The 57,671-nt window shown below is 37.7% G+C and carries 59 protein-coding genes, 1 tRNA gene, 1 other RNA gene and 2 pseudogenes (1 of these 63 running past the window's edge); 14 read left to right on the plus strand and 49 right to left on the minus strand.

Features of this window, described 5'->3' with window-relative positions:
• From alo to AC1DKZ_RS21115, 13 genes are all read right to left on the minus strand, one after another.
• Positions 1-1,273 (minus strand): anthrolysin O/cereolysin O family cholesterol-dependent cytolysin Alo (gene alo, locus AC1DKZ_RS21055; protein ID WP_476996999.1); only part of this gene is annotated, 1,273 nt, incomplete at its 3' end.
• 568 nt (positions 1,274-1,841) lie between these two features.
• A complete protein-coding gene (locus AC1DKZ_RS21060) occupies positions 1,842-2,594 on the minus strand; it encodes an iron ABC transporter ATP-binding protein (protein WP_476997000.1) in 753 nt (250 codons plus the stop codon).
• On the minus strand, positions 2,591-3,655 hold the full coding sequence (locus AC1DKZ_RS21065; RefSeq protein ID WP_002089519.1) for an iron chelate uptake ABC transporter family permease subunit: 1,065 nt from the start codon (positions 3,653-3,655) through the stop codon (positions 2,591-2,593). Before AC1DKZ_RS21065 ends, AC1DKZ_RS21060 begins: the two co-directional genes overlap by 4 nt.
• Complete coding sequence (locus AC1DKZ_RS21070; RefSeq protein ID WP_107887233.1) at positions 3,652-4,668, minus strand: iron chelate uptake ABC transporter family permease subunit; 1,017 nt, start codon at positions 4,666-4,668, stop codon at positions 3,652-3,654. Before AC1DKZ_RS21070 ends, AC1DKZ_RS21065 begins: the two co-directional genes overlap by 4 nt.
• A gap of 19 nt (positions 4,669-4,687) precedes the next feature.
• Positions 4,688-5,701: a siderophore ABC transporter substrate-binding protein gene (locus AC1DKZ_RS21075; protein ID WP_002089526.1), complete on the minus strand. Its 1,014-nt coding sequence runs from the start codon at positions 5,699-5,701 to the stop codon at positions 4,688-4,690.
• 482 nt (positions 5,702-6,183) lie between these two features.
• On the minus strand, positions 6,184-6,861 hold the full coding sequence (locus AC1DKZ_RS21080) for a response regulator transcription factor (protein ID WP_002089527.1): 678 nt from the start codon (positions 6,859-6,861) through the stop codon (positions 6,184-6,186).
• A 382-nt stretch (positions 6,862-7,243) separates the two neighbouring features.
• Positions 7,244-7,598: a transfer-messenger RNA gene (ssrA, locus tag AC1DKZ_RS21085) on the minus strand.
• A 125-nt stretch (positions 7,599-7,723) separates the two neighbouring features.
• Positions 7,724-8,191, minus strand: coding sequence for an SsrA-binding protein (smpB, locus tag AC1DKZ_RS21090; protein WP_002089531.1), 468 nt, complete (start codon positions 8,189-8,191; stop codon positions 7,724-7,726).
• Between the two features lie 216 nt (positions 8,192-8,407).
• A complete protein-coding gene (rnr, locus tag AC1DKZ_RS21095) occupies positions 8,408-10,864 on the minus strand; it encodes a ribonuclease R (RefSeq protein ID WP_476997016.1) in 2,457 nt (818 codons plus the stop codon).
• Positions 10,865-11,240: 376 nt separating this feature from the next.
• Positions 11,241-11,981: an alpha/beta fold hydrolase gene (locus AC1DKZ_RS21100; protein ID WP_165927671.1), complete on the minus strand. Its 741-nt coding sequence runs from the start codon at positions 11,979-11,981 to the stop codon at positions 11,241-11,243.
• 161 nt (positions 11,982-12,142) lie between these two features.
• Positions 12,143-12,376: a preprotein translocase subunit SecG gene (gene secG, locus AC1DKZ_RS21105; protein WP_002016062.1), complete on the minus strand. Its 234-nt coding sequence runs from the start codon at positions 12,374-12,376 to the stop codon at positions 12,143-12,145.
• Between the two features lie 94 nt (positions 12,377-12,470).
• Positions 12,471-13,163: an LrgB family protein gene (locus tag AC1DKZ_RS21110; RefSeq protein ID WP_002129877.1), complete on the minus strand. Its 693-nt coding sequence runs from the start codon at positions 13,161-13,163 to the stop codon at positions 12,471-12,473.
• Positions 13,160-13,537, minus strand: coding sequence for a CidA/LrgA family holin-like protein (locus AC1DKZ_RS21115; protein WP_002016064.1), 378 nt, complete (start codon positions 13,535-13,537; stop codon positions 13,160-13,162). Before AC1DKZ_RS21115 ends, AC1DKZ_RS21110 begins: the two co-directional genes overlap by 4 nt.
• Positions 13,538-13,823: 286 nt before the next feature.
• Between AC1DKZ_RS21115 and AC1DKZ_RS21120 the strand changes: the two genes are divergently transcribed.
• Positions 13,824-14,774, plus strand: coding sequence for a nucleoside hydrolase (locus AC1DKZ_RS21120; protein WP_107887230.1), 951 nt, complete (start codon positions 13,824-13,826; stop codon positions 14,772-14,774).
• Between the two features lie 50 nt (positions 14,775-14,824).
• Here AC1DKZ_RS21120 and eno read toward each other — a convergent pair whose 3' ends face one another.
• The 9 genes from eno to AC1DKZ_RS21165 all read right to left on the minus strand — a co-directional run bounded on the left by eno (position 14,825) and on the right by AC1DKZ_RS21165 (position 23,881).
• Positions 14,825-16,120, minus strand: coding sequence for a phosphopyruvate hydratase (gene eno, locus AC1DKZ_RS21125; protein WP_000103948.1), 1,296 nt, complete (start codon positions 16,118-16,120; stop codon positions 14,825-14,827).
• 30 nt (positions 16,121-16,150) lie between these two features.
• Complete coding sequence (gene gpmI, locus AC1DKZ_RS21130; RefSeq protein ID WP_107887229.1) at positions 16,151-17,680, minus strand: 2,3-bisphosphoglycerate-independent phosphoglycerate mutase; 1,530 nt, start codon at positions 17,678-17,680, stop codon at positions 16,151-16,153.
• Entirely contained in the window at positions 17,677-18,432 is a 756-nt protein-coding gene (gene tpiA, locus AC1DKZ_RS21135) for a triose-phosphate isomerase (RefSeq protein WP_002159914.1), read from the minus strand. Before tpiA ends, gpmI begins: the two co-directional genes overlap by 4 nt.
• A gap of 32 nt (positions 18,433-18,464) precedes the next feature.
• Positions 18,465-19,649, minus strand: a complete 1,185-nt coding sequence (locus AC1DKZ_RS21140) for a phosphoglycerate kinase (RefSeq protein ID WP_002016070.1) — start codon at positions 19,647-19,649, stop codon at positions 18,465-18,467.
• Between the two features lie 139 nt (positions 19,650-19,788).
• Positions 19,789-20,793: a type I glyceraldehyde-3-phosphate dehydrogenase gene (gap, locus tag AC1DKZ_RS21145; protein WP_002016071.1), complete on the minus strand. Its 1,005-nt coding sequence runs from the start codon at positions 20,791-20,793 to the stop codon at positions 19,789-19,791.
• Positions 20,794-20,819: 26 nt separating this feature from the next.
• Complete coding sequence (gene cggR, locus AC1DKZ_RS21150) at positions 20,820-21,848, minus strand: gapA transcriptional regulator CggR (RefSeq protein WP_002089545.1); 1,029 nt, start codon at positions 21,846-21,848, stop codon at positions 20,820-20,822.
• A 135-nt stretch (positions 21,849-21,983) separates the two neighbouring features.
• Positions 21,984-22,229, minus strand: coding sequence for a glutaredoxin family protein (locus AC1DKZ_RS21155; RefSeq protein WP_002089547.1), 246 nt, complete (start codon positions 22,227-22,229; stop codon positions 21,984-21,986).
• Between the two features lie 9 nt (positions 22,230-22,238).
• Entirely contained in the window at positions 22,239-23,546 is a 1,308-nt protein-coding gene (gene rpoN, locus AC1DKZ_RS21160; RefSeq protein ID WP_088291984.1) for an RNA polymerase factor sigma-54, read from the minus strand.
• A gap of 259 nt (positions 23,547-23,805) precedes the next feature.
• Positions 23,806-23,881: transfer RNA gene (locus AC1DKZ_RS21165), tRNA-Arg, on the minus strand.
• Between the two features lie 203 nt (positions 23,882-24,084).
• Here AC1DKZ_RS21165 and AC1DKZ_RS21170 point away from each other — a divergent pair.
• From AC1DKZ_RS21170 to clpP, 8 genes are all read left to right on the plus strand, one after another.
• Positions 24,085-24,291, plus strand: a complete 207-nt coding sequence (locus AC1DKZ_RS21170) for a DUF1657 domain-containing protein (protein WP_000216167.1) — start codon at positions 24,085-24,087, stop codon at positions 24,289-24,291.
• 106 nt (positions 24,292-24,397) lie between these two features.
• The gene (locus AC1DKZ_RS21175) at positions 24,398-24,886 is read left to right on the plus strand and encodes a YhcN/YlaJ family sporulation lipoprotein (protein WP_002016077.1); all 489 of its coding nucleotides are present in this window, start codon (positions 24,398-24,400) and stop codon (positions 24,884-24,886) included.
• A 28-nt stretch (positions 24,887-24,914) separates the two neighbouring features.
• Positions 24,915-25,391, plus strand: coding sequence for a stage V sporulation protein AC (spoVAC, locus tag AC1DKZ_RS21180; RefSeq protein ID WP_002034730.1), 477 nt, complete (start codon positions 24,915-24,917; stop codon positions 25,389-25,391).
• The gene (spoVAD, locus tag AC1DKZ_RS21185; RefSeq protein ID WP_002089557.1) at positions 25,392-26,408 is read left to right on the plus strand and encodes a stage V sporulation protein AD; all 1,017 of its coding nucleotides are present in this window, start codon (positions 25,392-25,394) and stop codon (positions 26,406-26,408) included.
• Positions 26,405-26,755: a stage V sporulation protein AE gene (spoVAE, locus tag AC1DKZ_RS21190; protein WP_000575919.1), complete on the plus strand. Its 351-nt coding sequence runs from the start codon at positions 26,405-26,407 to the stop codon at positions 26,753-26,755. Before spoVAD ends, spoVAE begins: the two co-directional genes overlap by 4 nt.
• A gap of 9 nt (positions 26,756-26,764) precedes the next feature.
• Positions 26,765-26,971: a DUF1657 domain-containing protein gene (locus tag AC1DKZ_RS21195; RefSeq protein WP_002034728.1), complete on the plus strand. Its 207-nt coding sequence runs from the start codon at positions 26,765-26,767 to the stop codon at positions 26,969-26,971.
• 20 nt (positions 26,972-26,991) lie between these two features.
• Entirely contained in the window at positions 26,992-27,861 is an 870-nt protein-coding gene (locus tag AC1DKZ_RS21200; protein WP_002016080.1) for a DUF421 domain-containing protein, read from the plus strand.
• Positions 27,862-28,101: 240 nt separating this feature from the next.
• Positions 28,102-28,683 (plus strand): ATP-dependent Clp endopeptidase proteolytic subunit ClpP, encoded by a 582-nt coding sequence (gene clpP / locus AC1DKZ_RS21205; protein ID WP_001049163.1) that lies wholly within the window; start codon positions 28,102-28,104, stop codon positions 28,681-28,683.
• Positions 28,684-29,208: 525 nt separating this feature from the next.
• Here the strand turns inward: clpP and AC1DKZ_RS21210 are convergent.
• The 24 genes and pseudogenes from AC1DKZ_RS21210 to AC1DKZ_RS21325 all read right to left on the minus strand — a co-directional run bounded on the left by AC1DKZ_RS21210 (position 29,209) and on the right by AC1DKZ_RS21325 (position 50,062).
• The gene (locus AC1DKZ_RS21210; protein ID WP_107887228.1) at positions 29,209-29,457 is read right to left on the minus strand and encodes an HPr family phosphocarrier protein; all 249 of its coding nucleotides are present in this window, start codon (positions 29,455-29,457) and stop codon (positions 29,209-29,211) included.
• A 23-nt stretch (positions 29,458-29,480) separates the two neighbouring features.
• Positions 29,481-30,431 carry a DNA-binding protein WhiA gene (gene whiA, locus AC1DKZ_RS21215; RefSeq protein WP_002016082.1) on the minus strand — a complete coding sequence of 317 codons (951 nt, stop codon included), beginning with the start codon at positions 30,429-30,431 and terminating at the stop codon, positions 29,481-29,483.
• Between the two features lie 88 nt (positions 30,432-30,519).
• Positions 30,520-31,473 (minus strand): uridine diphosphate-N-acetylglucosamine-binding protein YvcK, encoded by a 954-nt coding sequence (locus AC1DKZ_RS21220; protein ID WP_107887227.1) that lies wholly within the window; start codon positions 31,471-31,473, stop codon positions 30,520-30,522.
• Between the two features lie 3 nt (positions 31,474-31,476).
• Positions 31,477-32,358, minus strand: coding sequence for an RNase adapter RapZ (rapZ, locus tag AC1DKZ_RS21225; protein WP_002016084.1), 882 nt, complete (start codon positions 32,356-32,358; stop codon positions 31,477-31,479).
• Between the two features lie 20 nt (positions 32,359-32,378).
• Positions 32,379-32,837: an NUDIX hydrolase gene (locus AC1DKZ_RS21230; RefSeq protein WP_001190080.1), complete on the minus strand. Its 459-nt coding sequence runs from the start codon at positions 32,835-32,837 to the stop codon at positions 32,379-32,381.
• Positions 32,838-33,052: 215 nt separating this feature from the next.
• On the minus strand, positions 33,053-33,859 hold the full coding sequence (locus AC1DKZ_RS21235) for a DUF368 domain-containing protein (protein WP_002016085.1): 807 nt from the start codon (positions 33,857-33,859) through the stop codon (positions 33,053-33,055).
• Positions 33,860-34,021: 162 nt separating this feature from the next.
• Positions 34,022-34,978: a thioredoxin-disulfide reductase gene (trxB, locus tag AC1DKZ_RS21240; protein ID WP_002089563.1), complete on the minus strand. Its 957-nt coding sequence runs from the start codon at positions 34,976-34,978 to the stop codon at positions 34,022-34,024.
• 84 nt (positions 34,979-35,062) lie between these two features.
• Positions 35,063-36,574 (minus strand): tetratricopeptide repeat protein, encoded by a 1,512-nt coding sequence (locus AC1DKZ_RS21245; protein WP_107887225.1) that lies wholly within the window; start codon positions 36,572-36,574, stop codon positions 35,063-35,065.
• Between the two features lie 145 nt (positions 36,575-36,719).
• Positions 36,720-37,226: an acyltransferase gene (locus tag AC1DKZ_RS21250; protein ID WP_002139159.1), complete on the minus strand. Its 507-nt coding sequence runs from the start codon at positions 37,224-37,226 to the stop codon at positions 36,720-36,722.
• 53 nt (positions 37,227-37,279) lie between these two features.
• Positions 37,280-37,927, minus strand: coding sequence for a pyrophosphatase PpaX (ppaX, locus tag AC1DKZ_RS21255; protein ID WP_002112826.1), 648 nt, complete (start codon positions 37,925-37,927; stop codon positions 37,280-37,282).
• Positions 37,928-37,993: 66 nt separating this feature from the next.
• Positions 37,994-38,806: a prolipoprotein diacylglyceryl transferase gene (lgt, locus tag AC1DKZ_RS21260; RefSeq protein ID WP_002034719.1), complete on the minus strand. Its 813-nt coding sequence runs from the start codon at positions 38,804-38,806 to the stop codon at positions 37,994-37,996.
• A gap of 24 nt (positions 38,807-38,830) precedes the next feature.
• Positions 38,831-39,760 (minus strand): HPr(Ser) kinase/phosphatase, encoded by a 930-nt coding sequence (gene hprK / locus AC1DKZ_RS21265; RefSeq protein ID WP_002016091.1) that lies wholly within the window; start codon positions 39,758-39,760, stop codon positions 38,831-38,833.
• Positions 39,761-39,916: 156 nt separating this feature from the next.
• Positions 39,917-40,297: a phage holin family protein gene (locus tag AC1DKZ_RS21270; RefSeq protein WP_002089574.1), complete on the minus strand. Its 381-nt coding sequence runs from the start codon at positions 40,295-40,297 to the stop codon at positions 39,917-39,919.
• A gap of 186 nt (positions 40,298-40,483) precedes the next feature.
• Complete coding sequence (gene uvrA / locus AC1DKZ_RS21275) at positions 40,484-43,354, minus strand: excinuclease ABC subunit UvrA (protein ID WP_002016096.1); 2,871 nt, start codon at positions 43,352-43,354, stop codon at positions 40,484-40,486.
• A gap of 5 nt (positions 43,355-43,359) precedes the next feature.
• Positions 43,360-45,336: an excinuclease ABC subunit B gene (uvrB, locus tag AC1DKZ_RS21280; RefSeq protein WP_107887223.1), complete on the minus strand. Its 1,977-nt coding sequence runs from the start codon at positions 45,334-45,336 to the stop codon at positions 43,360-43,362.
• 152 nt (positions 45,337-45,488) lie between these two features.
• Positions 45,489-45,919, minus strand: a pseudogene (locus tag AC1DKZ_RS21285) (DUF4362 domain-containing protein).
• A gap of 47 nt (positions 45,920-45,966) precedes the next feature.
• The gene (locus AC1DKZ_RS21290) at positions 45,967-46,587 is read right to left on the minus strand and encodes a hypothetical protein (RefSeq protein WP_107887221.1); all 621 of its coding nucleotides are present in this window, start codon (positions 46,585-46,587) and stop codon (positions 45,967-45,969) included.
• Positions 46,584-47,345 carry a MerR family transcriptional regulator gene (locus AC1DKZ_RS21295; protein WP_131929179.1) on the minus strand — a complete coding sequence of 254 codons (762 nt, stop codon included), beginning with the start codon at positions 47,343-47,345 and terminating at the stop codon, positions 46,584-46,586. Before AC1DKZ_RS21295 ends, AC1DKZ_RS21290 begins: the two co-directional genes overlap by 4 nt.
• A 100-nt stretch (positions 47,346-47,445) precedes the next feature.
• On the minus strand, positions 47,446-47,673 hold the full coding sequence (locus tag AC1DKZ_RS21300) for a hypothetical protein (protein WP_476997001.1): 228 nt from the start codon (positions 47,671-47,673) through the stop codon (positions 47,446-47,448).
• Positions 47,674-47,689: 16 nt separating this feature from the next.
• The gene (locus tag AC1DKZ_RS21305; protein WP_107887218.1) at positions 47,690-48,082 is read right to left on the minus strand and encodes an ATPase; all 393 of its coding nucleotides are present in this window, start codon (positions 48,080-48,082) and stop codon (positions 47,690-47,692) included.
• Complete coding sequence (locus tag AC1DKZ_RS21310; protein WP_002089582.1) at positions 48,079-48,300, minus strand: hypothetical protein; 222 nt, start codon at positions 48,298-48,300, stop codon at positions 48,079-48,081. Before AC1DKZ_RS21310 ends, AC1DKZ_RS21305 begins: the two co-directional genes overlap by 4 nt.
• A gap of 17 nt (positions 48,301-48,317) precedes the next feature.
• A pseudogene (locus AC1DKZ_RS21315) lies at positions 48,318-48,706 on the minus strand (hypothetical protein).
• An 11-nt stretch (positions 48,707-48,717) separates the two neighbouring features.
• On the minus strand, positions 48,718-48,915 hold the full coding sequence (locus AC1DKZ_RS21320) for a helix-turn-helix transcriptional regulator (protein ID WP_000538358.1): 198 nt from the start codon (positions 48,913-48,915) through the stop codon (positions 48,718-48,720).
• Between the two features lie 124 nt (positions 48,916-49,039).
• A complete protein-coding gene (locus tag AC1DKZ_RS21325) occupies positions 49,040-50,062 on the minus strand; it encodes a YeiH family protein (protein WP_131929180.1) in 1,023 nt (340 codons plus the stop codon).
• Between the two features lie 151 nt (positions 50,063-50,213).
• On the opposite strand from AC1DKZ_RS21325, the gene AC1DKZ_RS21330 reads away from it, so the two are divergent.
• The 4 genes from AC1DKZ_RS21330 to abc-f all read left to right on the plus strand — a co-directional run bounded on the left by AC1DKZ_RS21330 (position 50,214) and on the right by abc-f (position 53,976).
• Positions 50,214-51,107 carry a LysR family transcriptional regulator gene (locus AC1DKZ_RS21330; RefSeq protein WP_107887216.1) on the plus strand — a complete coding sequence of 298 codons (894 nt, stop codon included), beginning with the start codon at positions 50,214-50,216 and terminating at the stop codon, positions 51,105-51,107.
• Between the two features lie 51 nt (positions 51,108-51,158).
• Complete coding sequence (locus AC1DKZ_RS21335; protein ID WP_002016114.1) at positions 51,159-51,527, plus strand: MerR family transcriptional regulator; 369 nt, start codon at positions 51,159-51,161, stop codon at positions 51,525-51,527.
• Between the two features lie 4 nt (positions 51,528-51,531).
• The gene (locus AC1DKZ_RS21340) at positions 51,532-52,077 is read left to right on the plus strand and encodes an NAD(P)H-dependent oxidoreductase (RefSeq protein ID WP_107887215.1); all 546 of its coding nucleotides are present in this window, start codon (positions 51,532-51,534) and stop codon (positions 52,075-52,077) included.
• Positions 52,078-52,341: 264 nt separating this feature from the next.
• Complete coding sequence (gene abc-f, locus AC1DKZ_RS21345; RefSeq protein WP_476997002.1) at positions 52,342-53,976, plus strand: ribosomal protection-like ABC-F family protein; 1,635 nt, start codon at positions 52,342-52,344, stop codon at positions 53,974-53,976.
• Positions 53,977-54,109: 133 nt separating this feature from the next.
• Here the strand turns inward: abc-f and AC1DKZ_RS21350 are convergent, their stop codons facing one another.
• The 3 genes from AC1DKZ_RS21350 to AC1DKZ_RS21360 form a co-directional block, all read right to left on the minus strand.
• Complete coding sequence (locus AC1DKZ_RS21350; RefSeq protein ID WP_002068307.1) at positions 54,110-54,421, minus strand: heavy metal-binding domain-containing protein; 312 nt, start codon at positions 54,419-54,421, stop codon at positions 54,110-54,112.
• Positions 54,422-54,486: 65 nt separating this feature from the next.
• Entirely contained in the window at positions 54,487-56,202 is a 1,716-nt protein-coding gene (locus tag AC1DKZ_RS21355) for an ABC transporter ATP-binding protein (RefSeq protein ID WP_012261982.1), read from the minus strand.
• Between the two features lie 372 nt (positions 56,203-56,574).
• Positions 56,575-57,330, minus strand: a complete 756-nt coding sequence (locus tag AC1DKZ_RS21360) for an arylamine N-acetyltransferase family protein (RefSeq protein WP_107887213.1) — start codon at positions 57,328-57,330, stop codon at positions 56,575-56,577.
• Between the two features lie 149 nt (positions 57,331-57,479).
• Between AC1DKZ_RS21360 and AC1DKZ_RS21365 the strand changes: the two genes are divergently transcribed.
• Positions 57,480-57,671, plus strand: partial view of a LysR substrate-binding domain-containing protein gene (locus AC1DKZ_RS21365; protein ID WP_107887212.1) — the 5' end (the start) only. Its footprint extends 690 nt past the window's final position; 192 of the gene's 882 nt are visible here — the first part of the coding sequence; it begins with the start codon at positions 57,480-57,482; its stop codon lies beyond the right edge, outside the window.

Below are 57,671 nucleotides of genomic sequence, written 5' to 3' on the forward strand. Positions count from 1 at the left end.
CATCCCAAGATACATCAAATTGCGCAACGTAAGCACCGTAATGATCCAGTGTCATTTTAGCACTTGAATATTCTGTAGTTGTCGTCTCGATATAATCTGTATTGTTATGAACAGCAGCAGTTGCATTATCTTTTAAAAAAGTACTTGTATATGAAATTGGGTATGCTGGATTTTTAAGACTTAATTCAGCATTATCTTTAATGATATTTCGGATTTCATTGAAATCTTTAGTAACAACCTTGTTATGCTCTTTCGCATCTCCGCCTAATACTACAGCAGTAAAAGTACTTTCTTCAAAAATATCTTTGTACTGTCCACTCGTTTCGACGCTGTTATTCTTAAGTAAGGCTTTAAAAGCAGCTTGTACATCTTTGCTCTTAGATGTTGTTTCTAATTTTACATAAACAGTTCTACCATAAGCTACATTTGAGACCATAACAGGTGGAGCCGAATTACTTACACCTTTACGAGTTAACTCACCAAAATTAACACTATTATCAAAAAGATCGGATGGATTGTTAGGTAGTTCAGCACTTACGGTATAAAATATTTGCTTATATGCCGCTACCATCACTTTTTTCTCTCCATTTGCAACCGCATTAAAATCAATGTTTAGACTGTTATCAAGATATTTGGCGTTAACGTTAAGGGCACTTGCGATTTGTGATTTACTATAAACCATAGATTCTGTATACTGCATTCTTGCGGGTAACGTATGTGTTTTAGAATACTTTTCATTCCAAGTAGATACTAAATCATCTACTGCTCCAGCCACATTACCATATGTCGGATTTTGGACAGTAATTGTATTTTCTTTTCTCATGCCAGGTAAGTCTATACTAATATTCAAAGGTTTTCTCTTAGCCACTAATAAACTCGGTTGATTGTCTGCAAAAGCTTTATTTGCAAGTTGTACCGCTCCTGGATACGTACGATTCACCACAGAATCAATAATCGAAATATCGACTGGTGAAGTTGTAAGTGATTTTTTCTCGCGTTCCACTACTACAAATTTACCATTTGAATTGATACTTTCTTTCGGAACAAAGCTCTCTACTTTATCACCATTTACAGCTAAAACCTCTTGATTATTATATTTAAGATTTGCTATACCAGTATCAATGCCACTAGCATTTTTGGTTACATCAGTTGCATTACCTACTTGTGTTTCTGCGAAGGAAATAGATGAATAATTAATAGTGCATAGACTAACTAATAAACACGCAAGGAACTTTCTTCTTTTAGTGCTTTTCTTAATATTCAGAAAAATCACCCCGTTCTTTTTTTAGTAAGATATGATAATGATTGATAAATGATAGCTAACTAATAAACCTACATAAATGCTTTTAAAAGTTCTTGAATTAACGGGATTACGCCACCTACAAATTTCAAAACTGCCATTGCGATTTCCATATTATTTCCTCCTTTTTTATTGCTACGAAAATGTGATGTATCTTTATGCCCTCATTATAGTGACCCCTTACACTTTTATCAATACACTCTTATATGCAATATTACATACAAAAAACAAGCTGAATTCTTATAAAAAGTTATACAGAGATAATTTTTTTCGTTTGGTAAATACTTGAAAAGGTGAAGCATTCCTTTGCATTTTATGAGTAATTTACAAGTTTATTGTTGGAAGCGTCGCAGGACTAGAAGTAATGAAATACATGCAGGACTGTTACGAGCATCCAGAAATATTAAGAGTCCTCATGGGCAATCACATAAAAAAAAGCTGCTGCCTATAAAATACAGACAGCAACTTCAACTAGAGTAGCTGGCATGATTTACGCAAGCTACAGTATTTTTTTGACATACTCATTTTTTACACTTTGTAACTAATAAACAGCGATTGGCCCATAAGGACCATTGATAATTTCTATTTTTGTTTCAAAAATATCTGTCAAAATTTCCGGGTCCATAACCTCTTCTACTGTTCCAAAAGCAGCAATTTGTCCATCTTTCATAGCACAAATTTTATCAGAATATTTGGCTGCAAAATTTATGTCATGCATAACAGTCAAAATTGTTCTTCCAAATTCATTAGCCGCACGTCTCAAATGCTCCATCATTTGAACAGAACGAGCAACATCAAGATTGTTCAGAGGCTCGTCCAAAAGTACATATTCAGTCTCTTGGCACAACACCATCGCAACATATGCCCTTTGTCTTTGACCACCAGAAAGCTCATCTAAATATCTATTCTCTAAATTAGTTAAATCTAGAAAATCGATATATTTAGAAATAATAGCTTCATCCTCTTTAGTTACTCTTCCCTTTGAATAAGGAAAGCGCCCAAATCCAACTAATTGTCTAACAGTAAGCCTAGTTACAAAATGATTTTCTTGTCGCAATATAGTCAAAACTTTTGCTAAGTCTTTTGATTTGGATTCAGAAACATCCATATTTGCTACCTGAATTTGGCCTTCATCCATATCTAAAAGTCTTCCAATCATCAATAGTGTCGTTGACTTTCCAGCGCCATTTGGTCCAATTAAAGAAGTAAAGCCCGCTTTTGGTATTTCAATATCCAAAGGTCCTATTTTCACCTTATCAGTATAGAACTTTTTAACATTATCAATTTTTATCATAAAGCCCTCTTCCTTAAAACTATAGTTAAGAATATTATTCCACCAAATAATTCAATAATAACTGAAACTACACCTTGAGCATGGAATACATGATACATTAAAAAGTATGCACTCGTCATTATCAAAAATCCTATTGCAAAAGCCATTGGAAAAATATATCTATGATCATAAGTTGACGCGGCCTGATAACTCAAAGTTGCTACTAAAAAGCCGTAGAAAGTAAGTGGCCCAATTAGAGCTGTTGAAATGGACATCAAAATAGCAACTAATACTAGCGTATAAATTACACTAGGTTGATATTTAACTCCAAAAGAAGTAGCAACATCCTTTCCTAGTGACAAAACATTCAAATTCTTAGAATGAGCAAAAATTAATACTGCTACAATTATGATCATAGGAATTACAATAGGAAAATATGCAGGATCTGCGTGATTAACAGAACCAAATAATTTCGCTTGTAAAATATCAAACTCTGAAGGCGCAAGTAGCTTTCTCATAAAAGTTGACACAGAATTTAGTCCGGTACCAATAATAATTCCAACTAAAAGCATAAGTTGTAAATTCCCGTATTTACCGGAAAGTAACCATCCATAAAGTATCAAACTCATGAAGACCATAACAACAACTTGGAATACAAACGATCCAATTCCATTAAAGTTTATTAATGCACTAGCACCAAAGAAGAATATTGTACTCGTATGAATTGCTGAATAAAGTGATTCGAAACCTAAAAGCGAAGGAGTAATAATCTTATTGTTCGTAATAGATTGGAAAGCAACTGTCGACAAGCTATGGCAAACTGCAGCAATAATCATCGCAACAATGGCTATTATCCTTCTCTTAACAACTGGGATAAAAGAAGGTGAATCTATCGGAACTGGATTGTTATAAACTAAAAGTCCATATGAAGAAAGGAGACCTAAAGCGATCAATGTTATTAGTACAATCCAATAACGTCTTGCTTCCTTCTTAGAACGAAAAGCGCTAGCTGATCTACTTTCATTATGAAGGCTAGAATCGATTTCGACATTTTCTTTATTTCTATAGTCTAATGTGATCATCGCAGCCTCCTTGGTTTTCTTTTTCTCAATAAAATAGTAATAAATACGACTGCTCCCACTGTTGCAAGTATTAAAGAAACAGGTACTTCAAAAGGCTTTATAATTGTTCGAGAAATGATGTCACAGGCAGTTATTGTCCCCATTCCGATCACACATACCCAAGGTAAATTACTCCTAAGATCATCACCTCTAAACATTGAAACAATGTTTGGAACAATTAATCCCAAGAAAGGTAAGTTTCCAATAACAGCTGCAACAACTCCAACTGCAACAGAGATAAGGCCAGTCCCAAAAAGAACAATTCTATTGTAATTAACTCCAAGGCTTGTTGCGACATCTTCTCCTAGTCCAGCTAGAGTCAATCTATTAGCATACATAAAAATAAGCAAAGTAACGATAACAATCAGCCATAAATATTCATATCTTCCCACCTGAACGGTAGCAAATGAACCTACAAACCAAGTTTCAATACTTTGCGTCATTTGAAAAAGGAGTCCCAAAAAAGTAGACACTGCAGAAATAACTGCTCCAAGCATCAATCCAATAATCGGGACAATTAAAGACGAACGAAGTTTAACTCTTCTTAAAAATAGAAAGAAAATCATAGTTCCTATAAAAGAAAAAATGATTGCACCAGTCATTCTTTGAACTAACGTCGGGGCAGGAAATAATAAATATACAAAAAGCAGGCCTAAGCCTGACCATTCAATAGTCCCCGTTGTAGTAGGTTCAACAAAACGATTCTGTGTAATTAATTGCATTACGAGCCCTGCCATCGCCATTGCAGCTCCGGTAAGCATTAATGCAACTGTTCTCGGAACACGAGTGATGAAAAACATCTCCATTCCGTCCTCTTGTCCACGTATATCATAAACTCCAGTAAACAGTGATATAATCCCTAAAATTATAACAACTATAATCGCTATTATAAAAGGTTTTGTCCATATTTTATTGTGGTTATAAAACTGGGGTTGAGAAATATTCTCAACCCTAGAAATCATATTTTTTGACACTGTTTCGTACTCCTTTACACTACTTAGCTAAAGTTTTTGCGATATTTCCAAATAACTCTATATAAGTCTCAATTGATTCATTTGTGTAAGTATCTGCTGGTGCATAAACAATTTGTTTTTTAGAAACAGCAGTTGTGTTTTGAAGAGCAGGTGATTTAGAAATAACATCCTGAGCAGGAGCTGAAGTAGCAGCATCAGATGTTGCAGCATCACGATCTAATACGAAAAGCCAATCAGGATTTGTTTGTGCAATAGCTTCAACAGAAACGTCATCACCTTTATGACCTGCAGTAGAATTAGACACTTCTAGTGCTGGAGCCCAACCGAAAATCTCATACATTGGTCCCCAAACGCGACCAGAGTGAGGAGCAGCAAAACCAATATTCCCACCAGTAACGATAACACTCATAACTTTATCTTTTCCATTATAAGCAGATTTTACATTTTCAATAGATTTATCAAAATCAGCTACTAATTTTTTAGCTTCTTTATCTTTATCAAAGATTTTTCCTAAAGAAATTGTAGAATCTTTAAGTCCTTTTACTAAGTTTTCTCCAGGCTTAGTAGCTTTCTCAGAAACATCAACATTAAGATCAATAACAGCTGCATTTGGCACTAATTTTTTGATCTCTTCGTAATGGCCAGCAAATCTTTGACCAACGATTACAAGGTCAGGGTTTGCCGCTGCAATAATTTCAAGATTTGGTTCGCGGTGATTTCCAATATTTTGAACTTTACTATCCTTTACATATGCTGAATCTGCAGGCATTACATCCTTTGGAGCAGCCGCTAATTTAATTCCCCAATCAGCTAAAGTTTCAAAAGTTCTATTATCCAAAGCAACTACATTTTTTGGATTTACAGGGACTTTAACAGTTCCATGTGCATCAGTGATTTCAACTGTTTTTGGCTTATCACTACTATCACCTTTATTAGCTTTCGAAGTTTCCTTACTTGAATCCGAGCAAGCTGCTAACATTAAAGTGAAAATTGCTAAAATACTTACTAATTTTAAAAGCATAGTTTTTTTCATACGTATACTCCTTATAATGTAATTTAGTTCGAAAATGATAACGTCCATAGATTAAATTAGATAGTAACCTTTATGCATCTAAATTGCTATTGATAATCATTTTCATTTGAATATCCTGTTAATAAGTATAGTCATTAATTATGTGAAAATCTTGTGAATGGTGTGAGTTAATAAAATTAAACATAAACTAGATACAGTCTCATCTAATGCGCACCAGAGTCATCCCCCACACGTACTAATCAATAGATTGGGCACCTTATAAACCATGATTTCTACTACAAAAAAAAATGCCCATTAATAGCTAATTTTTCATAATCTATTGTCTGGTAGTAATCTTCTTTTTATAGTTTCCGTCTTTTAATATTTCACAGAAACTATTTGATTATCAGGTTTAATAGAAAAAACGAGTAAAACTGTATGAAATAGTTTTACTCGTTTTTTCTATTATGACAAACTGTACTTTACCTATTATTTTATTTTTATCATTCAACCATTGAATAGCCTCTGCCATGTATCGTTTGAATATATCTCTCTTTCTTCTCGCACTTTAACTTTTTTCTTACATACCCAATATATAAGTCTACTACATTTGGATTGACTACTACGTTATATCCCCAAACCTGATTCAAAAGCATTTCACGGCTCAATATTGTATTTTTATTCTTAATTAAAAATACAAGTAAATCGTACTCGCGCTTAGTAAGCGAGAGATTTTTACCACCTTTTTTCACAATATGGCTAGATGCATCAACAAAGAGATCTTTAAACTGAAAAAAGTTTGTCTCATTTTGTTGGATACAGTCACTTCTCCTTAAAATAGCTTGAACCCTCGCTACTAATTCTTCTTTCACAAATGGTTTTCTTATATAATCATCTGCTCCTGCTTGTAGCCCTGCTATGCAATCCTTGCTAGAAATATTGTCGGTCACAATAATTATCGGTGTCGTTTTAACAAGTCGTATTTGTCTACAAATTTCTGGCCCCGATATACTTAATGAATCCCAATCCAATATGATAATATCCCAATCTTGTTCATATACTATATTTAAACCTTGGTTTTCATTGTGAAGTTTTAAAATGAAATAGCCCTCTTGCGTTAGACCGCTTACGATTTTCTTTGCAAAAGACCGTTCATTCTTAATTACTAACACCTGCTTCACCGATGGTTCACCTCTACTTCAATATAACTTAGTTAGATAAAAAGTTATCCCCAAAAAATAATTTAAGATTTATAAATATTAAATCCCTAAAAAAAGCCATTATAACAGCTTATTAGGAGAACTCTATATAATCTTACAATAGATATGGATAAAAACACAAAATATATGAAGATTTAAATACATATTATTTAATCATTAAGAGCAACTATATTATCTAGCTGCTTATTATCAATAACGATTCCCTCAGTTTCTGTTTCAAGGGTACCGTCCTCAACTTAAGCATTTTATCAAACCACAAAACAAAAAGAACCATACCCCCGCCACTCTGGCAAAGTTATGGTTCATATCATACAAAATAAAAAACCACCAAACAGTTATGTATTGGTGGAGACGGTGGGAGTCGAACCCACGTCCAAAAATATCGGCACTTAAGCTTCTACGAGTGTAGTCGATATATTAGCATTTCGCGAACTCTTCGGCCTATCGACAGGCTTCCAAATTGCTAGTCTGATTGTTCTCTTCCTTCGCCCTCAGACGGCGAACTCCGGCGTAGTCCACTTAGTTTGAGTCCCTTACCCTACCACATGGACGATGGAGGGAGGAACCTTTAGTGCAATTAAGCAGCTAAAGAAAGATTGTTTTGTTTGCCAATTATAGGCTTTGACGTTTTAACGAGGCCGATCCCCTCGACTCGCAACCTAAGCTCGAACTATCCCTGTCGAATCCGTAACGTCCCCATGATAAAAATGGAGCATACGAAGAAATATCGTGATAGCTACTAAGAGCTGTTTTTCAATGTGCAACAATCTTACATAAGTTATTATATCATACGCGCGCCGTTTTACAAATGTAAATATCTGTATTACATCTTTTGACGATCACGGAACACGCGTGCAATTTCACGTTTAGCTTCTTTCTCTTTTAAATCGTGACGCTTATCATATTGCTTCTTACCTTTTGCTAAACCAAGTGCCATTTTCGCAAATCCATTTTTCAAATAGATTCTAACTGGAATTAATGCATAACCTGTTTCTTTTGCATAACCTGCTAGCTTATCAATTTCTTTCTTATGAAGAAGTAACTTTCTTGTACGAAGCGGATCGTGATTAAAACGATTCCCTTGTTCATATGTATTAATATGCATATTATGAACCCATACTTCACCGTTATGTATACGTGCAAACGCGTCTTTCAAGTTCACGCGTCCAGCGCGAATCGACTTAATTTCCGTTCCTTGAAGGACAAGCCCTGCTTCGTATGTTTCTTCGATGAAATAATCATGAAATGCTTTTTTATTTTGCGCAATAACCTTACCTGTACCCTTTGGCATATAACGTCCCTCCTCTATTTTTACTATTGTAACAAATGTTAATAAAAAGCGAAAGTGGCTCGCTCAGAATCTTTGGACATTGGAGCTCCCGACAAAGAAGCGCTTTTTGCTTCGTCCGAGGGCGCGAAATGGCCAATAGATTCTAGCCACTGTAGCTGGATTCCAATAAAAAGCGAAAGTGGCTCGCTCAGAATGTAAGGCGAAGCCACTCTTTTCTTACTTGCGCTTTTTCTTTTTCTTCTTGAATCCTGGTACATTTTCAAAGAATCCTTTTTTCTTCTTACCATTACCATTACTATTACTATTTCCATCTTTTTTCCCTGGCTGACTAGCGGATGTGGATGCAGATGCTTTTCCTTGTCCTTGTCCTTGTCCTTGTCCTTGTCCTTGTCCTTGTCCACCACGATCAAACTTTCTTCCTGTGCCGCGTTCACCACCGCGCTCATTACTACGTTCGCTACGTCCACCGCGTTTCTTTCTGCCTGTTCTTGGCTGTTCAATCACAACTGGACGATCTTTGAACTTACGACGAGGTGTGCCTTTCATGCCAACGATTTCAAAGTCGATTGCACGCTCGTCTTTATTTACGTTAATAACACGAATTGTAATTTCGTCACCGATGCGGAATACGTTACCTGTACGTTCTCCGATCATCGCAAAATGTTTTTCGTCATAACGGTAGTAATCATCTGTTAAATAGCTAACATGTACAAGACCTTCAATTGTATTTGGAAGCTCTACGAATAAACCGAAGTTTGTTACAGAGCTAATCATACCGTCATACTCTTCACCGATCTTATCGACCATATACTCTGCTTTTTTCATTTCGTCTGTTTCACGCTCTGCTTCAACAGCACGGCGTTCCATATTAGAAGAGTGCTCTGCAATCTCAGGTAAGTTTTCACGCCATTTCGCTTGCGTTTCGTTGTCTACTTTACCATTAATGATGTATTCACGAATCAACCTATGAACAATCGTATCTGGGTAACGACGAATTGGCGATGTGAAATGCGTGTAGAACTCAGTTGATAAACCAAAATGTCCTAAGCTGTTCGAATCGTAACGTGCTTGCTTCATAGAACGAAGCATAACTGTTGAAATGACTATTTCTTCCGGCTGACCTTGAACCATTTCAAGAATTTGCTGCAATGCACGAGGGTGTATTTCATTCGCACGTCCTTTTACTGCATATCCGAAGTTTGTTACAAACTCGAAGAAACGCTCAAGCTTATCTTCTTTCGGATCTTCATGGACACGGTACATAAACGGTACGTTCATCCAGTGGAAATGCTCCGCTACTGTTTCGTTCGCAACAAGCATAAACTCTTCAATTAACTTCTCTGATACAGAACGATCACGCATTACAACATCAGTCGGTTTTCCTTCTTCATCTACTAGTACTTTCGCTTCTTTAAAGTCAAAGTCAATCGCACCACGGCGCATACGTTTTTCACGTAAAATTTGTGCTAACTGCCCCATTTCTTTAAACATTGGTACTAGCGGCTCGTAGCGTTCAATTAGCGCTTCGTCTTCATCTTCTAAAATGCTTCTTACGTCAGCATACGTCATACGCTCTGTCGTTTTAATTACACTTTGGAAAATCTCGTGTTTTACAACATCACCTAGATTGTTGATTTCCATTTCACAAGATAGTGTCAGACGGTCTACTTTCGGATTTAATGAACAAATACCGTTTGATAAACGATGCGGAATCATCGGAATTACACGGTCTACAAGATATACACTCGTTGCTCTCTCTGCTGCTTCAACATCAATTGGAGAACCTTCTTGAACGTAATGACTTACATCCGCAATATGAACGCCAAGCTTATAGTTACCGTTCTCAAGCTTCGTTACTGTAACAGCGTCATCTAAGTCTTTCGCATCCGCACCATCAATTGTAACAATCATTTGATCACGTAAATCACGACGATCTTTTATATCTTCTTCTGAAATCGTTTCTGGTACACTGTTTGCATGCTCCATCACTTCTTCAGGGAATGCTAAAGGTAAATGATGTTTATGAATGACAGATAAAATATCTACTCCTGGGTCATTTTTATGACCTAGAATTTGAATAACTTCACCTTCTGCGCTTAAACGGTTCTCTGGGTAGCCCGTAATTTTCACAACTACTTTATGGCCTTCTACAGCGCCCATAGATGCACTTTTCAAGATAAAAATGTCACTTGTCCAGCGTTTATTATCAGGTATAACAAATCCAAAGTTCTTTGACTCTGTATATGTACCAACTAGTTCCTTCGTTCCACGCTCTAAAATACGAACAATCGCGCCTTCTTGGCGTGATCCACTTGATTGTGCGCTAACACGTGCTAATACTGTATCACCATGAAGTGCACCATTTAATTCTGTCGGCGGGATGAAAAGATCATCATCTCCTGTTTTCTTCTCTTCTGGAACGACGAACGCAAAACCACGTGCGTGCCCAATTAATTTACCGCGTACTAAATTCATTTTTTCTGGAAGACCGTAGCGGTTACTACGTGTGCGGATAACAAGCCCCTTCTCTTCCATCATTACAAGTGCCTTTACGAAATCTTTAAAGCCCTCAGAGCCTTCGATTCCAAATGCCGATTCTAATTCTTGTATCGTTAACGGTTTATACGCTTCTTCCCTCATAAATAATAACAACTTATCAATATGTTCTTGCATGATTTCTTCCAAGCAGAAATACCTCCTTTAAACCCTTATATTATTTAGTGTATCCGAAAGATGGGGGATGTATAAAGTGAAACTTTCATCAGTGGGGGTTTTGTTCATCCCCCACTGATTATTAGCCCTCACCAATCGGGCTTTTACGGGCAGTTGGTTCCCCCACCTAACTTCTTTGCTTTCGCTGAATTTTAAGGTGGGGGGCTTACTGCCCGTTAATGCGGGATAAAGTGAAACTTTAATCATCTCCCAATGATTTTTTACAGCTTTCATAAAGTGTAACTTTAACCAGTAGTTTTTTGTCCGTCCCCACTGATTATTAGCCCACAAATAGCGGGATAAAAATTCCCTTATGAAAAAAAGAGGCAACTAGACCTTACCAATCTAGTTGCTCCAAGAAGTTATATACATCCTCATGTAGCACATCACGTTCTTTATCAAGTGTAATGACATGCGTAGAGTCTTCATACCATTTAATGTTTTTTAACGTAGATTCTACACCGTTATAAATAATGTTAGCACTATCTGTATTAATCATCTCATCATGACGTGCTTGTACAACGAATGTTGGAGCATAAATCATATCAACATTATTGCGTACGTCACGAATCAACTCCTGTAATGCTTTTAATGTATTCATTGGTGTCTGTTTAAATTCAAACATTTCCTGCTCAATTCGTTCTGGTGATTTTTGCTCACGCTTTTTATATTCGCGGGCATATGCCAATATACCTTGGTACATAATTTCTTCACTTTTAATGTACATCGGTGCACACATTGGTACAACACCTAAAATCGGTAATGTATAAGCAAGTTTTAATGAGAATACTCCGCCTAATGATAATCCAACCGCAGCTATTTTCTCGTAACCTTGATCTTTTAAATGCTGGTAAGCATTCATTACATCTTTCCACCAGTCTTCAGGGCCTGTATGAACAAGCTCTTCTGGTGGTACGCCGTGTCCTTTATAAATTGGCGCATGACAAGTATAGCCTTTCTTCTCTAAGAAACGCCCTAGCATGCGTACGTCAGCTGAGTTTCCTGTGAATCCATGTAATAATAAAACAGCGCGGTCTCCACCTTCAAATGTAAATGGTTTCGGAGATGCTAATTTCATCATGTACTTCTCCTCTTTCTCTTCTGTAATCTAGTCGTATTCTTTCTATTCYTAGTGTACCATATTTATAATTCTATAATCTAATTAGAAACTTTTTTTGAATAACAAATCAAAAAAAGAAGAACCATTAGCATAATCCGCTAACGCTTCTTCTTTTAATTTTATAAATTTAAGTACGTAACACCAATTGTTAGTACGAAGAATAGTACAGCTAAGACAACTGTAACACGGTTTAATACCGCTTCAATTCCACGTGCTTTTTGCTTACCAAACAATTGCTCTGCACCACCTGAAATAGCGCCTGAAAGGCCTGAGCTATTACTAGACTGCATAAGTACCATAACAATCATTAAAATCGATACAATAATAAGTAAAACTGATAATAACGTATGCACTTGGCGTACCTCCTACAAAGATTCAGTTATTTTAAATGTAGCATAAATCCTATAGAAAAGCGAGAGCTATAGAATCGCTCTCGCTTTTCTTCTATTACATGAACATCATTGCGAATAACGGTCCAAGCAAACATGTCAAAATTGCTGTTAATGTCATTGTTACCGATCCAATAACACCTTCATGCTCATTATTTTTCATCGCTCTCATAACACCCATAATATGAGACGCACATCCAAAGCCAATCCCTTTACCAACTGAGTTTGTAACACGGCTCCATTTTAATAAAATTGGTCCTGAAATCGTTCCAGTAATCCCTGCGATAACGACGAATGCTGCTGTTAAGGACGGGACACCACCAACTTGTTCAGATACACTCATCGCAACTGGCATTGTCACTGATTTTGGTAAAGAAGATAAAATTAAGCTTTTATCTGTTCCCATAAGTGTGGCGATAGCAAAATCACTTGCAATAGCAACCGTTGTACCTACTAATACACCACCAGCAATTGGTACAACATATTTTTGCAGAACATGACGTTGTTTATAAAGCGGGATTGCAAATGCTACAACACCTGGTCCTAGTAGCTTCGCAATCCAGCCACCACCACTTTCCATATAATTTTGATATGGTATATCAAGCATTATAAATAAGAAAGCCATTAATCCTGTTGCAACAAGCATTGGAATGGTAAATGGTGTTGGAAATAATTTGTAGATTTTTTTAGATAATTGATATAATAGCACCGTAAAAAGAACCCAACCGATTCCGATTAATATTTGGCTCATTGTGTCTCTTTTTCCTTTCTATTCGCAAGATATTGTCCTGTATGTCCTGCGACAATAATAATTAAAAACGTACTCGCTACAACTGTAATGAAAAGGGAAATTCCTTTACTCATAAAAAAAGCACCGTAATTCATTAAGCCAAGCGTTGGCGGAATTAATAAAAACGGCATAATAGCAACGAGTGTTTCTGCTCCTAAATCAAACCATTTCACTGGAAGTACTTTTAGGCTAAGCAAAACAAGTAGGAGGAACATCCCAATCAAACTTCCTGGAATCGGAAGATTCAACATTTCTTGCACCCAATTTCCAACCATATAAAATACATAAAGAGCAGCAATTTGGACAAGAATCTTTGTAAGTTTCATGTTCATCATCCCTCATGTTTATACGATCTTCTGTTAATATCCTTATCATAGTATAAATTGTAAAAACCTGCAATTTATCAAATCGACAACGAAAACCCACTATATTATACGCTTACACCCTTGATATGACTGCGTTTCCTAATGTGATTTATGTCAAAAACCTTGACCTAATATACAAAGTTTATATTTTCTGAATTTTGATGGTTATTATTTTAATAAAACAAAATCCTTCACTCCATTTTTATTCTGCCTTCTCTCTAGCACACATATATATATAAAGATAGGTGGTGAACGCATGTCTAAAAAAATTCTCATTTTTTGTGATCCTGGAATCGACGATGCGATAGCCCTCCTCCTCGCATTCTTTATCTATGAAATTGAAATTGTTGGGATTGTCGCTGATTACGGCAATGTTCCAAAAGAAATGGCCGTACAAAATGCTCATTTTCTTAAACAAAAATCAAGAAATAGAGATATGAAAATATTTGGTGGTTCAGACCGTCCTCTCAATGGAGGTCCACCTGCTTTTTTTACCAATATTCACGGTAAAGAAGGGTTAGGGCCAATCATCCCAAATGAAAAGTTACAAAACGGAGAAATGGAGAATTTTTTTGAAGTTATCCCTCTTATCGAGCAGTATAAAGACGAACTAATCATTGTAAGTTTAGGGCGACTCACTTCCCTAGCTGTTTTATTTATTTTATGTAAAAACTTAATGCAGCAAATTAAATCTTATTATGTAATGGGTGGTTCCTTTCTGCACCCAGGTAATGTAACTCCCGTATCAGAAGCGAATTTTTATGGCGATCCAATCGCGGCTAACATTGTATTACAATCTGCATCCAACATGTACATATACCCGTTAAATGTAACTCAGTATTCCATCGTTACACCTGATATGGCTGAATATATTGAGGCGAATGGAAAGGCTTCTCTCGTCAAACCTCTATTCGATCATTACTACTATGGATATTACGAAAAAATTTTACCACAATTAAAAGGCTGCCCTTTTCATGACACGATACCGATATTAGCTTTACTTGATAATTCTATGTTTACCTACTACAAATCACCAATTACCGTCATGACCGAATCTTACGCTCAAGGAGCAAGTATCGGTGATTTCCGCTCTTTAGTAGGATCAAGCCCATTCACCAATCGGCCCTCGCAGCAAATCGCTATCGATTTTGATTATAATCTCTTCTTTAAATACTTCATGTCACTTATGACAGACGAACAATTTTAGCATAAAAAAACAGACCGTGATTTCTCACGGTCTGTCGTTATTTTCTACAATTATCGTTTGATGTTGTAGAAAGATTTGATACCATCGTAAACAGCGATTTCGCCTAGTTCGTCTTCGATGCGTAATAATTGGTTGTACTTAGCAATACGGTCAGTACGGCTCATAGAACCAGTTTTGATTTGGCCAGCGTTAGTTGCAACTGCGATGTCAGCGATTGTAGCATCTTCAGTTTCACCAGAACGGTGAGATACAACTGCTGTGTAACCAGCACGTTTAGCCATTTCGATTGCTTCGAAAGTCTCAGTTAAAGTACCGATTTGGTTAACTTTAATTAAGATTGAGTTAGAGATACCTTTTTCGATACCTTCAGCAAGTTTTTGAGTGTTAGTTACGAATAAATCGTCACCAACTAATTGTACTTTATCACCGATACGCTCAGTTAATAATTTGTGACCATCCCAGTCGTTTTCGTCTAAACCATCTTCAATAGAGATGATTGGGAAGTCTTTGCAAAGCTCTTCGTAGAAATCAACCATTTCTGCAGAAGTTAAGCCAGTACGGCCTTCGCCTGCAAGGTCATATTTACCAGTTTCTTTATTGTAGAACTCAGAAGAAGCAACGTCCATTCCTAAGAATACGTTCTCGCCAGCTTTGTAACCAGCTTTTTCGATAGCTTCGATGATTACTTCTAATGCTTCACGGTTAGAACCAAGGTTTGGAGCGAATCCACCTTCGTCACCTACTGCAGTGTTAAGACCTTTGTCATGTAATACAGCTTTAAGTGCATGGAATACTTCAGCACCCATACGGATTGATTCTTTGAATGTTGGAGCACCAACTGGTAAGATCATGAACTCTTGGAAGTCAACGTTGTTATCAGCGTGAGAACCACCGTTGATGATGTTCATCATTGGAGTTGGTAATTGTTTTGCATTGAATCCACCAAGGTAACGGTATAATGGAAGACCTACGAAGTCAGCTGCTGCGTGAGCTACTGCCATAGATACACCAAGGATAGCGTTAGCACCTAGTTTACCTTTGTTTGGAGTGCCATCTAATTCGATCATAGCACGGTCGATACCAGCTTGGTCAGTTACGTCGAAACCAACGATTTCTGGAGCGATTGCTTCGTTAACGTTGTTTACTGCGTTAAGAACACCTTTACCAAGGTAACGAGATTTGTCACCGTCACGTAATTCTACTGCTTCGTGCTCACCAGTAGATGCACCACTTGGTACGATAGCGCGTCCGAATGCGCCGCTTTCTGTGTAAACTTCTACTTCTACAGTTGGGTTACCACGAGAGTCAAGGACTTCGCGAGCATAAACATCAATAATTGTTGACATAATAAATTCTCTCCTTTTTATATAAGCAAATTATTTAATAATTGTTTTACCTGTCATTTCTTTCGGTTGTTCCACATTTAAAAGAGTAAGCATTGTTGGGGCGATATCTCCTAAAATACCACCTTCACGAAGCTCTACATCATTTTTTGTAACGATGAAAGGAACCGGGTTAGTTGTATGAGCTGTCATTGGTCCACCTTCAGCAGTTAACTCCTGATCGGCATTACCATGGTCAGCAGTAATAAGTGCTACACCATCTTTTGCAAGAATCGCTTCTACAACTTTTCCTAAACATTCGTCAGTTGCTTCCACTGCTTTAATTGTTGGCTCCATCATCCCAGAATGGCCAACCATATCACAGTTTGCAAAGTTAAGAATGATAACATCATGTTTATCATTTTCGATGTCATTTACTAAAGCGTCCGTTACTTCATAAATGCTCATTTCAGGTTTCAAGTCATACGTTGCAACCTTCGGTGAGTTAATTAAAATACGCTCTTCTCCTGGGAATTCAGCCTCACGACCACCGCTAAAGAAGAATGTAACGTGCGGATACTTTTCAGTTTCCGCGATGCGAAGTTGCTTTAATCCCGCTTGCGCAACAACTTCACCTAATGTGTTATCAAGGTTCATTGGCTTGAATGCCACGTAACCATCTACAGTTTCACTGAAATGTGTCATACAAACGAACTCAGGAATGTGAGGTACTTTTTCACCACGATCGAACTCACGGAAGTCTTCGTTTGTAAATACACGAGCAATTTGAATTGCACGGTCTGGACGGAAGTTATAGAAGATAACTGCATCATCATTATTGATTGTTGCAACTGGCGTGTCATCTTCGTTAACAATTACAGACGGCAATACGAATTCATCATGAATACCATTTGCATAAGAGTCTTCTATACACTCTTCTGCTGATTTATAAGTAGGGCCTTCACCATTCACCATAGCACGGTAACATTTTTCTACGCGATCCCAACGCTTGTCACGGTCCATGGAGTAATAACGACCAGAGATAGTCGCGAATTGTCCTACTCCTGTTTCTTTAATTACTTCATTTGTTGCATCGATATAACCTTTTGCTGTTTGTGGTCCAACATCGCGGCCATCTAAGAATGCATGGATATATACTTTCTCCACACCTTCTTTTGCTGCTAAGCGAAGAAGAGCAAACATATGGTTCATGTGACTGTGCACACCACCATCAGAAAGTAAACCGAATAAATGAAGAGCAGTACCTTTTTCTTTCACGCTTTTAATTGCATTTTGGAAAGTTTCGTTCTGATCGAACTCACCTTCACGAATTGCAACGTTTACGCGTGTTAAGCTTTGATATACGATGCGGCCAGCACCGATATTTAAGTGACCAACCTCTGAGTTACCCATTTGACCTGCTGGAAGACCTACTTCCTCACCAGAAGCTGTAAGCGTTGTGTGAGGGAATTTGTTCCAGTAACCATCAAAATTAGGTTTCTTAGCTTGTGCTACAGCATTCCCGTAAGTTTCTTCACGTAGTCCGAAACCATCAAGAATGATTAAAGCTGTTGGCTTTCTCATTTTACCGCCCCCAGAAGACCTAAGAACGAAGCAGGCTCTAAGCTAGCACCGCCAACTAAAGCGCCGTCGATGTCAGATTGTGCCATATACTCTTTAATGTTTTCTGGTTTTACGCTACCGCCGTATTGAATACGAACAGCTTCTGCAGCTTCTGGAGAAACAGCTTCTGCAACAACTTTACGGATGTGCGCACATACTTCATTTGCATCTGCAGAAGAAGAAGATTTACCTGTACCGATAGCCCAGATTGGCTCATAAGCGATAACAGTTACTTTAACTTGCTCTTCTGTTAAACCTGCAAGTGCTTTTGTTACTTGACCTGCTACTAGATCAAATGTTTTTCCGCTTTCGCGCTCTTCTAAAGTCTCACCACAACAAACGATTGGTGTTAAACCATGTTCAAATGCTGCAAGAGTCTTTTTATTTACTGACTCGTCTGTTTCAGCAAACATTTCACGACGCTCAGAGTGGCCAAGTACTACGTAGCCTACTTTTAAGTCGCTAAGTGCTACTGGGCTAATTTCGCCAGTGAATGCACCATTTTTTTCGAAGTGCATGTTTTGTGCACCTACTTGTAAGTCAGTTCCTTCAGCCTTTGCTACTAAGCGCTCTAAGAATAGAGCTGGCGAACAAACTACTGCATCAACAGCTGAAGCTGCTGGGATTTGACCTTTAACTTCCTCTACGAAGCTAACTGCTTCAGCTAGAGTTTTATTCATTTTCCAGTTACCTGCGATAATTGGTTTACGCATGCTTTGCACCGTCCTTTTTCTTTGGCTGCTACTTATTTGTCGTTAAGACAAACTACACCTGGAAGTTCTTTACCTTCCATGAATTCTAATGACGCACCGCCGCCAGTAGAAATGTGGCTCATTTTATCAGCCATACCGAATTTTTCAACAGCTGCTGCAGAGTCACCACCGCCGATAACAGAGTATGTATCTTCTGCATCTGCTAATGCTTGCCCTACTGCTTTTGTACCTTCTGCGAATGGAGTCATTTCGAATACACCCATTGGTCCATTCCATACAACAAGCTTAGAGTTTTTAATTACATCTGCATAAATTTCACGTGTTTTAGGACCGATGTCCACGCCTTCCCATGTAGAAGGGATAGAGTCGATACCAACGATTTGAGTTGTTGCAGTTTCAGAGAATTCCTCTGTGATTACAACATCAACTGGCATATAGAAGTTTACGCCTTTTTCTTTTGCAAGTTGCATAAATTCTTTAGCTAGTTCAATTTTGTCGTTTTCACATAGAGATAGACCAATTTCATGACCTAATGCTTTAACGAATGTGTAAGCAAGTCCGCCACCGATGATTAAGTTATCTACTTTGTCTAATAGATGACGAATTACACCGATTTTATCTTTTACTTTCGCACCACCGATGATAGCTGTGAATGGACGTTCTGGGTTAGAAAGTGCTTTACCTAATACATCTAACTCTTTTTCCATTAATAAACCAGATACTGCTGGTAGGTAGTCTGCGATTCCTGCTGTAGAAGCATGAGCACGGTGAGCTGCACCGAATGCATCGTTTACGAAGATATCAGCAAGTGCTGCAAATTCTTTCGCAAGTTCTGCATCGTTCTTTTCTTCGCCCGCATAGAAACGTACGTTTTCAAGAACTAATACGTCGCCTTCGTTCATTGCTGCAACCATTTCTTGTGCAACTGGTCCGAATGCTTCGTCCGCTTTTTTAACATCTTTACCAAGAAGCTCGCCTAAACGTGCTGCTACTGGAGTAAGACGTAATTCTTCTACTGCTTGACCTTTTGGACGGCCTAAATGACTTGCTAAAATTACTTTCGCACCTTGCTCTATTAAATATTGAATTGTAGGAAGAGCTGCACGGATACGAGTTTCATCTGTAATTTTGCCTTCTTTCATAGGTACGTTGAAATCAACGCGGCAAAATACACGCTTACCTTTTAAATCTACGTCACGAATTGATTTTTTGTTCATTGGATTTCCCTCCGACTACTAGTTAGGATTGACAAAACCCATTCAAAAGCTTAACACATTTGCTTCTAAAACGAAAGAAGAGAGAGAGGGAACAAACCCTCTCCCTCGTTTTGTCATTGATTGCTTATATACTTAAGAATTAAAGACCTTTAGAAGTCATGTATGCAGCTAGGTCTACTACGCGGTTAGAGTAACCAGTTTCGTTATCGTACCAAGAAAGTACTTTAACCATGTTACCTTCCATTACCATTGTAGATAATGCATCGATTGTAGAAGAAGCTGTACATCCGTTATAGTCGATAGATACTAATGGCTCTTCGCTGTATCCAAGGATACCTTTTAATTCGCCTTCAGAAGCTGCTTTGAATGCTGCGTTTACATCTTCAACTGTTACTTCTTTGTCAAGTTCAACAACTAAGTCAACAAGAGAAACGTTAGCAGTTGGAACACGTACAGCGCCGCCGTTTAATTTACCTTTAAGTTCTGGTAATACTAATGCTACAGCTTTAGCAGCACCAGTAGATGTTGGGATCATGTTTTCAGCTGCTGCACGAGCACGACGTAAATCTTTGTGTGGTAAGTCTAAGATTTGTTGGTCGTTAGTGTAAGAGTGAATTGTTGTCATCATTCCGCGTTTTACGCCGAATTTTTCGTTTAATACTTTAGCGAATGGAGCTAGACAGTTTGTAGTACAAGAAGCATTAGATACTACGTTGTGGTTAGCTGCATCGTATTGTTCGTGGTTAACACCCATAACTACAGTGATATCTTCGTCAGAAGCTGGAGCTGAGATGATAACTTTCTTAACTGATCCACCTAAATGTTTCTCAGCGTCTGATTTTTTAGTGAAACGGCCAGTAGATTCTACTACTACTTCTACTCCGTAGTCGCTCCATGGTAATTGAGCTGGGTCACGCTCAGCGATAACTTTAATTTCTTTACCGTTAACAACGATGCTGTTTTCGTTAGCAGATACTTCTGCATTTAAAGTTCCGTGAACTGTATCATATTTTAAAAGGTGAGCTAATGTTTTAGCATCTGTTAAGTCGTTGATTGCTACTACTTCTACCTCAGAGTTGTTAAGAGCTGCGCGGAATACGTTACGTCCGATACGTCCAAATCCATTAATACCAATTTTAGTCATTTAAATTTCCTCCTTGGGGGATTATATTAAAGGGTAATACCCTTTGTTAATTGTTTTGCTGCACCTTCATCTGTAATTAGAATTGAAGTGTGCCCTTGCTTTATTACAGCCTGTATTGCCTTTGCCTTTGAAGAACCTCCAGCGACTGCAACAACGTGAGATACATGTTGTAAATCTTCAAGTTGCATACCAACTGTTCTTACTTTATGAACAACATTTCCTTGTTCATTAAAGTAGTAACCGAAAGCTTCGCCAACTGCTTCGCTTGCCTGAATCTTTAACCAATCTGCTTCTGAAGTATTTCTGCGACGTGCCATTGTTAACGCATCACCAATTCCATGAATGACGATATTGGAAGATCGAATCAACTCAAGAACTTCTTTCACGGAGGGCTCTGTTACAATAGACGCATATGCTTCGCTACTAACGTGATCTGGAACATACAATAAGCGATAATTACTCATCGTATTTTGTGCCATTTTGGCGCAAATGGTATTGGCTTCTAACTCGACGCCTTCTCCAATTCCACCACGTGCTGGGACAAATAGCATATGTAAATCTTTGCAATCAAGTTGCATCATGTCCGCAGCAGCAGCTAGCGTAGTTCCTCCAGCCACAGCAACGATATTATTCACTGTCAGACGGTCTTTTATACAAGTCACACAAGCACGGCCCATCTCCAGTTTGACCCAAGGTGATTCATCACTATCACCAGGGACAACGAAAACTTCATCCAAGTCTAATGTTTCCTTAAGTTGTTTTTCTAAAACCTTTAACCCGGAAATTTCTTTCATAAAGTCTTCCAAAGCAAGAACTAAAGCTGTTCCTTCTTCTGTCAAAGTCATTCCAGAAGAAGCGACGTGAACTAAGTTTTGTTCTTTCAAAACTTGAACTTCACTTCGCAATACTCGTTCTGTCATACCGAGACTTGCAGATAAGTTTCTTCTTCCAATCGGCTGCATAAGCCTAATGTACTGAAGCACTTGCATTCTCGTTTGCATAACAGGTAGCAGATCAGGTAATAATTTTTTTGTGTTCTGAATCCATGAGCGCATATCTTTTCTCCTCACTGCATCGGTTCATTTCCCTTCGTGGTCACTTTATGTCCCGTAGTGACATTTTGCGTCCCACTTAGGTTAAAAAAATAATCCCTGCTACGTGTATTATTGTAACAGGAGACAGAAACTTATTCAACTCTTAACTGCATTGTTTATATAGTTTATTATGACACCTTTGTGAATGTTACCATATTCTACTTGTCTTCCGCCTATTTCTACAACAGGAATCATTAGATGGTATTTCTCTAAAAGGTCATTATCTTCATATATATCTATTTCCTCAATTTGAAAAGAATATTCATATTGTACTTCTTTTAAAACTTGTTTCGCCTTCACGCAAAGGCCACAATCTTTTTTTGTATATAGTACAACCTTCATCTTCTTCACCTATCCAATTGTTTTTCTTAGAGACGAAGCAGGAATATGCATTTGTTCTCTATACTTCGCAACCGTTCTTCGAGAAATAACTATTTCATGCTCTTCTTCTAATAATTTTGAAATCTTTTGATCCGAAAGTGGCTTTTTCTTATTTTCTGCTCCAACAAGCGTTTGAATGAATTGTTTCACACGCTTTGTAGAAACCGCCTCATCTTCCGTCGTAGAAATAGAATTACTAAAGAACGATTTCATCTCAAATAAACCGTGCGGCGTTTGCACATATTTATTACGCGTTGCGCGACTAATTGTAGACTCATGCACACCTAACTCTTCCGCCACCTCTTTTAAAGCAAGTGGTTTTAAATACTCTGGACCTCCCCAGAAGAAATCATGCTGTTTTTCCATAATAATATTCATCACTTGTAAGAGTGTTTGTTTTCTCTGTTTCAAACTGCGCATAATCCATTGCACATGCTGATACTTCTCCGATACGTAAGAAGCCACTTCACTTTCACTATTATTTAGTAACGCACTATACTCAGAGTGAATTTCAATTCTTGGCATATTTCTCTCATTCATCTGTAAAACGAGATGATCGCCATCTTTTTTTACCGCCATATCAGGCACAATATAAAGTGGTTTATCAGAAGAAAATGCAAGACCTGGTTTCGGCTGCAATGATGTAATACAGTTCACCGCATCCTGTAATTCCTCGTTAGTACACTTCAACACTTGAACGAGCTTTCGCCAATCTTTCTTAACGAAATAATTAAAATGATCATCTATAATTTCTTCCGCTAACCCATCCCTTCTTTGTAAGCGCTTCAATTGGATTGATAGACATTCCTGAATATTACGCGCACCTACCCCTGCTGGCTCTAACGATTGAACAAGCTCCACGGAACAGTCCACTACATCAATTGGCGCAGAAAGAAGCTCTGATAACTCTTCATTTGTTTCTTGTAAATAGCCATTTCCATCCATGTTCATAATAATGAAAGAAGCTGCTTTTCGCTCTTCTTCATCTATTTTATAATACTGTAGTTGATTTAATAAATGTTGCTGAATCGTTGTAGAATCCACACTGTAGATTTCCATTTGATTCTCGACTTGTTTTCGGGTACTTTTACTTGTGTTAGAGCTCTTTTTCTTCTCCCTCTCAAAACCACCTAACTCAATAAGGGGATTCTCTAACGATTGCTCATACAAAAACTCCGATAATTCTTGTACATTATACTGGAGCATTGTAATCGCTTGCCTTAACTCTTGTGTCATTGCCAAACGTAAGCTTTGTTCTTGTAAAAGACTTGCCTTCAAACTAATCTCCCCCTTGTTTCTATTGTACAATAAGTTTGGTAAAAGGAGAATCCTATCGCAGACACCCATTCCAAAATATTATTAATTTATATGTATTAATGAGATTTACATCTTACAACCGAAAAATGAATAATATTGAAAGAAAATAATAACGCATAAAAATTATTACCACATACTAATAGTAAATCTTATAACCAGATATAACAAGAGAGAAATAAAAAAAGGTCCTAACTTACAAATGTAAGTTAGGACCTTTTGACGCGCCCAGAGGGATTCGAACCCCCGGCAGACGTGGTACCGGAAACCACCGCTCTATCCGACTGAGCTATGGGCGCATGATTATAAAAACACTTCATTTTCTTCTCATAATAATAGCAATAAAATCCATCTAAATCAATAAAAATATCGCCTTAATCCTTTATATACCTTAGCTAGGAGCCTATAAAACACATCCTTCTCCTAAATTTTCCAATCATAAATTCACCCCAACTCACAAATTATAATCTTTGAATTGATATTCCAAAGGGGGCTTCATTCAATGACTGTAATTACAAAACTAAAGCAAACTGTTTCTGGATTAAAAAGTGCACAAGCTAGCTTAGAGGGATTCGCTCTTGATACGGATAACCAACAAGCAAAGCAACTTTTCCAAACAGCTGCGCAGCAAACACAAACAATTATCGATTCTTTAAACCCGCGTGTTGAAGAAGTCCAGCAAGAAGAACCACAATACACACAGCAATAACCAAAAGTGCCATTTCATCTAATGGTACACAATTTGAGAAAAGGATGATATGCAATCATCCTTTTTCTCTCACATTACATACTGCAATAGAAATGGAATGATTATAATGCGAAAACTTGGAATCATAACCGCGTTATTTATGCTCCTATTCGGTTCACTTACCGGATGTGATAATAGCCCGTTAGATAAAAAAGTAAAGAAAGAAGAAGCTAAGCGGGCAGATGAGAAAAAGGGCCCTAAATTAACAAAAATGAGTACAGAATCCTTTAATCAATCTATATCGCAAGACGCTAAGAAAAAAGCTCTTGCTATGGAGGGGATTATAGAAGCTACCGCAGTTAATACAAATTTAGATCTTTACATAGCCATCAAACCTGAACATCACGAAAGATTTGGTTTAAAACCTTTACGAAGTAAATTAAAAAAGAAGCTAAGTGATGAAAACCCTACTTTCGATATTCGTGTAAGTACAGACAAAAAGATTTTTATGCTCATAGAAGAACTTGAAAACAAAATTAAGAACAAGAAAATAAGCAAGGATGGCATTAAAGATCAATTGAAACTCATTCAATCAGAAATGGGATCTAATATTTAAGTTTTCTAAAAGAGAAGGAAGGATTCAAATGTCTAGTAAAGATAAAAATTTAACACCTGTGCAACAAGAATATAAAAAATTCGAACAACAGCGCGAACCAAAGCGCCCCGTTTTAAAAAATTGTATAAAAGCTTTTTTCGTCGGGGGATTAATTTGTCTAATAGGTCAACTGATTTCCACCTTTTATATTACCTATTTTGATTTCACTGAACGCTCTGCCGGGAACCCTACTGTTGCAACTCTTATTTTTATCTCCATGCTACTGACGGGATTTGGCGTCTACGATCGCCTTGGGCAATTTGCTGGTGCTGGTACCGCAGTTCCCGTTACTGGATTTGGTAACTCTGTTATTGCCGCATGTATTGAACATCGGACAGAAGGATTCGTTCTCGGCGTTGGTGGTAACATGTTTAAACTAGCAGGATCGGTCATCTTATTTGGCGTATTTTCAGCTTTTGTCATCGCTCTTATTAAAACAATTCTCTTTCAATGGGGAGGGCTGTAAATGTTACAAGGACACCGAACATGGGTATTCGAAAACAAACCAGTTATCATCTCAACAGGTGTAGTCGGCGGCCCATTTGAGGCAAATGGAAAAATCCCTGAAGACTTCGATACCCTGCATGAAGATTTATGGCTCGGACAAGATTCTTACGAAAAGGCGCATAAAATTTTATTTGAAGAAGCTTGTAGCCGCGCTACCGAAAAGGCGCAGCTCCGTAAAGACGATATTCAATTCGTACTCGCAGGGGATTTAATTAACCAAATAACTCCAACGAGCTTTGCATGCCGCACACTCGGAACACCTTATCTCGGTTTATTCGGCGCCTGTTCTACCTCTATGGAAGGCTTAGCACTCGGCGCAAGTATCGTAAATGCAAAAGGTGCAAAGTATTTATTAACTGGGGCATCAAGTCATAACGCTGCGGTAGAAAAACAATTCCGCTATCCAACTGAATATGGTGGTCAAAAACCTCCTACGGCTCAGTGGACAGTGACCGGTGCAGGCGCGGCTATTTTAAGCGACACTGGATATGGTCCACAAGTAACATCGGCCACCATTGGACGAGTTATTGATATGGGACTAACAGATCCTTTTAATATGGGTGGCGCGATGGCCCCAGCTGCTGTCGATACGATTGAAGCTCATTTACGCGAACGACAAATTGACGCCTCTTATTACGACTTAATCGTAACAGGTGACCTTGGACATGTCGGTCGCGAAATTGCTTACGACCTACTACATAAACATGGAACAAAGGTAAAGAGCGAGCAATTTCAAGATTGCGGAATCATCATTTATAGAGAAGGTCAACCTGTCATAGCTGGTGGAAGTGGTCCAGGCTGTTCAGCAACAGTCGTATACGGACATTTATTAAACCGAATGAAAAGAGGAGAATTCAAAAAAATACTTGTCGTTGCGACAGGCGCTTTACTATCTCCACTTACATTCCAACAAGAAGAAACGATTCCGTGTATCGCTCACGCTGTTTCGATTGAATTTGGAGGTGCGACGCAATGATTTTTTTCTGGGCTTTCGTCATTGGTGGACTCATATGCGTAATCGGACAGCTTATGTTTGATGTCGGCAAACTAACCCCCGCTCATACGATGGCAACACTCGTTGTTGCTGGAGCTATATTAGATGGATTCAATCTGTATGAACCATTAATCGACTTTGCAGGCGCTGGCGCAACTGTACCTATTACAAGTTTCGGTAATGCCCTCGTTCATGGCGCGATGGAGGAAGCAGCCAAACATGGCATCGTCGGCGTTATTACCGGCATGTTTAAAGTAACGAGTGCTGGTGTATCAGCTGCCATTATTTTCGGCTTCATTGGAGCATTGCTATTCAAACCGAAAGGATAAGGTGTTCATATGACAGTTATCGCCAGCGTTAAAACCTGCCTTGCCAGTGTAAGGGGCGCTCAAGCAAGTTTAAGCTCCCTTTCACTAAATTCACAGGACGCGGAATCAAAACGTGTATTTCATGAATGTATGTTAGAAATGGACAGCATCATCACCGATTTACAGAATAGAGTTTCAGTATTAGAACGTGAAGAACCTCAATATAAAGGGTTTTAAGTAGACTGGAGGAAATGACTATGTCTCACCTGCCGGAATGGACACTTGTCATTCTTCGCTCTGTATTCATATTAATTATTTTATTCGCTATTACGAAATGGTTAGGAAAAAGACAAATCTCTCAGCTCTCCTTTTTTGAATACATAGCCGGAATGACAATCGGTGACATCGCTGCCCAAGTATCTACAGGGCTCGATTCAAAATTTTTCCACGGCGTCTTTGCGATACTCATTTTCGCTGTGGTACCTTTTTTCACAGGAATCCTCTCTTTAAAGAACAAAACAGCTCGAGATTTTTTTGAAGGAAAATCTACCGTATTAATAAAAGATGGAAAAATACTTGAAGATAACTTAAAGAAAGAAAAGTATACAAGTGATGAATTACTTGAGCTTCTCAGAGGAAAAAATGCGTTCAGCGTAGCTGATGTTGAATTTGCTGTACTAGAACCGAGCGGTGAATTAAATGTATTATTAAAGAAAGATCGCCAACCACTTACAGCAAAAGATATCAGCTTAAAAGTGCCAAACGAAAAAGAACCGCAAACTGTTATTATGGATGGAAATGTACTAGATGAACCTCTTTCTGCTAGCGGACATAATCGCGCTTGGTTACATTCTGAGCTAGAAAAACTCGGTGTTGTCATTGAAAATGTCTTTCTTGGTCAAGTTGATTCATACGGACAACTTACTATCGACATCTATAATGATAAACTCCAAATGCCTTCTCCTCAAAACAAGCCTTTATTATTAGCATCCTTAAAGAAATGCAATGCGGATCTTGAATTATTCTCTTTAGAAACGAAATCAAAATCAGCGAGTGATATGTACAGTAAAAACGCAAAACAAATCGAGAAAATCTTAAATAAAGTAACCTATCTGTTAAAAGAATAAAAAATGAAAGAACGCTTCTATACAAAAGGCGTTCTTTTGCCTTTTCCACACCATTAATCACGTTTAAATTTATGTAATTCGGTTATGATGTTGAAGATACATAAGCAGGGAATTTTAAAAACATAGCGAATAAATCATGATACAACTACATATTTTTTGATTTAAAGTGGTTTCGTTTGACCTTCATTGACCATAATTGTATTATAAGACTAAGAAAGCTTTTAAAGGAGGAAATAACAGATGAATTTAATTCCTACAGTAATTGAACAAACAAATCGTGGAGAACGCGCTTACGATATTTACTCTCGACTATTAAAGGATCGCATCATTATGCTTGGTAGCGCAATTGATGACAACGTAGCAAACTCAATCGTTTCCCAGCTTTTATTCTTGGAATCTCAAGATCCAGAAAAAGATATTCACATCTATATCAACAGCCCTGGTGGTTCTATCACAGCTGGTATGGCAATTTACGATACAATGCAGTTTATTAAACCACAAGTATCAACAATCTGTATCGGTATGGCTGCATCTATGGGTGCATTCTTACTTGCAGCAGGTGAAAAAGGAAAACGTTACGCGCTTCCAAACAGTGAAGTTATGATTCACCAACCACTTGGCGGAGCACAAGGTCAAGCGACTGAAATCGAAATCGCTGCAAAACGTATCCTATTCTTACGTGAAAAATTAAACCAAATTCTTGCTGACCGCACAGGTCAACCACTTGAAGTTCTACAACGCGACACAGACCGCGACAACTTCATGACAGCAGAAAGAGCTCTAGAATACGGCTTAATCGATAAGATCTTTACAAATCGTTAATACACTTAAAAGCGGAGGCGGCTCGTTTAGAACAGGAGGAAGTTGGAACCCCTGATTCCGAGGCGCCTTTTGCCTCGAATGAAGGGGTGAAACGACCGACTGTTCTAGCCGCCGGAGCTGGATACATCTAAAAGCGGAAGCGGCTCGTTCAGAATGAGAGGGGGATGGAGCTTCTGACAAAGAGGTGCTTTTTAACTCGACGGAAGAAGCGAAGCCACCGACCATTCTAGCCGCTGGAGCTGGATACATCTAAAAGCGGAAGCGCCCTATTACAGGGCGCTTTTTTTATTATGTACAAGGGTATCACATACCCCACCTAGTATCTAATCCAATATATCAGCGATTTTTCAATTTTATCGACCACAACTCAAATTATATCGGCGTTTCGACACAACTTATCGACTTACCGACAATTTCCGACAAGTATGAACCACCAACATACCCCGACTGTTTGTTACCCCGCACCAAACAGAATGCCCGCAAGTAACAAAATAAAAAAAGCTATCGCACATTCGCGATAACCCTTTATTGTACATATGCAGTTAATGCTTCCAAAGCCTCTTCTGCATCTGAACCTTCTGTTGTGATTGTAATCATGCTACCAATTCCGATTGCTAAGCTCATAATCCCCATTATGCTCTTTGCATTCACTGTCTTTCCATCTTTCTCGATGAAGATATCCGCATGAAAGCGATTTGCCTCTTGTACAAACAACGCAGCCGGACGTGCTTGTAAGCCGTTTTTTAATGCCACTTTAACCAGTTTTTGAACCACAGCTCCATTTCCCCTTTAACCTTTTATTTTTTTGCTACTGTTTCCCCCGCGCGTAATTTCTCTGCAATTTCATCGATTTTACGCAAACGATGATTAATACCCGATTTACTAATTTTCCCCCCGGATACCATCTCACCTAACTCTTTCAATGTTACATCTTGATAATCTCTTCGTAACTGTGCAATTTCTCTTAATTTATCTGGCAAAATATCAAGCCCAACCGTCTCATCAATATAGCGGATGTTCTCAATTTGCCTTAGCGCTGCACCAATTGTTTTATTTAAATTAGCTGTTTCGCAGTTAACTAAACGATTTACTGAATTACGCATATCACGAACAATTCGAATATCTTCAAATCTTAAAAGTGCATTATGAGCACCTATAATATTTAAAAACTCTGTAATTTTTTCAGCTTCTTTCAAATACGTAATGTACCCTTTTCTTCTTTCCAACGTCTTACTATTTAAATCAAATCCGTTCATCAGTTCACATATAGAATCATTATGCTCCTTATATAACGAAAAGATCTCTAAATGATAAGATGATGTTTCTGGGTTATTTACTGAACCACCTGCTAAAAATGCACCGCGTAAATACGATCGTTTACAACATTTCTTCTCGATTAATTCCTGCGATATATTTCGAATAAACGAAAAGTCATCTCGAACAATGTGAAGATCTGCTAATATTTCACGAGACTTCTCAACAAGCCGCACGATATATACATTATTTTTCTTCAATCGCATTTTTTTACGAACAAGTAATTCTACCGTCACATCATATCCTTTTTTCAAAAGCGTATAAATCCTTCTTGCAATTGCTGCATTTTCCGTTTGAATATCGATAGATAGGCGACGGTTTGAAAAAGAAAGCGATCCGTTCATTCGAAGCAACGCCGATAATTCCGATTTCTCACAGCATTCCTTCATTTCAAGGTTGGTCAACTCTTTCTTTGTTTCTGATGCAAATGACACAGTCAACACCTCCTTATACTATTACTTTGGAACAAAAATCTTGTCCTATATGAATGAGGAGCGTTACCTCAAACGAGGCAACGCACATTTATAACAATGAATATAAAATAGAAGCTAACTTTAATGTATCATGCCTTACAACACGCTCATCATATTTCGCTAATCTATCTTGAATGATTTCGATATTATGTTCAGCAAAACGATCTGTATCCAGTGCAACTGGTTCCGACATTTCTTCCTCATATAAATTACGTAATTCACGAGGAATATCACGATTATTTACAATCGCAGTGTCGATAAATGGTTTACCTAAATGATCATGTAACGCCTGCACATGATCAAACGCAGTATAACCCTTCGTTTCGCCCGCTTGCGTCATAACATTACATACATATACCTTCTTCGCTTTTGCAGCAAGAACAGCGTCTCCAATTTTGTTAACAACTAAATTCGGTAATATACTTGTGTACAGACTTCCTGGACCGAAAACAAGCAAATCAGCTCGTTTAATTTCCGTCAACGTTTCACATAACGGTTCTACATCTTCTGGAGTTAAAAAGACACGATTAATCTTCTTCCCGAAATGAGGAATCTTTGATTCACCTGTTACAATTTCTCCATCTTCTAATTCTGCATGAAGTACCGCACTTTGATTCGCTGCTGGTAATACACGTCCTCTGACATTTAATACTTTACTCGTTTCCGTAATCGCGTGGTAAAAGTCTCCTGTAATCGAAGTCATACCTGCCAACAATAAATTTCCTAACGCATGCCCTTTCAGTCCGTCTCCAGTTGTAAAACGGTGCTGAAATAAAGCCTCCACTAATGGTTCTACATCCGATAACGCAACAAGTACGTTACGAATATCACCTGGAGGTGGAATTTCTAGCTCATCACGTAGTCTACCTGAACTGCCTCCATCGTCGGCTACTGTTACAACTGCTGTAATATCAACAGGATATTGTTTTAATCCCCTTAATAAAACAGAAAGTCCAGTTCCACCTCCCATGATAACAATTTTAGGTTTTCTCTCTTTTTTCATCCCTTAATGGCCCTTTCTCTTCTCCACATCACGATGAGATACATGAACGCTATACTCTGGTTTCAAATGTTTCCCAAGGTACTCTGTAAGCGTAACAGAACGATGTTGCCCACCTGTACATCCAATCGCAATTACAAGTTGACTCTTACCTTCTCTTTTATAATGAGGCAGCATGAAAGTGATAAGATCCGTCAATTTCTCTAAAAACTTATGTGTTTCATTAAATTTCAACACATACGACGAAACTTCTTCATCCAGTCCTGTTAATGGCTTCATATGTGGAATATAATATGGATTTGGTAAAAAGCGAACATCAAATACTAAATCAGCATCAATTGGAATTCCGTACTTAAATCCAAATGACATAACATTTACACGAAATGCTTGCTCAGTTTCTGTTGAGAATAAGTGAACAATTTTTTCTCGTAATTCTTTCGGTTTCAAATCAGATGTATCAAGCACAATATTCGCTCGTGCCTTCATATCAGTTAAGAGACCACGCTCAGCTTCAATTCCCTTTAACGGCAAGCCAGTTGGCGCAAGTGGATGCGAACGTCTCGTTTCTTTATAACGAGTTACAAGTGTGCTATCTTTCGCATCTAAAAATAAAATATGAGGAATAATCCATGTACGTTCTGATAAATCATCAAGCGCTCCCCATAAATATTCAAAAAACTCTCGGCCACGTAAATCAATACCAAGTGCCACTTTATTCATTTTTCCTTTTGAATCTGCCATAAGTTCAATAAACTTCGGCAATAACATCGGTGGTAAATTATCTACACAAAAATATCCTAAATCTTCGAAACTTTGTAACGCTACCGTCTTTCCAGCTCCAGACATCCCTGTAATAATTACCATTTTTATATCATTATTCTCTGTCATCGTATCCTCTCCTTGCAGGTTTAACTCGGATCTAATCGATATGAAAGCAACTCAAAATCTGGGGTATATACAAATGTACCGTAGATTATACCATTCCCTTTAATTAAATAATCAATAATGTGATAATCTCCTGGTGCCATTGCTAAATCATCAATTTTATCAAATGTATGCCAACCAATGATGCCTTCTTCGCTCTCTAATTTGTTTTCTCCTGCAAAATCTGTTGCTAAAAAGGAGAACATCATCCATTCAGAAACAACTTTATCACCTTCTTGGATGACAAAAGTGAAGACCCCTTTTAATGCTGGATTCTTTAAATAAATACCTGTTTCTTCACGATACTCGCGAACAACGGAATCTCTTACTGTCTCACCACGCTCCATTTTCCCGCCCGGTGCAACCCACCAATTTCGGCGAGGTTTTTGGAGTAAGAGTACTTCATTATCTCTAATTAACACACAGTTTGTCACTCTTTGCATGTTTCTTCACCTCAGCTACTTGCAGCAAAATTTCTCACTGCATACTCATTTCATTATACTATCAAAAACAGTTTGCTACAACGAAGGTGCCAGTCCCCTTTCGCTAAGCAATTGTAAAAATTCTTTCTATAACAAGCAATCAAAATACCTTACTTCCCATGAATAGCACATAAAAATCCCCTTAACGATTTTTATCGTTAAGGGGATTAAAACACTTATTTCTTACCGAAATAAGTAACAACCGCAAATCCTAAAATAAAAGTAATAATTGAACTTACAATTGAAATTCCACCAGTCGGAATTCCAGGGAACACAATGACAATCGACCCGATAACGAGCCCAATAATTGCCGCAAATGTCATACTTTTATAACGATCTAACAAATAACTAATTCCTTTACTACTTACAACAAATCCGGCCATCACGCCGGCACCGATAACCACGATTAACGGTAAATTGAGTGTAGTTAAAGCGTTAATTGCTGTCGGATACACACCAATAATTAATAAAATAAACGATCCACTAATTCCAGGAAGAAGCATAGCCATACTAGCCATCCATCCTGCGAAAAATAAACCAATTGCATTTAAAATTGTTAACGTCGTAATCGGATCAGCTGCCTTATCTGGTTTAAAGAATGCTGTTATTGCAACAAGAATTGCTGCAATTATTAATAAGGCAATATGACTACCTTTAAACGTTGCCTTTGCATCAGCTTCTCTCATTAACATCGGTAATATACTAATAATTAAACCGAGGAAGAAAAATTGAGTCGGTTCATAATGATTTGCTAATAAATATTTAATAACATGACTTAACGTTAGAAAAGCTGCCGCTACACCAGCTGCAAGTGGGATTAAAAACGCTAAATGTTTTTTCCATTCACGACTAAAGAATCCGCTAATTGCTGCGAGCAATTGTTCATAAATCCCCAACACAACAGCGATTGTTCCGCCGCTCACACCAGGAATTAAATCACTAACGCCCATACAAAATCCACGATATATATTACGCCATTCCATACTGAATAAATTCCTCATTTCTTATAGTGATTTTTCCCGTAAATTCTAGTATAACAATAAGAAACACTATATTCTTAATTATTTTTGACAAAAGTTTGACATTTGAACAAAAAAAAGAAAGCCACCTATCGGTAGCTTTCTTCCAAAAAGGAAAAAACACCCTTATTTTTCTGTTACAGTCTTTAGTTCCTCTACTAACTCTTCTATATAATGCTGTGCACTCTGCGCTGCAATACTACCATCGCCTGTTGCCGTTACAATTTGACGAAGCATTTTTTCACGAACATCACCAGCTGCGAAAATACCAGGAACTTTCGTTTCCATACGCTCGTTCGTTTCAACATAACCATTTTCATTTGTAATACCTAGTTCAACAAACGGTTTTGATAATGGTAACATACCGATGTATATGAAAACGCCGTCAGTTTTAACTTCTTGTTCTTCTCCGCTGTTTACATCTACAAGTGTTACGCTTCCTACTTTACCATTTGCATCGTTAATTTCTTTTATAGTGTGATTCCAAATGAAATCTACTTTCTCATTTTGGAAAGCACGATCTTGTAAAATTTTCTGTGCACGAAGAGTGTCACGACGGTGAACGATCGTTACTTTTGATGCGAAGCGTGTTAAGAATACACCCTCTTCAACAGCAGAATCTCCGCCGCCAATAACAACAAGTTCTTTCCCTTTAAAGAATGCACCATCACATACTGCACAATATGATACACCGCGGCCGCCAAGTTCTGTTTCACCTGGCACACCAATTTTTTTATACTCTGCACCGCTTGCAACGATAATTGCACGTGCTTTATATTCTTTTTTACCAGCAATAATTGTTTTGTACTCTTTACCATCGATGATTGCTTTCACATCACCGTATGCATATTCAGCACCAAATTTCTTCGCATGCTCAAACATTTTATTTGATAAGTCTGGTCCTAAAATAGACTCATAACCTGGATAGTTCTCTACATCTTCTGTATTTGCCATTTGTCCACCTGGGATACCACGCTCAAGCATCAGTGTGCTTAAATTCGCACGAGATGTATATACCGCAGCTGTCATACCAGCTGGTCCTGCACCAATAATAATGACATCATAAATTTTTTCTTCTGACACACTATTCACTCCCATTCATTCATACACATTAAGTTACCCTCATTATACTGTTAGCATCATTTTTTTCCCAATGATTTGCCTACCCTACGTGTGCGTGCGCTTAACAGCCTGCACATACTTTCGTACAGTCGCTACAGATACATTATATACATCACCAAGCTCTGCCTGTGTCATCTTATTTCTTTGTTCGCCGCGCACAATGTATTCAATTGCCGCTGACCAACCGTACACATTTGTAAAAGTCGCTCCAGATGTATATAAACGTATGAACGTGCAAAACCAAAAATTTAAACACTCTTCGATTAATTCATCGTCTTTTTTCGTATAATTGTATAATGCATCCGCGATTCGTACGCACTGTTCAAATTGCTGTAAATCAGCTGGGATACTTTTATGACTATTAAGTAAAAAGAAATATTTTGCAAGTTGCGATACGATTGGAACACCATTTTTCGCTTGCGTTACATCAAAGAAGAATCCAACCTTCTCTGGTGTTGACAATTCATTCATTAAATATAAAGCTAGCATTTTCTCTTCTAGCGTCGTACTTTGCTGAAATGATTTTCGTAACTCTTCAAATAAAAGATTTTGTCCTTCATCTGCTAAATTCAGTGCATTCCACGGTTCTTTTCCTTTTTTATCAGGATGCAATTCTACAACATGTTGCCACATTTTTCCAGCTACTTGCTGTTCCTTCACCATATACGCAGAGTATGCAAACCAGTAATAAAAACTGACGTCTCCTTCATACCCTTGACGCTTTAATACTTTGAACCATTTATATGCAGGTTCAAAATGACCAATTGTTGCAAGTGTTGTTCCAAGTTTCAAACGATGCTCAAATGAAATTGGATATACCGAAACTAACTGCCCCGCTAATGACTCTACTTGCTTATGCTCTCCAATTGAATATAGAAAAATAAGCGTATTACAAAGCGCATGCATATTACCAGGATTTTTCTCTAAAATCATTTCTGTTAACTTAAGCGCTTGATCTACATTACCTGATTGAAAATGTGCAATCGCTAAATTATTATGTCCTGACCAAAATTCTGGATATTCTTTCGTAACAACTTCTAGTGTAGCAATCGCCTCTTCTAATTGTCCGTTACGAATGTAGCGGTTCGCTTCTTCTTGCATAACAATTAGCTCATCTTCATCCTCAATCTCTTCCGCACCCATTGCATCTTCTTCCATAATCTCAAGCAATTCTAATGTATCTTTTACAAATTCCTTCTCTTCCGCAACTTCTAAATATCGCTCTGCATACTTCTTCGCCTGTTGAAACAAGCCCATATATGCATAATTATTTGAAATAAAATAATAGCATTGCTCAAGTTCAGGATTGGATCTAACAAGCTTTAGAAATATCTGATTCGACTCTTGATATTCACCAGATTCAGATAATGCTATTGCTAGTTGGCATAAAATAAACGGCTCCTTTTCGCTTTGTGCTGCTCTTCGAAAATATTTAATTGCATCTTGCAATTTTTGCCCTTTATAAGCCCTCATCCCTTTTTTATAAAAGAAGTCCGCTAACTGATTAAAAGAGATAACTTGTCCGTTCTCCTTATATATTCTTTGATTTTTCCCCATATATCCTCCAGTTTTTTGTTTTCTTCGTTCACACATTCTTCTATCTATAAGTATAAACGATTCCGTAAAAAACAAAACAGTATATTATAATCAATTATTTCCTTTTTATTCATAAAAAGAGAAGGGAAATGTTACATTTTTAACATCAACCTTCTCTAGTGGCCATTTCCTCTTTCGTATAAATAATACGCATCGGATTTCCGCCTACGAAAGCGCCGCCTGGTACATCTTTATGGACAAGTGTGCCTGCTGAAACGATAGCTCCATCTCCAATTGTCACACCTGGTAAAATTGTCGTATTCGCTCCAATCATAACTTCATTCCCTATGACGATTTCTCCGAGTCGATACTCACGAATTAAATATTCATGCGCTAAAAGCGTTGTATTATAGCCGATAATTGAATTGTCTCCCACAGTAATCTTTTCTGGAAACATAATATCTGGCATTACCATAAGTGCAAACGACGTTTTCTTTCCTACTTCCATCCGTAAAAACGTGCGATATAACCAATTCTTTACGGATAAAAATGGCGTGTAACGTGCGATTTGGATGATAATAAAGTTTTTCATTACCTTCCAAAAAGAAACTGTTTTATACACATTCCACAATGAATTTTCTCCTGAAACAGGATAGCGCGTTGTCCGTCGCACTGAACTCTCTCCTCTACTTATATAAAGTGACACTTTAACCGGCAGGAATCTTACTACCCGTTAATGCGGGACAAAATCGGTAGTAAATCACTCATTTTATCTAGCACATAATCTGGTTTATACGCTTCTAAATACGCTCTACCTTTCAATGTCCATGACACCGCTACTGTTTTCGTACCTGCATTTTGTCCACCGACGATATCATGATGATTATCACCAACCATCAATGTTTCTTCTGGCTTTGCATCTAATAATTCGAGTGCTTTTTGGAGTGGTTCTGGATGTGGTTTCACATGTTCCACATCATCAATCGTCACGACAACATCAAAAAACTGATCCAGTTTCGAAAGCTTTAATCCCATTTCAACCGTCTGTCTCGCTTTCGTTGTAACGATGCCGATCTTATAACCTTGCTTCTTCAATTCTTGAACCGTTTCATATACAGTTTCATACTCTTCCACTAATTCATCATGATGCTCATGATTAAATTGACGATAACATGTAATCATCTCTTCAACCTTACTTGCATCAATCTTACTAAAAGTATCATGCAAAGATGGACCGATAAATGGCAATACATCTTCACGCTTATACTGATTAGAATAATAGTGATTTAACGTATGTAAAAAAGAAGAGATAATAAGTTCATTTGTATTAATTAACGTTCCATCTAAATCAAATAACACTGTATTTATTTTCATCGTCCTTAATCCTTTCATTACCTGAATATGAAAGAAGCAGCATCTTATATAAGATGCTACTTTTCTCTAATTTTCTAAATATCTTTTATCAGCTTGCCCCATTTTTCGTCTCACAATAATGAAAATGATAGAAATAACAACAATTCCAATAGACATTACTTGTGCAATACGAAGTGGTCCTAGCATTAAACTATCTGTACGCAAACCTTCTACGAAGAAGCGTCCCACTGAATACCAAATTAAATATGTGAAGAATAATTCACCACGGCGTAAATTCACTTTTCGTAACGCGAGTAGTAAAATAACGCCTGCAAAGTTCCATAATGATTCATATAAAAACGTTGGGTGATAATACACACCATCAATGTACATTTGATTAATAATGAAATCCGGTAAATGAAGACCTTCTAAAAACTGTCTCGTCACTTCATCACCATGCGCCTCTTGGTTCATAAAGTTTCCCCATCGGCCAATTGCTTGTCCTAGTAAAATACTCGGCGCAGCAATATCCGCTAACTTCCAGAATGAAAGCCCGCGTCGTTTCGCAAAAAGGATTCCTGTAATAACAGCCCCGATTAAACCACCATGAATCGCCAAACCACCTTGACGAATATTAATAATTTGACTCGGATTTTGCGAATAATATTCCCATTCAAAAATGACATAATACATTCTCGCAAAAAGAATGGCAATTGGTACTGCGATTAATACAAGGTCGATAAATGTATCTTTGTGAATACCAAGCCTTTCTCCCTCGCGAGTTGCTAGCCAAAGACCTAATAGCACACCTGTACCGATAATAACCCCATACCAATAAACAGGGAACGGCCCAAGTTGGACTGCTATACGGTCAAGCTGTGGTACAGAACCTAACAGCATATATATGACCTCCCTCTCTAGAGTCTACTCTTGATTTCCTAACTCAATCGCACTCATTAATCGTTCAGAGAACTGTTGTGCCGCATTGACTCCCATACGTTTTAATCTGAAGTTCATCGCTGCTACTTCAATAATAACAGCCAAGTTTCGACCAGGACGAACTGGAAGTGTAATCTTCGTAAGTTCTGTATCAATAATCTTCATCTTCTCTTCATCAAGACCTAAGCGATCATAATTTTTCTTTTGATCCCAAATTTCAAGATTAATAACAAGTGTAATACGTTTATAATTTCGTACTGCCCCTGCACCGAATAACGTCATTACGTTAATGATACCTAGACCACGAATTTCTAATAAGTGCTCAATTAAATCAGGTGAGCTCCCTACTAATGTATCTTCATCTTCTTGACGAATTTCTACGCTATCATCCGCAACAAGGCGGTGACCACGCTTTACAAGTTCAAGCGCTGTCTCACTTTTCCCGACACCACTTTGACCTGTAATTAAAACACCAACACCATAAATATCTACTAACACACCATGAACAGCTGTTGTTGGCGCTAACTTACCTTCTAAATAGTTTGTTAAACGACTTGATAATCTCGTCGTCGTTTGAGCAGAACGTAATAAAGGCACGCCTGATTCACGTGATGCTTGTAATAACTCATCCGGTACATCTTGATTACGAGTTACAATAATACAAGGCGTCTCCTCAGTACAAAGCGCTTTCATTCTCTCTTGCTTTTGCTCTGTCGTTAACGTATCAAAGAACGTAAGCTCCGTTTTTCCAAGAAGCTGCACGCGATCAGCTGGATAATATGTAAAAAATCCTGCCATTTCAATTCCAGGTCGCGATAAATCACTCGTATCAATCGGACGATGAATCCCTTCTTCACCACTTACTAACTCCAATTGAAATTGTTCAATTAAATCTTTTGTCCTTACTTTCGGCATATGTATAAACCTCCACTCCGCTGCGGGTTCAGTCTCATTTGATGTAAAATTCCATTCTATCGGATATTGTACCATTTTTTTCTGGAAACAAGAAACTCGGTTTCTAATAAATAGAAAAAAACATTTCATATGAATCATGAAATGTTTTTCTTTTTGTCATTTTCTCTTTTTTTCATGTAATGGTTCAACAATTACTTTTTCAATTATCATATTAAAAATAGAAATACAAATTGCCGCAACAATCGCTACACCAAATCCAGATATATTAAAGGCGTCCCCTAATAACGAATCCGTCATCTTTAACGTAATCGCATTAATAACAATTAAGAAGAAACCGAAAGTTACAAGAGTAATCGGTAGCGTAATTAAGATTAAAAGCGGCTTTACAAATACGTTTAAAATCGCCAATATAATACTCGCAATAATTGCAGTTTGTATATTTGCTATGTAAAATGCGTCTGGTGCAACCCCTTTTAAAAGTCCGGATACAGCGATTAACACAACGCTATTTACAAGAAGTGATACAATCCATCTCATTTCCTTACACATCCTTTTAACATATATATTTCATCATACGCTAATAGACAATAAACGCAAGTATCATACGAGCGCTTATATCAACTTATTCTACCCTTCATGCTTGTATACCTATTAACAACCTTACTAGTTTTCCTTAGTGAAATAAAAACCGAGTGCAATTCCCACTCGGCTTTCATTAACAACTTATTGTGATAACTCTACTTCTTTTATTTTCTCTTTCATTCTTGCTTTATCACGATCTAAAATCTCTTTTAAATACTTACCTGTATAAGAGCGCTCTTCTTTCACTACTTGCTCTGGCGTTCCGGAAGCAACGATTTGTCCGCCTTTGTCTCCGCCTTCTGGTCCAAGGTCAATAATATAATCAGCTGTTTTAATAACATCTAAATTATGCTCAATTACAAGTACCGTCTCACCACTCTCAACAAGACGTTGCAACACTTCTAGAAGGCGTGCAATATCATGTGCATGTAAGCCAGTCGTTGGCTCATCTAAAATGTATAACGTACGCCCTGTAGAACGACGATGCAATTCAGAAGCTAATTTCACACGCTGCGCCTCACCACCTGATAACGTCGTAGCTGGTTGTCCTAATTTCATATAACCAAGCCCTACATCTACAAGCGTTTGAAGTTTACGCTTAATCTTCGGGATATTAGCAAAGAACTCTACCCCATCTTCAATTGTCATCCCTAACACTTCAGAAATATTCTTATCTTTATATTTCACTTCTAACGTTTCACGGTTGTAACGTTTACCGTGACAAACTTCACACGGAACATACACGTCTGGTAAGAAATGCATTTCGATTTTAATAATTCCATCACCACGGCACGCTTCACAACGGCCACCTTTTACGTTAAAGCTGAAACGTCCTTTTTGATACCCACGTACTTTCGCTTCATTCGTGTGCGCAAATACATCACGAATATCATCAAATACGCCAGTGTATGTCGCCGGATTTGAACGTGGTGTACGCCCGATTGGTGATTGATCAATATCAATCACTTTATCTAACTGCTCAAGACCTTTAATTTCTTTATGAGCCCCTGGCTTCGCTTTCGCCTTATATAGCTTTTGAGCTAATGATTTGTATAGTACTTCATTAATTATCGTACTTTTTCCAGAGCCAGATACGCCTGTTACTGCTACAAATGTTCCTAGAGGGAATGACATTTTCGCATTCTTTAAGTTATTTTCTTTCGCACCGACAATCTCCACTTTACGTCCGTCACCTTTACGTCTTTCAAGTGGTACCGGAATAAACTCTTTACCGCTTAAATATTTCCCAGTTAATGAATTCTCGTCTTGCATAACTTCAGCTGGTGTACCTGCTGATACAACTTGACCACCATGAATACCTGCACCAGGTCCGATATCAAGTAAATAATCAGCAGCCATCATCGTATCTTCATCATGCTCAACAACAATTAACGTATTTCCTAAATCACGCATTTCCTGCAATGTACGAATAAGACGATCATTATCACGCTGATGCAAACCAATAGAAGGCTCATCAAGAATGTAAAGTACGCCAGTAAGGCGAGAACCAATTTGTGTCGCTAAACGAATACGCTGCGCCTCACCACCTGATAAAGTTCCTGCGGCACGACTTAACGTTAAATAATCTAAACCGACGTTCACTAAGAACCCAACCCGTTCCTGAATTTCTCTTAAAATTAAATGAGCAATTTTTTGTTGTTTCTCCGTTAACTCAACAGTTGAGAAGAACTCCTGTACTTCTTGAACAGAATATTTCGTTACATCGGCAATCGTTTTATCACCAACGAAAACAGCTAAACTCTCAGGCTTTAAGCGTCCACCTTTACACTTCGGACAAGCTTGCTCTGCCATATATTTCTCCATTTGCTCACGAATATAATCAGAACTCGTCTCACGATAACGACGCTCAATATTCGGAATAACACCTTCAAATAAAATCTCATTTTCCTTTACTTGACCAAATTCATTCACATAGCGAAAATAAAGCTTCTCTTCCCCGCTTCCGTACAGCACTTTATCAAATAAATCCTTCGGTATATCTTTCACCGGCATATCCATATCGATGCCGTAATGATTACACACAGATTTTAACAATTGCGGGTAATATTGTGAACTTGTCGGTTCCCAAGGAGCAATCGCATGTTCATTTAATGACACATCCCAGTTCGGAATAACAAGTTCTAAATCTACCTCTAACTTCGATCCAAGTCCATCACAAGAAGGACACGCGCCGAACGGACTATTAAACGAGAACATACGCGGCTCTAATTCTCCGATTGAAAAACCACAATGTGGACAAGCATGATGTTCACTAAATAGAAGTTCTTCCTCTCCCATTACATCGATTAAAACTCGGCCCCCGCCAAGCTTTAAAGCACTTTCTAGTGAATCTGCAAGTCGGCTTGCAATTCCTTCTTTCACAACAATACGGTCAATAACAACTTCAATTGAATGCTTCTTATTTTTTTCTAAAGTAATCTCTTCCGATACATCCAGCATCTCTCCATCAACGCGCACACGAACATAACCTTGCTTCTTAATATCTTCTAATACTTTCGCATGCGCACCTTTACGCCCTGACACGATAGGCGCTAGCACTTGCAACTTCGTACGTTCAGGATATTCAAGAACACGGTCTACCATTTGTTCCACTGTTTGTGATGTAATTTCAATTCCATGATTCGGACAAATCGGCGTACCAATTCGTGCGAATAATAAACGTAAATAATCATAAATCTCCGTTACCGTTCCAACCGTTGAACGAGGATTACGACTCGTTGTTTTTTGATCAATTGAAATCGCTGGAGATAAACCTTCAATCATATCAACATCCGGCTTATCCATTTGCCCTAAAAACTGGCGCGCATACGCAGATAAAGATTCCACGTATCTACGCTGTCCTTCTGCATAAATCGTATCGAATGCTAACGATGATTTCCCCGAACCAGACAATCCCGTCACAACAACAAGCTGATTCCTCGGAATGGTTACGTCAATATTTTTTAAATTATGCGCTCTAGCACCTTTTACAACAATAAAATCTTTACTCACTCTTTTCACCCTTCCGCTTTTAATTCTAATAGTAAATCTCTTAATTCAGCTGCACGCTCGAAATCTAATGCCTTTGCTGCTTCTTTCATCTCTGCTTCCATCTTCGCAATTGTATTTTCACGTTCTTTTTTCGTCATCTTCTTAGCTGGTGTTGCTTCATATATTTCCGTATCCTCAGCTGCTGTTGTCGCACGAATAACGTCACGTACTCCTTTTTGAATCGTCTTCGGCGTAATACCATGCTTTTCATTGTAAGCTTCTTGTATACTACGACGACGCTGTGTTTCTTCAATTGCAATTCCCATTGATCTCGTTATGCGATCTGCGTACATAATAACGCGGCCGTTTGCATTACGCGCCGCACGACCAATTGTTTGAATTAATGAACGCTCTGAACGTAAGAAACCTTCCTTATCAGCATCTAAAATAGCTACAAGTGATACTTCTGGAATATCTAATCCTTCTCGTAATAAGTTAATACCGACAAGTACATCAAACTTACCAAGGCGAAGATCACGGATAATTTCAATACGCTCTAATGTTTTAATTTCAGAGTGAAGATAATTCACTTTAATTCCTACATCTTTTAAATAGTCCGTTAAATCCTCTGACATTTTCTTCGTTAAAGTCGTAATTAATACACGTTCATTTTTCGCAATCCGGTCATGGATTTCTCCTAATAAATCATCTATTTGTCCTTCAATTGGTCGTATATCAATTGGTGGATCTAAAAGCCCTGTTGGACGAATAATTTGTTCTATTGCTTTCGGTGACTGCTCTAACTCATACGGTCCTGGCGTTGCCGAAACGTAAATAACTTGATTCGTTTTCTCTTCAAACTCATCAAACGTGAGCGGTCTATTATCTAAAGCTGATGGCAGACGGAATCCATGATCAACAAGCACTTGCTTACGTGCTTGGTCCCCGTTATACATCGCTCTTACTTGCGGAACCGATACGTGCGACTCATCCATAACGATTAAGAAACCCTCTGGAAAATAATCTAAAAGCGTATACGGCGTTGAACCTGCTGGACGAAGTGTTAAATGACGGGAATAGTTTTCAATCCCTGAACAAAAGCCCATCTCGCGCATCATTTCTAAATCATAACGCGTTCGCTGTTCTATGCGCTGCGCCTCTAACAACTTACCGTTATCATTTAATTCTTTTAAACGCTCTTCTAATTCTTTTTCGATATTTTCAATAGCGACCTTCAGCTTTTCTTCACGTGTAACGAAGTGAGATGCCGGGAAGATTGCTACATGATCACGTTCTGCTAATACTTCACCCGTTAATGCATTTACTTCTCGAATACGATCTATTTCATCCCCAAAAAATTCAATTCGAATACAATGCTCATCAAGTGATGCGGGGAAGATTTCAACTACATCTCCGCGCACACGGAATGTACCACGCTTAAAATCAATATCATTACGTCCATACTGTACATCAACAAGTTCACGAAGCAATTGATTGCGGTCCTTTTCCATACCAACTCGAAGCGAAACAACTAACTCGCGGTATTCTTCCGGAGAACCTAAACCGTATATGCACGAAACACTCGCAACGATAATAACATCATCTCGTTCAAATAAGGAAGACGTTGCCGAGTGGCGTAATTTATCAATTTCATCGTTAATTTGCGCATCTTTTTCAATAAACGTATCCGTATGTGGTACATACGCTTCCGGCTGATAATAATCGTAATAACTAACAAAATACTCCACAGAATTGTTAGGAAAGAAATCTTTCAGCTCACTATATAACTGTCCTGCTAACGTTTTATTATGAGCCATTACAAGTGTTGGTTTCTGCACTTCTTTAATGACATTTGAAATCGTAAATGTCTTACCCGTTCCTGTCGCTCCAAGCAACACTTGCTTTTTCTTTCCACTATTAATTCCCTCTACAAGCTTCTCTATCGCTCCCGGCTGATCACCTTGCGGGGAATACTCTGAGATAATTTCAAATGGATGTTCCAACTAAAAACCGACCTCCTCATAAAAATCTGTATTATTATTTTACCACGAATGCCCATAAAAAACCTAAAAAAAACGAACAGATATTCGGTAAAGTTTTCGACAAGTTATATATAGAAAAAGGAAGGAATAAATACTTCCTTCCTCTACTAACTCTATTTTTTAAGTACATATAATAAGTCATATCCATTGCGCCCATTTTCATTCGTACAATCTATTAACCTATATGCCATTTCTGATTCACGTTGCTCTTTAACAATCCTTTTACAACTATCTTTATGTAACCCTTTATGGTCACCAGCAAATTGATCTTGTCTATTATCTAACACATAAAGTATATCTTTCTCACTATGCTCTAACGTTTGAAAAATCGGGTCACCTTCATGTGTATACTGTGCAATTCTTATTTTATCAACTTCCCCTTGTTCCACATTCCAAACGAACTTCTCGAATTTATCTAGATTAGAAATTTCCGCCCCTTTGCAACGACATCATTCTTCTTATCAATTGCACTGTTAGGTTGTGAACATGCTACTAAACTAAAGAGAAATAAGCATATAAAACTTGTTCTTTTTCCTATTGTTATCCTCTCCTATACAAACTATTGGTATACTAGAAAAAAGCTACTTTCCTCTATGAAAGTAGCTTCTTGTTTCCTTTCTCCTTCTTCGGAAAAATAACATATGAAAATGAAATCGCAGTATCCGCTAAAAGAATAATAGCCCATACTTTGCTTACACGGCTTGCTGTTTTATTTAAAACGATTCCTGACTCTAACCAATTTCCCCACTGTTCTACTGGAATAAGCCCATACATGAAGAAAAAGAATATATGAACCGCAATAAACAAAATAAGATGTAAAATCCAATTTTTTATTTCCTGCTTCGCATGCGCCATCCCTGTTACTTCAAATGGTTCTTCGATAATAGGCGCCGGTTCATTCCGCCACTTCGCAACTAATTTTTGTACATATATATCTAATTTCTTCAAATCCTTTTTCCCATAAAAAACTGCATATAATAAAATGATTACCGTAATGATTTGAAAATTAGAGAACTTCCCTGTTTGATAATAGTCCAATACCCCTAAAGTTAAAATAAACACTTCATTTATGAGTAGCACAATCCCCATAATAAAGCTCGCCTTTTTCAAGCGAAATCCATACCTTAGTAAAAAGAATCCGATAGCTGATAACCAAAATACAATCTCTGCCCCAATTAAAAAATACCAACGATATTCTGCAAGTATACTCATTTATCCCTCTCCCTTTCGTCATATATACGAAAAGCCTCATCCATATATGATAGAAGCTCTTCTTCAATTGGATACATACTCATTTTCTGTGAATCTTCTTTTGACTTTCTTACTTCCCACAATTTATCTAAAAATGCTTCATCACCATTTGCCATCTCTAAACACTTCTGCATTAATTTCTTTGTTGCGCCTTGTACCTCATCACATGATGCTTCCTTACCGTCTTTCATAAAGTTACGTAGTTGCTTTAATAAATTTACCCATTCTAAAACATTCGGGTCTTCTTCACTCATGTTCGGCAAATTATGAAGCAACTTTTGTTCTCCCTTAGAAAAAACTTCATTTTGAAACATCTCACGTATTCGCGGAGACTGTTTCGAAAGCTGAATGAGTTCAAACATAACTTTCCAATCCAGTTCTCCCTCCACATCCACTGAATAAACAACTGCCTGTAAAATACGTTCCATTCGATTAAATTTTTTCTGTTCTTCCTGTACAAATCTAAGTTGCTTTTCAAGCGATATTTTTAAATTGAGCTCATCCGTTATTAACATATTCGTAATCTCTTTTAATGAAAAACCCATTTCTTTTAAAAATAAAATTTGTTGCAAACGAACAACATCTCTCTCGCTATATAACCGATGTCCTCCATCAGTTTTCCCACTCGGCTTTAATAAATCAATTTGATCATAATAACGTAACGTCCTTACTGTAACCCCTGTTTCCCTCGTTAGTTCTTGAATTGAAATCAACTCCATCACCTCTTCTCCTTTATTATAAAAGGTGACGTAACGTAACTTTCAAGTAGTTTGTAAAAAAAATACAAAAAGCTGTTTATACCTTTTGTATAAACAGCTTTTATGGAAATAACCCCTTTTGTATAGCACGCCCACAAAATAAAATAATTGCCCCTACAACAACACTTGTTGCTGTTTTATGATAATGCGCTAAAATTAATAAATAGTATGATAAACCTACAGCACCAATTATAATACATACACTTGGCACTGGATTACGAGAGAAGTTTTGTATTCCCAAAAACAAAGCAAAAATAGCCGTAGCGACACATAATACCGGTAATCCCATCCCAGTTCCCCTTTTTCTATCTATTCCTTGTTGCTAACACACTCGTCGATGCCATACTTATTAATAAACCAAAAATAGCAATATATAATAACTCATTTACATGTACTACTTGCCTATCTAAATACTTATTTACACAAAGATACATAATGAACAAAAAAACGCAGCTTGTAATACAAATCGTAAAATATGACTTCATATTGTTCACAACTCGCTCATCAATTGACGATACTCTCTCTTCTTTCAAACGCTTTTGTTCTCTATATTCCGAAATGCCATATAAAATGACTAGTGCTACATTCGATATGAAGATCGTTCCCCACGAAATACTTAAAATCATTAAACTCACATTTAAAACAAGACCCGCTAAAAACAAACTTCCTATAAACCGTATAATATCTTGCTTACTCATACATGATCAGCCTCTTTTTGATTTCTATATTTCCATTTCGGCCAATAGTTCACAAAGAAATAAACAAACTGTCCTAATACAAATAAAACAAACGGCATGCCCGCATTTCCATAAACAATTAAATTATACAAACTCCATACCGCTAAACTCATTGTTAAAAACAACCCTAAATATTTAAACGCTTTATCCGATTGAAATCTCTCAAACTCATCTTGCATTTTCATTCCTCCTATCGCTATGCTCGTTTCCCCGCCATTACTCCTATAGTGAGACTACCAGCAAATAAGAAACTACATACAATGAATATTTCTGGAATCGGTATAGTAATTCGCCCTATCGCTTTGCTTGCAACAATATAAACAATAAGCAAAAGAAATGCGAATATAAATGAGACATTTACATACTTTCTTATATTTTCATTTACCCGCTCATCTATATCTGGAAGTTCTTCTTTTTTGTACTTCCGCTTTTTGCAATTCGTATACAATATCAGAAATACAATTGCTAAAATGTTACTAACTATAAGCGATAACATCGGTATGGATGGGTCCATAATACGAACTAAAACGTCCCCTCACATAATCCTAAGACAGTAGCGATATACAACTTTTTAGTGTCGTTCATTTTCTCTCCCCTTACTCCAGCGTAAATATTTCCTCTACCTTCATCCCAAAATATTTGGCGATTTTTAGGGATAGCTCTAGACTCGGATTATAATGATGGTTTTCAATCGCCACAATCGTCTGCCGCGTCACCTGCATCGCCTTTGCCATTTCCACTTGCGTTATATGATGTTGTTTTCGTAATTCTTTAATTTTATTTTTCACACCCATAGGCTCCACCTTCGAAAGTAAAGATATCTTTACTTTAATTATAAATATTTTCCAAATTCAAGTAAAGATATATTTACAAAAAAAGGTAAAAAAAGAGACATCTATAAGATGCCTCTTTTYTTTGCTACATAAATCCTAAAGCATACACAAGAACATACCCAAGAACAGATAGGCAAACCGAGCCAATCAATCCTGCCATGAATGCCCTACTTCCTAATTTACGGAACGTTTTAAACTCTACATTTAAGCCTAGCCCTGCCATCGCCATTGCAATAAGCATGTACGCAATTACTACAATATAGCCGGCAACAACTTCTGGGATAATCCCAATCGAATGCACCGCACTCATCGCTAAAAATCCGAAGATGAACCAAGGAATCGGAAGGTCGCGCCACGATCTTTTTTCCTTGCTTTCCTCGCTCTTACCAAACCATAATCCAATTAAAATCGCTACTGGCACAAGCATCGCTACGCGCGTTAACTTCACAATAACCGCGATGTCTACAGCCGTGCTACCTCCTGGCGCTGCAGCCGCGATAACGTGAGCAATTTCGTGCAGCGTCGCACCTGAGAACACACCGTAACCGTAGGGTGAGAAGCCAAGCACTGGGTATAATAGCGTATAAATAAGTGTAAATATTGTACCTAAAATTGCAATAATTGCTGCCCCGACTGCTGTTTCTTCATCTTTCGCTTTCACTTGCGGTGCAATTGCCACGACCGCTGCCGCTCCGCAAATTGCAGTCCCGCATGCTGTTAAAATTCCAAGTTTCTGTTCTACTTTAAATACTTTCGTTAGTCCATATACAACGAAAATTGTAAATGTAATAACAACCGCTGCGATGACCAATACTTTCGGCCCCGCCTTCGCAATATCTACAAGATTTAACCTCATTCCGAGTAAGATGATCCCAAAGCGTAGCAACTTCTTACTCGCAAAGTTCGTTCCCACTATCGCTTCTTGAGGAATCCCGATTGCCGCGCGCCAAACCATTCCGATTAGAATAGCGATTACTAATTGTCCCATAATATTTAAAAATGGAAGCTCTGCTAAATATTTCGCGGCGATTGCGATTAATAACGTAATCCCAATACCTTGCGAAAATCCAAAGCCCTTCTTCTTTTGTATAACAAGTGTTTGTTCCACTTTGTACCACCCCAATAATCGTATTGGAACATGCATGTTCTTTCTAGTTACATTATAAGAGAGTTTTAATAATAAGTTTAATATCAATATTGAATCCCTATCATCAGAAATACTTATGATAAAATAAAAGCAAAAATAAAGGGGCTAACAAATGAACGTCGACATTTTAAAGATCTTTGTTACTGTCGTTGAACAAAAACATTTTTCGCGTGCTGCGGAACTATTAAACCTTTCACAACCTGGCGTTAGTATGCACATTCGCAACCTGGAAAATGAATTTGGGACTACACTTATTCAGCGCTCCCCAAAGCACGTCCAAGTTACGGAAGCTGGAAACATATTATACATACACGCAAAGCAGATGCTCTCCCTTTATGAAGATGCAAAACAGGAAATTAATGCGCTGCATAACGTCGTAACAGGGACACTTCGCATCGGCGCTAGCTTTACAATTGGCGAATACTTACTTCCAAAAATACTTGCGCGCTTTGCCAATGAAAATGCACACGTCGAAGTTCATACATTTATCTCCAATACGGAAGAAGTTTTGCAAAGCCTCCGCTCTAATCAAATTGATATCGGCTTAGTGGAAGGCCAAGTCGTATACGCTGACGTAGATGTTGAAACTTTTATGCAAGATGAAATGAAACTCGTCGTCCCGCCAAACCACCCATTGCTCCATATCAAGGGGATTAACGAAAATGCATTGCAAGACCAAGTCTGGGTATTAAGGGAGAGCGGCTCTGGCACACGTGCCTATAGCGATCGATTTATACACCAACATCATTTAAAAATGAAACGCTTCTTTACATTTAGCAGTATTCAAAGCGTGAAGGAAGCCGTTGCAGCCGGTCTTGGCATCGCTATCCTTTCAGATTGGACTGTTCGAAAAGAACTGTTGGCACAAGAAATATTCCACATCCCTGTTCCGAACGAAGAGCTAATCCGTCCATTCTCCATCGTGCGCGGCAAATATTTTATCCCGTCTAAAGCTATTCAAGTCTTTTTAAAACACGTAGATTCTTTTGCGAAAAAACAGAGTTGACCTTCACATTAGTGTGAAGGTTTACAATACATGTAAAAGGAGTGAAACACATTGCGAATTGGAGAGTTATCAAAAGAAACTGGGGTTAGCGAAAGGGCACTAAGACATTATGAAGAAAAGGGATTACTCCCTTCGAAACGCCTAGCAAATGGCTACCGTGATTTTGATGAAAGTGCAATCGAAAAAGTAGAGCTGATTCAAATGTACTTGCAAATCGGCTTAAATTTAGAAGAAACAGAACGAATGCTACGTTGCCTTGAAATCGAGCCACATCTCTACGAAAATCCGTGTAGTAGTATCCTTGCACTTTACGAAGACAAACTTGATGAGGTAACGAAGCAAATCACATTACTTTCCAACATTCAAACGAATTTACAAAAACACGTTTCACTCCTAAAACAAGCAAAAGAAAAGGGATGATTACATGTTTGTTATACATGGCAGTTCAAGACAAAACGGAAATACGGAAGCTTTAACACATATGGTGATTGATGGGATTGAAACAGAACAAATTTACTTGCGTGATCATATCGTCCACCCAATCATAGATCAGCGCCATGATGTAGAAGGATTTCAACCTGTAAATGATGACTACGAGCAGTTAATTGAGCGCATGCTAGAGCACGACACGATTATCTTCACTACACCACTATACTGGTACGGAATGAGCGGCCACATGAAGAACTTCGTTGATCGCTGGTCACAAAGCTTGCGTAATAAATCTCTTCATTTCAAAGAAAAAATGAAAGGCAAAAAAATGTACGTTGTCATCGTTGGCGGAGACAGTCCAAAACTGAAAGCATTGCCGCTTATCGCCCAGTTTCAATATATCTTTGATTTTGTTGGTTCATCATTTGAAGGGTATATTATTGGGGATGCGAATGGACTAGATGAAATCAAGAACGATGCTGAGGCGCTGGCAAAAGCACAATTGTATAATAATAAATTCAAAAATAGCAAACAGAAATAAGTTTGACAAATCCATTTGTATGCGCATACAATAAAAATAATATTATGAAAGGAAGGTACTTTGACCAATGAAGTTCTAATTCTCTTATTTATTTCATCCATCACAAATAGTGAACAAAAATGATGAAAACTAGCAGAGGATTAGTCTGTCCATTTGTCGATACTTTCTTTCGATACGATCATGTAAAAAATCGTTTATTTATGTACGATTTTTACATTGAAGGGCGACATTTATCCTCTCTAGTGAAACTAGGGAGGTTTTTTTATGACTATTTTAATCGCACGTAATATCGAAAAGAGCTTTGGTGATCGCACCATATTTACGTTACCATCACTAGAAATTCAAGCAAACGATCGTATAGGGATTGTCGGAGTCAACGGAGCTGGAAAATCTACGTTATTACAAATATTAAGTAAAGAAATAGAAGCTGACAAAGGCACAGTAACTCATCATAGTTCTATCGCCATTATCCCACAGCTTAGCGAGGGGATATCGGAAACCGCTTCTTCCCTCGCTAAGGGCAAATGGAATATTTCAAACGTCGCAAATTCAATGAGCGGCGGTGAACGAATGCGCCTAAAGATCGCCCATGCCCTCGAACAAGATGCAGGCATTCTATTTGCTGATGAGCCAACAAGTCACTTAGATATGTTCGGTACAGAGCAATTAGAAAAGGCACTTTTATCTTATAAAGGTGCACTTGTTTTAATATCGCATGATCGTGATCTTTTAGATGCCATATGTACAAAAATCATCGAAGTTGAAGACGGTACTATTCAAGAATATAAAGGTAATTATTCAAACTATCGAAAGCAAAAAGAACGTGAGCGAATACAAAAGCAAGCAGAATATGATCAATATATACAAGAAAAAAATCGGTTAGAACAGTCAATTTCACAAAGAAAGCAACGTGCTTCTAGCATGACAAAAATCCCAACACGGTTCAGTTCATCTGAATCTAAACTTTATAAGTGCAGCGGGGCTCATGGGCAAGAAAATGTTAGCAAAGTAGCGAAAGCACTAGAAACACGCCTTGAAAAGTTGGAACAGAAAGAAAAACCGAAGGACTTCTCTCAAGCTCAGTTTGACGTACAATACCACACACCAATTCATAGTAAAGCAGTTGTTCAGTTTAATAAAACAACGAAGAAAATAGGGGATCGCACATTATTTAAAAATATGAATGGAACAATTGTCCCTGGGGCAAAGCTTGCTATTTTAGGGACAAACGGAAGCGGAAAAACAACTTTGTTCAAAATGCTTCTCACGAACGAGCGTGGCATTCAGCTTTCGAAAAGTTGTAAAATTGGATACTTTGAACAAACATTATCTATTTTAAAAACAGATAAAACAATTTTAGAAAACGTTCTAGAAGAAACAAACTATACAGAATCGTTCGTTCGAACAATACTTGCACGGCTCCTATTCCGCCGTGAAGATGTTCATAAACCTGTGCACATCTTAAGTGGTGGAGAACGCATGAAGGTTGCACTCGCAAAAGTATTTTTAGGAAACTATAATATGCCTCTGCTCGACGAACCGACAAACTATTTAGACTTGGCAACGCAAGAAGAATTAGAAAGCATGTTACAGGAGTATCCTGGCACAATACTTTTCATTAGCCATGACCGTGCCTTTATTCGTTCTGTTGCAAACCATATTCTACAAGTAGATGAGAGCGAACCAAGAATATTCCACGGCAATTACGAGCAATACACAAAAAGAACCACCCAAGCTTCTGTAAACGTTACTGAACAAGAATTATTACGATTACAAACAAAATTAACAGAAATCATCAGCCGGATTTCTATCCCAAATCAGCATGATGACATCACATTTCTCGAACAAGAATACGAAAAATTATTAGTTCGAATTCGGCAGTGTAAAGAAGCGCTCTAATGTCTTCCCCATATATCGACGGGACCTTCCACATTCCCCAAGAAATATCGAGGCTTCGACATAGAATATCACCCTACCTATAATGTTAGACACAATAACAACAAAAAGCCGTGCACCAGCACGGCTTTTCACTTTATATACGGACAGCAGTCCCACTCACCGCAACCATTAGCATTCCTTCGCGAACTACTTCGTAGTCCACGTCGATACCAACAATGGCGTTCGCATTTTTTTGTCTTGCGAGAGTTTTCATCTCTTCCATTGCAATGTCGCGCGCTTCTTTTAATTTACTTTCGTAGGCGCCTGCGCGACCACCGACAACGTCACGGACAGAAGCGAAAAGGTCACGAACGATATTCGCACCCATGATTGCTTCGCCATTAACGATATCGATATACTCAATAATTTCTTTCCCTTGAATTGTAGAAGTTGTTGTTACAATCATGCTTTATAGCCTCCCATATAAGATTTCCACTTACTTATGGTGCACTAATTCAGCAGAAATTATATTTACGAACTAAACTGCGCCTCATACAATCGGCTGTAACCCTCGCCTCGTTTGATTAGTTCCTCATGTGAACCTTGTTCTGCAATACCGTCTTTATTTACAACGACGATGCGATCTGCATTTTTAATAGTTGCAAGCCTGTGAGCGATAACTAATGTTGTACGGCCAACAGATAGTTCTGCAAGTGATTTTTGGATAGCAAGTTCTGTCTCTGTATCTAGCGCAGAAGTTGCTTCATCTAAAATTAAAATTGGCGGGTTCTTCAAGAACATACGGGCAATTGCTAAGCGCTGCTTTTGTCCTCCTGAAAGTTTCACACCACGCTCACCGATAACTGTATCTAAACCGTCTGGTTGCGAGTAAATTAAGTCCTCTAGCTGAGCACGTTTTACCGCCTGCCAAATTTCAGATTCTGAAGCTTTTAAGTTTCCGTAAGCGATATTTTCACGAATTGTTCCTGAGAATAAGAAAACATCTTGCTGTACAATTCCGATTTGCTTACGAAGTGACGATAACGTCATCTCTTTGGTGTCAATGCCATCAATTTGAATTGATCCAGATGAGTGTTCATAAAAACGAGGCAATAAACTACATAGTGTTGTTTTCCCTGCCCCTGATGGTCCAACGAAAGCAACTGTTTCACCTGCATGTATTTTCAAACTAATATCGTTTAAAATCGGCTCTTTATTTTCATATCCGAACGTGATGTTATTGTATTGAATATCGCCGTGTACATGTTTAACTTCTATTGCATCTTTAGAATCTACAATATCCGGCTCTGTTTCCAGAAGTTCTACATATCTTTTAAAACCAGCGATTCCTTTCGGATAACTTTCAATAACCGCATTAATTTTTTCAATTGGGCGGAAGAAAATATTCGTTAATAAAACGAATCCAATAAATCCACCGTACGTTAATTCACCTTGCAGAACAAACCATGTACCACATATTAATACAAAGAGTGTTACAAGACGCATCAGCATATAACTAATCGATGAATTTAACGCCATAATTTTATACGCCATTAATTTTGTTGTACGGAAACGAGCATTATTTACAGCAAATTGCTCTTTCTCAAACTTTTCATTTCCGAATGCTTGTACAACGCGGATACCACCTACATTGTTCTCGATACATGCATTGAAATCAGCAACGTCTGAGAATAAACGTCTAAACGTACCTGTCATTTTTTTATTGAAGTAAAGTGCCAACCATAATAAGAACGGGATTACGAAGAATGTTAGAAGTGCTAACTTCCAGTTAATCATCATCATAAATGAAAATGCTCCAACTAAAGTCATAATGGCAATGAATAAATCTTCTGGTCCATGGTGAGCAATTTCCCCAATTTCCATTAAATCGTTTGTAAGACGTGAAATTAAATGACCTGTTTTATTATTATCAAAAAATCTGAATGATAGCTTTTGAATGTGATCAAATAATTTCTGCCTCATATCTGTTTCAATGTTAACCCCAAGCATATGTCCCCAATATGTAACGACATATTGCAAACCTGCATTTAACACATAAACTACGAACAAACCGAAACAAGCCCATAAAATAAGCGTCCAGTTTTGTCCTGGTAATAACTTATCAATAAATTGATTTACGATAAGCGGGAAACCAAGTTCGAGTAAACCTGCGATAACTGCACAGGAAAAATCGAGTACGAATAAACCTTTGTACGGTTTATAGTAAGAAAAAAATTTACGTAGCATATCTTTCCTCCCTTTTCCAAATTAAAAGACTCTCTAAATGATAACCATTATCAAATAATTATTCAAGTTATCCGTCTATGAAACTAAAAAAGTGAGAAAATCTATAAAAAAGCCTAATCCCTCATTTATATCAATGAGAAATTAGGCTTCATTTATATATATTACTTATCGTATTCAAATAAATGTGCCCACTTATAGCGTGCGATCCTTCTATTTTTTCACAAATACATCTTGTGAACAATTCGAAACTTGTAATACCTTCAACACACCTTTTGCTTTTCTACGTTCTTATCCGTTTATTTCCCACTGTGCAATAAACAGTTTAACTTGTAGATTTAAAGTTATATATTAACCCTCCCTAAAGTTTCCCCACTACATTTGGATTTGGAAATAGCGACGAACAGTTTCTTCAATCTCATGCTTTTCTAGTTTTTCTTTTGTTTTTTCTTTTCCATCAACGATAATTAGCGTGTCTCCTAACAAAGTGATACGCCCATTTTCTGTCACTCTTGAAAGGAAATACATCTTGTTGAACATTGATTCTGGAGCTGTTTCAGTTAAGACACAGATTGGATGAATGTTCAACAAGTTCCATTTATGGGAAGGCTGCTCAAATCGATATAGAATCTCCCATTCACCATCAGTCTTTTTTTGCAAATGATAAAACGATGTTGTTTCATCTTTATTTACTCGGTAAAGGCCATCACTATCTACAACTTCCTCTCCATTCAGCGGAACAGGAATTCGTGGCGAATTACCGCCCATACCTACATCCACCAAGTATTCTTTATTATCAATTGGTACGATTATGAATAAGTGAGCATTTTCAAGAGCCCAAATCCCTTCTCTTACATATACAGTTCCTGCCATAAGATACGGGTCAAAACCTAATTCTTTTAGCAGAAAATAAAATATTCCGTTTAACTCGTAGCACACGCCACCCTGCTTCGCATGAACAATTTTTTGATATAAATCTTCTTCACGCAAAGATAGCGGTTTTCTTGCCAAAATATCAAGATTCTCAAAATGAACGTTGAGTACATGTTGTTTTTGAAGATGAGATAAGTAAGGGAAACTTACCTCTCTTTTTTCAGATTGAATATGTTCTAAATATTTTTGAATATCCAAAAATCATCCACCTCATTTTTTTATTTATATTTCTTTTTATAATGTTTCTTTTCACACTCATATTATAAAATTGATTATTGATAAACAAAAATATAAAATAACTATCATATTAATAACTTTGAGTATATAAGAGAAGGTGAACACATTTTATGGAATTACTGCAGCTCAAGTATTTTAAGACAGTCGCTCGTACGGAACATATAACAAAAGCGGCACAGGAACTTCATATCTCCCAACCAGCTTTAAGTGTTACTATCGCTCGATTAGAAGAAGAATTAGGAGTTCCCTTATTCGATCGAGTCGGGAGGCAAATTCGTCTAAACACTTTCGGAAAAGCTTTT

The organism is Bacillus sp. 05T21, assembly GCF_056396785.1.

Bases quoted from the DNA above. Each gene is read 5' to 3' on its own strand.
- AC1DKZ_RS21060 (WP_476997000.1), bottom strand. From the start codon at position 2,594: ATGATAAAAATTGATAATGTTAAAAAGTTCTATACTGATAAGGTGAAA.
- AC1DKZ_RS21065 (WP_002089519.1), bottom strand. From the start codon at position 3,655: ATGATCACATTAGACTATAGAAATAAAGAAAATGTCGAAATCGATTCT.
- AC1DKZ_RS21075 (WP_002089526.1), bottom strand. From the start codon at position 5,701: ATGAAAAAAACTATGCTTTTAAAATTAGTAAGTATTTTAGCAATTTTC.
- smpB (WP_002089531.1), bottom strand. From the start codon at position 8,191: ATGCCAAAGGGTACAGGTAAGGTTATTGCGCAAAATAAAAAAGCATTT.
- rnr (WP_476997016.1), bottom strand. From the start codon at position 10,864: ATGCAAGAACATATTGATAAGTTGTTATTATTTATGAGGGAAGAAGCG.
- AC1DKZ_RS21100 (WP_165927671.1), bottom strand. From the start codon at position 11,981: ATGAAATTAGCATCTCCGAAACCATTTACATTTGAAGGTGGAGACCGC.
- AC1DKZ_RS21110 (WP_002129877.1), bottom strand. From the start codon at position 13,163: ATGAGCCAAATATTAATCGGAATCGGTTGGGTTCTTTTTACGGTGCTA.
- AC1DKZ_RS21115 (WP_002016064.1), bottom strand. From the start codon at position 13,537: ATGATGAACATGAAACTTACAAAGATTCTTGTCCAAATTGCTGCTCTT.
- AC1DKZ_RS21120 (WP_107887230.1), top strand. From the start codon at position 13,824: ATGTCTAAAAAAATTCTCATTTTTTGTGATCCTGGAATCGACGATGCG.
- eno (WP_000103948.1), bottom strand. From the start codon at position 16,120: ATGTCAACAATTATTGATGTTTATGCTCGCGAAGTCCTTGACTCTCGT.
- gpmI (WP_107887229.1), bottom strand. From the start codon at position 17,680: ATGAGAAAGCCAACAGCTTTAATCATTCTTGATGGTTTCGGACTACGT.
- tpiA (WP_002159914.1), bottom strand. From the start codon at position 18,432: ATGCGTAAACCAATTATCGCAGGTAACTGGAAAATGAATAAAACTCTA.
- AC1DKZ_RS21140 (WP_002016070.1), bottom strand. From the start codon at position 19,649: ATGAACAAAAAATCAATTCGTGACGTAGATTTAAAAGGTAAGCGTGTA.
- gap (WP_002016071.1), bottom strand. From the start codon at position 20,793: ATGACTAAAATTGGTATTAATGGATTTGGACGTATCGGACGTAACGTA.
- cggR (WP_002089545.1), bottom strand. From the start codon at position 21,848: ATGCGCTCATGGATTCAGAACACAAAAAAATTATTACCTGATCTGCTA.
- AC1DKZ_RS21155 (WP_002089547.1), bottom strand. From the start codon at position 22,229: ATGAAGGTTGTACTATATACAAAAAAAGATTGTGGCCTTTGCGTGAAG.
- AC1DKZ_RS21170 (WP_000216167.1), top strand. From the start codon at position 24,085: ATGACTGTAATTACAAAACTAAAGCAAACTGTTTCTGGATTAAAAAGT.
- AC1DKZ_RS21175 (WP_002016077.1), top strand. From the start codon at position 24,398: ATGCGAAAACTTGGAATCATAACCGCGTTATTTATGCTCCTATTCGGT.
- spoVAC (WP_002034730.1), top strand. From the start codon at position 24,915: ATGTCTAGTAAAGATAAAAATTTAACACCTGTGCAACAAGAATATAAA.
- spoVAD (WP_002089557.1), top strand. From the start codon at position 25,392: ATGTTACAAGGACACCGAACATGGGTATTCGAAAACAAACCAGTTATC.
- spoVAE (WP_000575919.1), top strand. From the start codon at position 26,405: ATGATTTTTTTCTGGGCTTTCGTCATTGGTGGACTCATATGCGTAATC.
- AC1DKZ_RS21195 (WP_002034728.1), top strand. From the start codon at position 26,765: ATGACAGTTATCGCCAGCGTTAAAACCTGCCTTGCCAGTGTAAGGGGC.
- AC1DKZ_RS21200 (WP_002016080.1), top strand. From the start codon at position 26,992: ATGTCTCACCTGCCGGAATGGACACTTGTCATTCTTCGCTCTGTATTC.
- clpP (WP_001049163.1), top strand. From the start codon at position 28,102: ATGAATTTAATTCCTACAGTAATTGAACAAACAAATCGTGGAGAACGC.
- AC1DKZ_RS21220 (WP_107887227.1), bottom strand. From the start codon at position 31,473: ATGAAAAAAGAGAGAAAACCTAAAATTGTTATCATGGGAGGTGGAACT.
- rapZ (WP_002016084.1), bottom strand. From the start codon at position 32,358: ATGACAGAGAATAATGATATAAAAATGGTAATTATTACAGGGATGTCT.
- AC1DKZ_RS21230 (WP_001190080.1), bottom strand. From the start codon at position 32,837: ATGCAAAGAGTGACAAACTGTGTGTTAATTAGAGATAATGAAGTACTC.
- AC1DKZ_RS21235 (WP_002016085.1), bottom strand. From the start codon at position 33,859: ATGGAATGGCGTAATATATATCGTGGATTTTGTATGGGCGTTAGTGAT.
- AC1DKZ_RS21245 (WP_107887225.1), bottom strand. From the start codon at position 36,574: ATGGGGAAAAATCAAAGAATATATAAGGAGAACGGACAAGTTATCTCT.
- ppaX (WP_002112826.1), bottom strand. From the start codon at position 37,927: ATGAAAATAAATACAGTGTTATTTGATTTAGATGGAACGTTAATTAAT.
- lgt (WP_002034719.1), bottom strand. From the start codon at position 38,806: ATGCTGTTAGGTTCTGTACCACAGCTTGACCGTATAGCAGTCCAACTT.
- hprK (WP_002016091.1), bottom strand. From the start codon at position 39,760: ATGCCGAAAGTAAGGACAAAAGATTTAATTGAACAATTTCAATTGGAG.
- AC1DKZ_RS21270 (WP_002089574.1), bottom strand. From the start codon at position 40,297: ATGAGATGGATTGTATCACTTCTTGTAAATAGCGTTGTGTTAATCGCT.
- AC1DKZ_RS21290 (WP_107887221.1), bottom strand. From the start codon at position 46,587: ATGAGTATACTTGCAGAATATCGTTGGTATTTTTTAATTGGGGCAGAG.
- AC1DKZ_RS21295 (WP_131929179.1), bottom strand. From the start codon at position 47,345: ATGGAGTTGATTTCAATTCAAGAACTAACGAGGGAAACAGGGGTTACA.
- AC1DKZ_RS21300 (WP_476997001.1), bottom strand. From the start codon at position 47,673: ATGGGATTACCGGTATTATGTGTCGCTACGGCTATTTTTGCTTTGTTT.
- AC1DKZ_RS21305 (WP_107887218.1), bottom strand. From the start codon at position 48,082: ATGAGTAAGCAAGATATTATACGGTTTATAGGAAGTTTGTTTTTAGCG.
- AC1DKZ_RS21310 (WP_002089582.1), bottom strand. From the start codon at position 48,300: ATGCAAGATGAGTTTGAGAGATTTCAATCGGATAAAGCGTTTAAATAT.
- AC1DKZ_RS21320 (WP_000538358.1), bottom strand. From the start codon at position 48,915: ATGGGTGTGAAAAATAAAATTAAAGAATTACGAAAACAACATCATATA.
- AC1DKZ_RS21330 (WP_107887216.1), top strand. From the start codon at position 50,214: ATGAACGTCGACATTTTAAAGATCTTTGTTACTGTCGTTGAACAAAAA.
- AC1DKZ_RS21340 (WP_107887215.1), top strand. From the start codon at position 51,532: ATGTTTGTTATACATGGCAGTTCAAGACAAAACGGAAATACGGAAGCT.
- abc-f (WP_476997002.1), top strand. From the start codon at position 52,342: ATGACTATTTTAATCGCACGTAATATCGAAAAGAGCTTTGGTGATCGC.
- AC1DKZ_RS21350 (WP_002068307.1), bottom strand. From the start codon at position 54,421: ATGATTGTAACAACAACTTCTACAATTCAAGGGAAAGAAATTATTGAG.
- AC1DKZ_RS21355 (WP_012261982.1), bottom strand. From the start codon at position 56,202: ATGCTACGTAAATTTTTTTCTTACTATAAACCGTACAAAGGTTTATTC.